Origin of the sequence: Christiangramia sediminis (genome assembly GCF_020552705.1) — a bacterium.
Taxonomy (GTDB): domain Bacteria; phylum Bacteroidota; class Bacteroidia; order Flavobacteriales; family Flavobacteriaceae; genus Christiangramia; species Christiangramia sediminis.
Map to the genome: position 1 here is coordinate 1 of NZ_JAJBZG010000001.1, position 57,671 is coordinate 57,671.

57 protein-coding genes (1 of these 57 running past the window's edge) are annotated in these 57,671 nt (G+C 38.2%); 29 read left to right on the plus strand and 28 right to left on the minus strand.

Going from position 1 to position 57,671, the window contains the following annotated elements; translation table 11 throughout:
* Positions 1–160 precede the first annotated feature (160 nt).
* A complete protein-coding gene (locus LGQ90_RS00005) occupies positions 161–622 on the plus strand; it encodes a hypothetical protein (RefSeq protein WP_229336819.1) in 462 nt (153 codons plus the stop codon).
* Positions 623–637: 15 nt separating this feature from the next.
* Here the strand turns inward: LGQ90_RS00005 and LGQ90_RS00010 are convergent, their stop codons facing one another.
* Genes LGQ90_RS00010 through LGQ90_RS00025 form a run of 4 tightly spaced genes read right to left on the minus strand, consistent with a single transcriptional unit; the run spans position 638 to position 5,314 of the window.
* Positions 638–859: a DUF6095 family protein gene (locus LGQ90_RS00010; RefSeq protein ID WP_229336821.1), complete on the minus strand. Its 222-nt coding sequence runs from the start codon at positions 857–859 to the stop codon at positions 638–640.
* 1 nt (position 860) lies between these two features.
* Positions 861–1,670, minus strand: a complete 810-nt coding sequence (locus tag LGQ90_RS00015; protein ID WP_229336823.1) for a DUF4249 domain-containing protein — start codon at positions 1,668–1,670, stop codon at positions 861–863.
* Positions 1,671–4,046 (minus strand): TonB-dependent receptor, encoded by a 2,376-nt coding sequence (locus tag LGQ90_RS00020; RefSeq protein ID WP_423738440.1) that lies wholly within the window; start codon positions 4,044–4,046, stop codon positions 1,671–1,673.
* 53 nt (positions 4,047–4,099) lie between these two features.
* Entirely contained in the window at positions 4,100–5,314 is a 1,215-nt protein-coding gene (locus tag LGQ90_RS00025; RefSeq protein ID WP_229336825.1) for a multidrug effflux MFS transporter, read from the minus strand.
* A 154-nt stretch (positions 5,315–5,468) separates the two neighbouring features.
* On the opposite strand from LGQ90_RS00025, the gene LGQ90_RS00030 reads away from it, so the two are divergent.
* Entirely contained in the window at positions 5,469–6,086 is a 618-nt protein-coding gene (locus tag LGQ90_RS00030) for a DEAD/DEAH box helicase (protein ID WP_229336827.1), read from the plus strand.
* A gap of 47 nt (positions 6,087–6,133) precedes the next feature.
* Here the strand turns inward: LGQ90_RS00030 and LGQ90_RS00035 are convergent, their stop codons facing one another.
* From LGQ90_RS00035 to LGQ90_RS00060, 6 genes are all read right to left on the minus strand, one after another.
* Positions 6,134–8,362, minus strand: coding sequence for an NADP-dependent isocitrate dehydrogenase (locus LGQ90_RS00035; protein WP_229336829.1), 2,229 nt, complete (start codon positions 8,360–8,362; stop codon positions 6,134–6,136).
* Between the two features lie 566 nt (positions 8,363–8,928).
* Positions 8,929–9,282, minus strand: a complete 354-nt coding sequence (rplS, locus tag LGQ90_RS00040; RefSeq protein WP_229336831.1) for a 50S ribosomal protein L19 — start codon at positions 9,280–9,282, stop codon at positions 8,929–8,931.
* A gap of 118 nt (positions 9,283–9,400) precedes the next feature.
* Complete coding sequence (gene trmD / locus LGQ90_RS00045) at positions 9,401–10,081, minus strand: tRNA (guanosine(37)-N1)-methyltransferase TrmD (RefSeq protein WP_229336832.1); 681 nt, start codon at positions 10,079–10,081, stop codon at positions 9,401–9,403.
* 32 nt (positions 10,082–10,113) lie between these two features.
* Positions 10,114–10,710 (minus strand): hypothetical protein, encoded by a 597-nt coding sequence (locus LGQ90_RS00050; RefSeq protein ID WP_229336834.1) that lies wholly within the window; start codon positions 10,708–10,710, stop codon positions 10,114–10,116.
* Positions 10,711–10,908: 198 nt separating this feature from the next.
* A complete protein-coding gene (locus tag LGQ90_RS00055; protein ID WP_229336836.1) occupies positions 10,909–12,357 on the minus strand; it encodes a glyceraldehyde-3-phosphate dehydrogenase in 1,449 nt (482 codons plus the stop codon).
* 123 nt (positions 12,358–12,480) lie between these two features.
* Positions 12,481–13,872: a S1C family serine protease gene (locus LGQ90_RS00060; RefSeq protein WP_229336844.1), complete on the minus strand. Its 1,392-nt coding sequence runs from the start codon at positions 13,870–13,872 to the stop codon at positions 12,481–12,483.
* Positions 13,873–14,004: 132 nt separating this feature from the next.
* Between LGQ90_RS00060 and dapF the strand changes: the two genes are divergently transcribed.
* The 4 genes from dapF (at position 14,005) to LGQ90_RS00080 (ending at position 17,215) form a co-directional block, all read left to right on the plus strand.
* Positions 14,005–14,793: a diaminopimelate epimerase gene (gene dapF, locus LGQ90_RS00065; RefSeq protein ID WP_229336846.1), complete on the plus strand. Its 789-nt coding sequence runs from the start codon at positions 14,005–14,007 to the stop codon at positions 14,791–14,793.
* The gene (locus LGQ90_RS00070) at positions 14,787–15,317 is read left to right on the plus strand and encodes a GNAT family N-acetyltransferase (RefSeq protein ID WP_229336848.1); all 531 of its coding nucleotides are present in this window, start codon (positions 14,787–14,789) and stop codon (positions 15,315–15,317) included. The genes dapF and LGQ90_RS00070 overlap by 7 nt, the downstream gene beginning before the upstream one ends.
* The gene (gene mltG / locus LGQ90_RS00075) at positions 15,307–16,350 is read left to right on the plus strand and encodes an endolytic transglycosylase MltG (RefSeq protein ID WP_229336850.1); all 1,044 of its coding nucleotides are present in this window, start codon (positions 15,307–15,309) and stop codon (positions 16,348–16,350) included. The genes LGQ90_RS00070 and mltG overlap by 11 nt, the downstream gene beginning before the upstream one ends.
* 196 nt (positions 16,351–16,546) lie before the next feature.
* A complete protein-coding gene (locus tag LGQ90_RS00080; RefSeq protein WP_229336852.1) occupies positions 16,547–17,215 on the plus strand; it encodes a peptidoglycan-binding protein LysM in 669 nt (222 codons plus the stop codon).
* Here LGQ90_RS00080 and LGQ90_RS00085 read toward each other — a convergent pair.
* The 3 genes from LGQ90_RS00085 to dnaA are packed head-to-tail and all read right to left on the minus strand — an operon-like array spanning position 17,212 to position 19,839.
* On the minus strand, positions 17,212–17,937 hold the full coding sequence (locus LGQ90_RS00085) for an SAM-dependent methyltransferase (protein WP_229336854.1): 726 nt from the start codon (positions 17,935–17,937) through the stop codon (positions 17,212–17,214). The two genes, LGQ90_RS00080 and LGQ90_RS00085, sit on opposite strands and share 4 nt — an antisense overlap.
* Positions 17,934–18,401, minus strand: a complete 468-nt coding sequence (locus LGQ90_RS00090; protein WP_229336856.1) for a low molecular weight protein-tyrosine-phosphatase — start codon at positions 18,399–18,401, stop codon at positions 17,934–17,936. Before LGQ90_RS00090 ends, LGQ90_RS00085 begins: the two co-directional genes overlap by 4 nt.
* A 10-nt stretch (positions 18,402–18,411) precedes the next feature.
* Positions 18,412–19,839, minus strand: coding sequence for a chromosomal replication initiator protein DnaA (dnaA, locus tag LGQ90_RS00095; RefSeq protein WP_229336858.1), 1,428 nt, complete (start codon positions 19,837–19,839; stop codon positions 18,412–18,414).
* Between the two features lie 204 nt (positions 19,840–20,043).
* On the opposite strand from dnaA, the gene LGQ90_RS00100 reads away from it, so the two are divergent.
* Positions 20,044–20,442 (plus strand): acyl-CoA thioesterase, encoded by a 399-nt coding sequence (locus LGQ90_RS00100; RefSeq protein WP_229336860.1) that lies wholly within the window; start codon positions 20,044–20,046, stop codon positions 20,440–20,442.
* Here LGQ90_RS00100 and LGQ90_RS00105 read toward each other — a convergent pair.
* Genes LGQ90_RS00105 through ribD form a run of 4 tightly spaced genes read right to left on the minus strand, consistent with a single transcriptional unit; the run spans position 20,439 to position 23,557 of the window.
* The gene (locus LGQ90_RS00105; RefSeq protein WP_229336862.1) at positions 20,439–21,047 is read right to left on the minus strand and encodes an IMPACT family protein; all 609 of its coding nucleotides are present in this window, start codon (positions 21,045–21,047) and stop codon (positions 20,439–20,441) included. The two genes, LGQ90_RS00100 and LGQ90_RS00105, sit on opposite strands and share 4 nt — an antisense overlap.
* On the minus strand, positions 21,044–21,916 hold the full coding sequence (locus tag LGQ90_RS00110; protein ID WP_229336864.1) for an EamA family transporter: 873 nt from the start codon (positions 21,914–21,916) through the stop codon (positions 21,044–21,046). The genes LGQ90_RS00105 and LGQ90_RS00110 overlap by 4 nt, the downstream gene beginning before the upstream one ends.
* Positions 21,913–22,521 (minus strand): HAD family hydrolase, encoded by a 609-nt coding sequence (locus tag LGQ90_RS00115; protein WP_229336866.1) that lies wholly within the window; start codon positions 22,519–22,521, stop codon positions 21,913–21,915. Before LGQ90_RS00115 ends, LGQ90_RS00110 begins: the two co-directional genes overlap by 4 nt.
* Positions 22,514–23,557 carry a bifunctional diaminohydroxyphosphoribosylaminopyrimidine deaminase/5-amino-6-(5-phosphoribosylamino)uracil reductase RibD gene (gene ribD / locus LGQ90_RS00120; RefSeq protein WP_229336868.1) on the minus strand — a complete coding sequence of 348 codons (1,044 nt, stop codon included), beginning with the start codon at positions 23,555–23,557 and terminating at the stop codon, positions 22,514–22,516. Before ribD ends, LGQ90_RS00115 begins: the two co-directional genes overlap by 8 nt.
* Before the next feature lie 28 nt (positions 23,558–23,585).
* Between ribD and LGQ90_RS00125 the strand changes: the two genes are divergently transcribed.
* From LGQ90_RS00125 to LGQ90_RS00150, 6 genes are read left to right on the plus strand one after another with little or no spacing between them, the layout of a single operon-like run.
* Complete coding sequence (locus tag LGQ90_RS00125; protein WP_229336870.1) at positions 23,586–24,071, plus strand: GNAT family N-acetyltransferase; 486 nt, start codon at positions 23,586–23,588, stop codon at positions 24,069–24,071.
* Between the two features lie 15 nt (positions 24,072–24,086).
* On the plus strand, positions 24,087–24,935 hold the full coding sequence (prmC, locus tag LGQ90_RS00130; RefSeq protein ID WP_229336872.1) for a peptide chain release factor N(5)-glutamine methyltransferase: 849 nt from the start codon (positions 24,087–24,089) through the stop codon (positions 24,933–24,935).
* 3 nt (positions 24,936–24,938) lie between these two features.
* Entirely contained in the window at positions 24,939–25,541 is a 603-nt protein-coding gene (locus LGQ90_RS00135) for an LOG family protein (protein WP_229336874.1), read from the plus strand.
* Positions 25,542–25,543: 2 nt separating this feature from the next.
* Positions 25,544–26,215, plus strand: a complete 672-nt coding sequence (locus LGQ90_RS00140) for a VOC family protein (protein WP_229336876.1) — start codon at positions 25,544–25,546, stop codon at positions 26,213–26,215.
* A 15-nt stretch (positions 26,216–26,230) separates the two neighbouring features.
* Complete coding sequence (gene ligA / locus LGQ90_RS00145; RefSeq protein WP_229336878.1) at positions 26,231–28,225, plus strand: NAD-dependent DNA ligase LigA; 1,995 nt, start codon at positions 26,231–26,233, stop codon at positions 28,223–28,225.
* Positions 28,226–28,234: 9 nt separating this feature from the next.
* Positions 28,235–28,906 (plus strand): M15 family metallopeptidase, encoded by a 672-nt coding sequence (locus tag LGQ90_RS00150; protein WP_229336880.1) that lies wholly within the window; start codon positions 28,235–28,237, stop codon positions 28,904–28,906.
* A gap of 4 nt (positions 28,907–28,910) precedes the next feature.
* Here LGQ90_RS00150 and LGQ90_RS00155 read toward each other — a convergent pair whose 3' ends face one another.
* Together LGQ90_RS00155 and LGQ90_RS00160 are read right to left on the minus strand one after the other, a co-directional pair.
* The gene (locus LGQ90_RS00155; RefSeq protein ID WP_229336882.1) at positions 28,911–29,825 is read right to left on the minus strand and encodes a metallophosphatase; all 915 of its coding nucleotides are present in this window, start codon (positions 29,823–29,825) and stop codon (positions 28,911–28,913) included.
* A 4-nt stretch (positions 29,826–29,829) separates the two neighbouring features.
* Positions 29,830–30,585, minus strand: coding sequence for a 5'-nucleotidase C-terminal domain-containing protein (locus LGQ90_RS00160; RefSeq protein WP_229336884.1), 756 nt, complete (start codon positions 30,583–30,585; stop codon positions 29,830–29,832).
* A gap of 232 nt (positions 30,586–30,817) precedes the next feature.
* Here LGQ90_RS00160 and LGQ90_RS00165 point away from each other — a divergent pair, with 232 nt between their 5' ends.
* The 14 genes from LGQ90_RS00165 (at position 30,818) to LGQ90_RS00230 (ending at position 44,115) form a co-directional block, all read left to right on the plus strand.
* Complete coding sequence (locus LGQ90_RS00165; protein WP_229336886.1) at positions 30,818–31,516, plus strand: hypothetical protein; 699 nt, start codon at positions 30,818–30,820, stop codon at positions 31,514–31,516.
* A gap of 121 nt (positions 31,517–31,637) precedes the next feature.
* Positions 31,638–32,150: a DUF6913 domain-containing protein gene (locus tag LGQ90_RS00170; RefSeq protein WP_229336888.1), complete on the plus strand. Its 513-nt coding sequence runs from the start codon at positions 31,638–31,640 to the stop codon at positions 32,148–32,150.
* Positions 32,150–33,025, plus strand: coding sequence for a 4-hydroxy-tetrahydrodipicolinate synthase (dapA, locus tag LGQ90_RS00175; protein ID WP_229336890.1), 876 nt, complete (start codon positions 32,150–32,152; stop codon positions 33,023–33,025). Before LGQ90_RS00170 ends, dapA begins: the two co-directional genes overlap by 1 nt.
* 112 nt (positions 33,026–33,137) lie before the next feature.
* Positions 33,138–33,962: an outer membrane protein assembly factor BamD gene (locus tag LGQ90_RS00180; protein WP_229336892.1), complete on the plus strand. Its 825-nt coding sequence runs from the start codon at positions 33,138–33,140 to the stop codon at positions 33,960–33,962.
* An 11-nt stretch (positions 33,963–33,973) separates the two neighbouring features.
* On the plus strand, positions 33,974–34,303 hold the full coding sequence (locus LGQ90_RS00185) for a DNA-directed RNA polymerase subunit omega (protein WP_229338510.1): 330 nt from the start codon (positions 33,974–33,976) through the stop codon (positions 34,301–34,303).
* Between the two features lie 15 nt (positions 34,304–34,318).
* Positions 34,319–35,527 (plus strand): bifunctional phosphopantothenoylcysteine decarboxylase/phosphopantothenate--cysteine ligase CoaBC, encoded by a 1,209-nt coding sequence (gene coaBC / locus LGQ90_RS00190; RefSeq protein ID WP_229336894.1) that lies wholly within the window; start codon positions 34,319–34,321, stop codon positions 35,525–35,527.
* On the plus strand, positions 35,520–36,410 hold the full coding sequence (gene porD, locus LGQ90_RS00195) for a type IX secretion system protein PorD (protein ID WP_229336896.1): 891 nt from the start codon (positions 35,520–35,522) through the stop codon (positions 36,408–36,410). The genes coaBC and porD overlap by 8 nt, the downstream gene beginning before the upstream one ends.
* Before the next feature lie 58 nt (positions 36,411–36,468).
* Entirely contained in the window at positions 36,469–38,121 is a 1,653-nt protein-coding gene (gene recN, locus LGQ90_RS00200) for a DNA repair protein RecN (protein ID WP_229336898.1), read from the plus strand.
* Between the two features lie 183 nt (positions 38,122–38,304).
* On the plus strand, positions 38,305–39,126 hold the full coding sequence (locus LGQ90_RS00205) for an enoyl-ACP reductase FabI (protein WP_229336900.1): 822 nt from the start codon (positions 38,305–38,307) through the stop codon (positions 39,124–39,126).
* Positions 39,127–39,205: 79 nt separating this feature from the next.
* On the plus strand, positions 39,206–40,222 hold the full coding sequence (locus LGQ90_RS00210; RefSeq protein WP_229336902.1) for a glycosyltransferase family 2 protein: 1,017 nt from the start codon (positions 39,206–39,208) through the stop codon (positions 40,220–40,222).
* On the plus strand, positions 40,215–41,156 hold the full coding sequence (locus tag LGQ90_RS00215; RefSeq protein ID WP_229336904.1) for a YbbR-like domain-containing protein: 942 nt from the start codon (positions 40,215–40,217) through the stop codon (positions 41,154–41,156). The genes LGQ90_RS00210 and LGQ90_RS00215 overlap by 8 nt, the downstream gene beginning before the upstream one ends.
* Complete coding sequence (gene coaE, locus LGQ90_RS00220) at positions 41,153–41,746, plus strand: dephospho-CoA kinase (RefSeq protein ID WP_229336906.1); 594 nt, start codon at positions 41,153–41,155, stop codon at positions 41,744–41,746. Before LGQ90_RS00215 ends, coaE begins: the two co-directional genes overlap by 4 nt.
* Positions 41,747–41,810: 64 nt before the next feature.
* Positions 41,811–43,388 (plus strand): sensor histidine kinase, encoded by a 1,578-nt coding sequence (locus LGQ90_RS00225; RefSeq protein WP_229336908.1) that lies wholly within the window; start codon positions 41,811–41,813, stop codon positions 43,386–43,388.
* A gap of 4 nt (positions 43,389–43,392) precedes the next feature.
* A complete protein-coding gene (locus tag LGQ90_RS00230; protein ID WP_089665180.1) occupies positions 43,393–44,115 on the plus strand; it encodes a response regulator transcription factor in 723 nt (240 codons plus the stop codon).
* A gap of 4 nt (positions 44,116–44,119) precedes the next feature.
* On the opposite strand, the gene LGQ90_RS00235 is transcribed toward LGQ90_RS00230, so the two are convergent.
* On the minus strand, positions 44,120–44,302 hold the full coding sequence (locus tag LGQ90_RS00235) for a hypothetical protein (protein WP_229336910.1): 183 nt from the start codon (positions 44,300–44,302) through the stop codon (positions 44,120–44,122).
* 107 nt (positions 44,303–44,409) lie between these two features.
* Between LGQ90_RS00235 and LGQ90_RS00240 the strand changes: the two genes are divergently transcribed.
* A complete protein-coding gene (locus tag LGQ90_RS00240; RefSeq protein WP_229336912.1) occupies positions 44,410–48,375 on the plus strand; it encodes an HYR domain-containing protein in 3,966 nt (1,321 codons plus the stop codon).
* Here LGQ90_RS00240 and miaA read toward each other — a convergent pair.
* The 7 genes from miaA to LGQ90_RS00275 all read right to left on the minus strand — a co-directional run bounded on the left by miaA (position 48,365) and on the right by LGQ90_RS00275 (position 55,572).
* On the minus strand, positions 48,365–49,273 hold the full coding sequence (gene miaA, locus LGQ90_RS00245) for a tRNA (adenosine(37)-N6)-dimethylallyltransferase MiaA (protein ID WP_229338513.1): 909 nt from the start codon (positions 49,271–49,273) through the stop codon (positions 48,365–48,367). The genes LGQ90_RS00240 and miaA overlap by 11 nt on opposite strands.
* Positions 49,266–50,075 carry an ion transporter gene (locus tag LGQ90_RS00250; protein ID WP_229338515.1) on the minus strand — a complete coding sequence of 270 codons (810 nt, stop codon included), beginning with the start codon at positions 50,073–50,075 and terminating at the stop codon, positions 49,266–49,268. The genes miaA and LGQ90_RS00250 overlap by 8 nt, the downstream gene beginning before the upstream one ends.
* A 52-nt stretch (positions 50,076–50,127) precedes the next feature.
* Positions 50,128–51,501, minus strand: a complete 1,374-nt coding sequence (locus LGQ90_RS00255; protein WP_229336914.1) for an exonuclease domain-containing protein — start codon at positions 51,499–51,501, stop codon at positions 50,128–50,130.
* 15 nt (positions 51,502–51,516) lie between these two features.
* Entirely contained in the window at positions 51,517–52,176 is a 660-nt protein-coding gene (locus LGQ90_RS00260) for a YggS family pyridoxal phosphate-dependent enzyme (protein WP_229336916.1), read from the minus strand.
* Positions 52,177–52,245: 69 nt separating this feature from the next.
* The gene (locus LGQ90_RS00265) at positions 52,246–53,481 is read right to left on the minus strand and encodes a DUF1015 domain-containing protein (RefSeq protein WP_229336918.1); all 1,236 of its coding nucleotides are present in this window, start codon (positions 53,479–53,481) and stop codon (positions 52,246–52,248) included.
* 114 nt (positions 53,482–53,595) lie between these two features.
* Positions 53,596–54,489, minus strand: coding sequence for a 3-hydroxyacyl-CoA dehydrogenase family protein (locus LGQ90_RS00270; protein WP_229336920.1), 894 nt, complete (start codon positions 54,487–54,489; stop codon positions 53,596–53,598).
* A gap of 117 nt (positions 54,490–54,606) precedes the next feature.
* Positions 54,607–55,572 (minus strand): Gfo/Idh/MocA family protein, encoded by a 966-nt coding sequence (locus tag LGQ90_RS00275; RefSeq protein WP_229336921.1) that lies wholly within the window; start codon positions 55,570–55,572, stop codon positions 54,607–54,609.
* Between the two features lie 135 nt (positions 55,573–55,707).
* Here LGQ90_RS00275 and LGQ90_RS00280 point away from each other — a divergent pair, with 135 nt between their 5' ends.
* Positions 55,708–56,349, plus strand: a complete 642-nt coding sequence (locus tag LGQ90_RS00280) for a protein-L-isoaspartate(D-aspartate) O-methyltransferase (RefSeq protein WP_229336923.1) — start codon at positions 55,708–55,710, stop codon at positions 56,347–56,349.
* A 384-nt stretch (positions 56,350–56,733) separates the two neighbouring features.
* On the opposite strand, the gene LGQ90_RS00285 is transcribed toward LGQ90_RS00280, so the two are convergent.
* Positions 56,734–57,671 carry the 3' portion of a M28 family metallopeptidase gene (locus LGQ90_RS00285; RefSeq protein ID WP_229336925.1) on the minus strand. Its footprint extends 85 nt past the window's final position, so the window shows 938 of its 1,023 coding nt (coding positions 86–1,023); the start codon falls outside the window, past its right edge; the stop codon is at positions 56,734–56,736.

Below are 57,671 nucleotides of genomic sequence, written 5' to 3' on the forward strand. Positions count from 1 at the left end.
GAGAGTATGTCGCCGCCTTCTTCTTGAAAACCCTTTATCTAACTAGATAAAGGGTTTTTTTATGCGCTATAGGGAAACTTAAAATAGTAGAGTAAACTTACCAGGACTACGCAACCTTTCTTCTTATAATGTATCTACTCATTATATACTTTTAAAAATAATGATGAAATCCTTCCTATTATTAGTAATCAGTATTTTTCTATTTTCATGTTCTAATAATGATAATGAAAAACCTGAAATTAAAACATTAGATTTATCAGTTATGGAATATCCTCAAAAATGGCAGTTATTCAAAATGAGCAGTAGCATGCCGGGTTCAGAAATAACCGGCGAGGATATGGAATACCAGGAATACTATTTGTTCAAAAAGAACAATACTTTTATCAAGACTCGAATTGAAGATGGAATAGAAATTAGTTTTGAAGGATCTTTTTCCATAGTTAACCAAAACAATGAGCAGGGATTCCTATTAGAATTTAATGAAGAAAACAGACTGATAGGAAATTGCAGTAATAAACCGGAAGAATATCTTTATCTAGATAAGGATAATGAAATTCTTTTGAATAACTGGTGGGCTTGTGATGGTCCAGGCTTATTTTATGAGCAGGTCGCTATTGATTAGTGTTATATATAAAAATTAATCAAAAAGTGCTTTTATGATGGTCATTATACCTTTGAACATTAGAAAGATAGCCGCAAAACTGGCAACAATGCCTAAAATAAGTACAGCTATATAAAGTGGATGTTCCTGATTGTTAAAGGCACTATATAGTACTGAAGGTCCAATCATTACCAAGGGAAGTGCACCGGCCAAATATTTTATGCCTGTAGACAATACTTTTTTATTGGTATGTTTCATTTTAATTTACAATATATGATGTTGAATCTACCTCGGATAATCTAAAATATCCAAACGGATAATTTTCTGAATTCGATCTATTGATAATATTTCCCTTAACCGTGGCAGGCATAGTTTCAAAAGGTCCACCCTGATTGGTTCCAACCTGTGAACGCAATATAAAAAGAAATTCATAATAGCTTTCGGAAATGCCCTGTAGCTGAATTCCAATTTCATCTCCACTCTCTATATCTTCAGTAGAATAATATCCAAAGATCTGATTTCCATTAGTGAATTCATCTTCATAAAATTCCAGGCTTATATCTTCATTAATAAATTCAAAAAGATAATAATCTTCGGTCGCGGCGGGATCTGTATAAAAAACCTTTATTTCTATATCCTCTCCCGAAAAACCACCTGCGTCCAGTTGCTCAATATAATCTATTTCAGCCACCGGAATTAATGTTTCTGTAGCAGTGTAAATTTCACCGTTCACATCAACCTCCAGCTCATAACTAATATTGAATTCAGGGCGAAAATTGGTATTGCTATAATTTCCTTCCTGTTGATGTAAGAACTCAAATTCTTCACCGTTCTCCGATGTTATTTTTACACGTGCATTTTCTACACCTTCCGTTTCTTCCTCATAAAATGGAGAGGTTCTGGTAATTCTTATATTTTGATTTTCTCCAGAAGTTCCTTTAAACCATTCTATAGAAGCATCAATAACCAGGCGTGGTTCACTTTCTTCTAGAGGGATATTCACCACTTCTTCGCAAGAAATCAAAGCAAAACAGAAAATTAAGACAAAATAAATTTGATATTTTCTCATCTAGAATTTAAAATTATAGGTTACTGACGGAATTATTCCAAAAAGAGATAATCTTACCGCTTCATTTTGATTGGTATCTGAATTTTCTCGGAAACTAATCGAATAGGCATTCTGCCTGTTGTAAATATTATAAATTCCAAAATTCCATGAGGATTCAAAACCTCGGTCTTTTGATGATTTAGGTTTTAAGGTTGCTGAAATATCCAGGCGATGATATTCTGGTAATCTATCAGCATTCCTTTCGCCATAAACAGGTACGGTAATTCCCTGGTATTCATAGTGAGCATTTGGAAATGTCGTAGCAAGCCCGGTCTGAAATATAAAGTTGGCATTAAACTGCCACTTTTCATTTAGCTTATAACTTCCGGTGATACTGAGATCATGAGTTTTGTCGTAATTGGAATGATACCATTCGCCGTTATTTATACCTGGTTCCAGGAGAGTTCTTCCCGGTGTCCGTTGCTCAGCCCGGGAAAGGGTATAGGCCAGCCATCCGGTTAATTTTCCTTTGTTTTTTCTTAAAAGCACTTCAAGTCCGTATGCCCTGGATTCTCCACTTAGAACGATTCTTTCTATGGCATTATTGGCAATTAGATTAGCCCCGTCTATATAATCTATTCTATTATCTATTTGTTTATAGAAACTTTCTACTTCCAGTGAATAGACCTTATCTGTAAAGTTTCGAAAATATCCAACGGCGTATTGATCCAAAACCTGGGGCTTTATAAATTGCCCACTTGGAGCCCATACATCCAAAGGAGTAGGGGAACTTGTATTTGAAATAAGGTGCAGGTATTGGGCCATTCTATTATAACTGGCCTTTATGGACTGATCATCTTTTAATAAATATGAAACAGCAATACGAGGTTCAAAATTATTATAGGCTTTTAAAACTTTATTTCTGGAAACAGCATTAGTTTCAACGATCTCTGCTTCGCTGTAAATATCTCTTTCAGGATCATAAGCTACAGGATGATCATTTTCGTAAACATTAACTTCGTCCTGCCCCAGTCGGAAAAAATTACTTAAGCGAAGCCCATATTCCGCAGAGAATTTATCACTTAACCTGTGTTCCGCAGAAACATAGATTGCATTCTCTAAGGCATATTTTTTAGTTAATTCGAAATAATTAATTCCTGAATCTTCATCTATAGGTTCAATTTCACCGGGGTTGAATTCATAATAGGTGTTCTGAATTCCATATTTCAGCTGGAAATTCTCATTGATATAATGGTTGAAATCATATTTCAGGTTGAAATTTCGTATACCACTATTCCAGTTGAAACCTACAAAATTTAAGCTCAGTCCATAGTAATAATCGCTATAGATGGCTGAAAGATTGGTGAAGATATTATCTGAAAAAATATGGTTCCAACGAAGGTTCAAGACAGTATTTCCGTAGGTATTTTCAAAATTTTGACTGATGTTGAATACATCCCTTCCAAAATATCCTGAAAGGAGAAGTTTGTTGCTCTCATCGAGCTTATAGCTCAATTTGGTATTAATATCATAGAAATAAGCAGCGTTTTCATTATCGGTGAGCTTCAGAAATAAATGCGCATACGAGCTTCTTGCCCCAATAAGGTAGGAACCTTTATCTTTGACGATGGGACCTTCAGCCAAAAGTCGGCTTGAAATGGCACCAATTCCGCCCTGCATTTTAAATTCCTTACTATTTCCATCTCTCTGGTAAATATCCAGCACAGAAGAGACCCTGCCTCCGTATTCGGCGGGAATCCCTCCTTTGTATAATTTCAGATCCTTTATAGCATCCGGATTAAAAACAGAAAATAATCCGAAAAGGTGTGAGGAATTATAGATTGTAGCTTCATCTAAAAGGATTAGATTTTGATCTACTGCGCCCCCCCGAACATTAAAACCGGAAGAACCTTCACCAGCATTGGAAACCCCGGGTAAAAGCAGAAGCGATCTTACTACATCTACTTCCCCAAAGACCACCGGTAAATTCTGAATAGTGTTGATAGATAACTTGTTGACACTCATTTCAGGTTTTCTGATATTCAAACCTTCAATATCACTTGTAATGAGAACTTCTTCAAGATTTTCTGAGGCTTCCTGGAGCTGAAAATTCTGCTTTTTGTCTTCATTAAGAATTATCGTCTGCTGAATGCTCTGGTATCCTATATAAGTAATCTCAATTTGATATTCTCCTTTGGGTAATTTGATAGAATAGTAGCCATATTCGTTGGTTACTACGCCGGTATTGGCTTCTGGAAAGATCAAATTAACCCCAATTAGTGTTTCATTGCTGGAAGCATCAGTAATGGTTCCATTAAGAGTGTATAATTCCTGGCCAGTAGATTGAAAGTGAAAGACCAGTATGGTTAACAGGAGGGTTAAATAGCGGATATTCAATTTTTTATTCAAAAATAGAGTTAAGTGTGCTAATAAAAAAGTTTAGGATTGAATTAGACAGTGACTTTTTTTTCTTTTTTTGAAAAATGAAAGAGGAGTAAAGAGCTTATCAACAGGCAGCTTAGAAGAATTACAGCCAGGGGTAAAGAACTGGAAGTATGGAACAGGCTTATTATAAAAGAAGTAAATGCACCTAAAATCATTTTTAAACTACCGATCAAGGCAGAAGCACGACCGGCTTTTTTCTCAAATGGTTCTAAGGAAAGTGCAGTGGTGTTAGGATTTTGAAATCCTAGTAGAAATAAAATTAAGAACAATATTACAACCGTGGGAATAAAGCCGAATTCAAAAATTGAATTTATCAGGAACAGAGAAGATAATATTACCAGTACTACACTATTAAAGAGGGTGATCTGCAAGGTGGAATATTTTCTTAGGAACAACCTGTTTATCTGGCTTCCTAAAATAAGACCACCCGCATTTAAGCCAAATAATATTCCAAATTCTTTCTGACTTAGATCATAGTTACCCATAAAGAGTTTTGGGGCATCAGATATATAAGCGAACATCGCACCGATGGCAAAACTTCCTGAAAATGCAAAATTTGAGAATTTGGGATGTGTAAGTATTCCAAAATATTTTATTGCTACCTGCTTTGGTTTTAGATCTACCATTCTATCTGGAACAATGCTTTCAGGTAAAAATTTAGTCACGCTTATGATCATTAAACCTGAGAATATAGCCAGAAATAGAAAGATCATTTTCCATCCAAAAGATTCAATGATAAAGCTCCCCACAGTTGGGGCGATAATGGGAGCTCCGCCCATAATTAACATTAAAACCGAAATGGCTCCTGCTACTTCATGTACTGGAAAAATATCGCGAACTATTGCTTTTGCAGCTACCATTCCACCGGCCGCTCCAACAGCCAGAAAGAATCTTGAAACAATAAGCCATTCCAGATTGGGCGAATACATACAACTTATGGCTGAAAGCAGATAAATTACCAAACCGATTAACAATGGCTTCTTCCTGCCAAATTTGTCCATTATCGGGCCGTAAGCTAACTGACCTAAAGAGATTCCAATAAAATAACTTGTTAGGGTTAGGCCTATCTGGCTTATCGTGGTATTAAAATCCTGGGCGATACTTTCAAATCCGGGTAAATATGCATCTATAGAAAACGGACCCAAAGCGATCAGGGTACCCAGCACCAAAAGAATAATATATTCCTGTTTTTTATTTCTTCCTTCGGAATTTTGAATCATTATGCAAATTTCAGCAAACAAGGAGTTCCTTTCTAATTTCACAGCCTGTTTAACGAAAGATTAAACTATTTCGATTTAGTTTTTAATAGAAGGATTAAAGACTTTCTATCAAATTTTAAAATCCGACCTTTGCCTGATAAATTTCATTTAAAATATGTCCTTTAAAAAATTGAATCCTCCGCTTAAAGAAGCTATTGAACGATTGGGATATGAAAGGCCTACATCTTTTCAGAAAAATGTCCTGCCTAAAATTAAAAGCGGCGCAGATCTGTATTTACTGGCTCCAAAGAATAGTGGTAAAACTACTGCTATGATCATAAGTGTGATCCAGAAATTAAATTCAGAAGCTTTTGAAGATTCGCCCAGGGCGCTTATTTATGTTAAGGACAAAGAAGCAGCCTTAGAACTTGAGCAGAAATTCAGGGAGTTCACCCGGGAAATGGATCTGCGTATTTACTGTGCGTATGAAGAGCAGAATATAGACGATCAAAAAGATGATATTTATTATGGTGTGGATATCGTTATCGCCACACCAAAAAGACTGGGGAAATTGTTTTCTATGACCGGGATACATCTAGGACAATTACAACTTTTTATCCTTGAGGATGCTGAGTTTCTCTCTAAATCCAGCCAGTTTAATGATGTGGTAAGAATTCCTTTGAGTATTGATAAATGTCAGTACCTGGTATTTGGAGAAAAAATGGAACCAAAAATGGAAAGATTGCAGGATATGTTTATGGAAAGAGCCCGGGTACTTAAATTCGAAAAATAAAAAAGCCCTGTCGAAACAGGGCTTTATAATGTATAATCTAAATTCGATCAGGCATTTGTAGCCAGGATCTCATTTAATTTTGAACTTGGACGCATAGCTTTTTTAGTAAGCTCTTCATCCGGCTCATAATATCCTCCGATGTCAACCGGTGATCCCTGAGCATCTAATAGGTCCTGAAGAATTTTTTCCTGATTGTCTTCCATCATTTTAGCAATTCTTCCGAAATAAATATTCAGGTCTTTATTGCTGGTTTGAGTTGAAAGTGCTTCCGCCCAATATAATGCAAGATAGAAGTGACTACCTCTATTATCCAATTCATTAACTTTTCTTGAAGGAGACCTTCCTTCATTCAGAAATCTTTCGGTAGCTTCATCTAAAGCTTCAGCTAAAGTAAGAGCTTTTGAATTGTCATATTTATTACCAAGGTGTTCCAGTGAAACTGCCAGGGCAAGAAATTCTCCCAGGGAGTCCCATCTCAGGTGACCTTCTTTTACAAATTGCTGAACGTGCTTTGGAGCAGATCCTCCGGCACCGGTTTCAAATAAGCCACCACCATTCATTAATGGTACTATGGAAAGCATTTTTGCGCTGGTACCTAATTCAAGTATAGGGAAAAGGTCTGTAAGATAATCTCTCAGTACATTTCCGGTTACTGAAATAGTATCTTTTCCATCCTTAACTCTCTCCAAAGTATATTTTGTAGCCTCGGTTGGAGCCATGATCTTGATCTCTAATCCTCCTGTATCGTGCTCTGGTAGATATTTATTGACTTTCTTGATCAATTCAGCATCATGCGCTCTGTTCTTGTCCAACCAGAAAACTGCCGGCATTTTAGTTGCTCTGGCTCTGGAAATGGCAAGTTTGATCCAATCCTGCACAGGGGCATCTTTTACCTGGCACATTCTCCAGATATCACCTTTTTCTACGCTATGTTCAAGAATAGTATCTCCTTTGGAATTGATCACTTTTACAGATCCGTTTTCTGGAATTTCAAAGGTCTTGTCGTGGGAACCATATTCTTCGGCTTTTTGAGCCATTAAACCTACATTAGGAACTGTTCCCATAGTAGTAGGATCAAAAGCACCGTGTTCTTTACAAAAGTCTATGGTAGCCTGATAAAGTCCTGCATAGGAACTATCTGGAATTACAGCTTTTGTATCTTGCGTTTTACCTTCCGCATTCCACATTTGACCGGAAGTTCTTATCATTGCCGGCATGGAAGCATCAATAATCACGTCACTTGGGACATGAAGATTGGTGATACCTTCATCTGAGTTTACCATGGCGATGTCTGGCCCATCTTTAAGGTCTTTCGCAATGGCGGCTTTAATTTCTTGTTTTTTATCTTCAGGTAAACTTTCAATAGCGTTTAGTACATCTCCAAGTCCACTGTTTTGATCGGCTCCGGCTTTTTCAAGCTCTTCTCCATACTTTTCAAAAACATCTTCAAAGAAAACTTCTACTGCATGTCCAAAGATGATAGGGTCTGAAACCTTCATCATTGTGGCTTTCATGTGCAGGGAGAAGAGTACATCTTTCTCTTTTGCGTCCTTCACCTCTTTACGCAGGAATTCCAGAAGTGCCTTTTTGCTCATGACGGTAGCATCAACTACCTCTCCGTTGAGCACTTTCAAATTATCCTTAAGGACTTTTTTATCACCATTTTCAGCGGTGAATTCTATTTTTAAAGTATCATCGCTATTAAGAGTTAGGGATTTTTCATTAGATCTGAAATCTCCTTCACTCATCGTAGCCACATGAGTTTTGGAGTCTGAACTCCATTTACCCATTCTATGCGGATTTTTCTTCGCGAAATTCTTAACCGCTTTTGGTGCACGTCTGTCTGAATTTCCTTCTCTAAGCACAGGGTTCACGGCACTACCTTTAATTTTATCGTAACGGGACTGAATTTCTTTTTCTTTATCATTAGAAGGTTCATCCGGATAATCTGGAATGGCAAAACCTTTAGATTGCAATTCTGAGATCGCATTCCTTAACTGCGGAATGGATGCACTGATATTGGGTAATTTAATGATATTGGCTTCCGGTTTTTTTGCAAGTTCCCCTAATTCAGCAAGATCATCTGAAACCTTTTGATCTTCCTTAAGATAATCGGGAAACTGAGATAGAATTCTACCGGCTAATGAAATATCACGGGTTTCAAGACTTACGCCAGCTGCTTTGGTGAAGGCTTCAATAATTGGCAGGAACGAATAAGTGGCCAGCATTGGAGCCTCATCTGTTTTTGTGTAAATTATTTTTTCTTTTTGTGACATTCTTATTGTTTTTGGTTGCAATATATTCAAAGAAAACCCCGGACGAAACCAGGGACTTATCTCACGTGCAATATACAGTATTTACGGCTTTTATCCTAAGTTTAAAGGCCTTCTCACTTGTTAAGATATCTTAAATAATGAAATAAAAAAGCCATTTCATCTTAATTGCTAAAATGAAATGGCTTCAGGAAACAGCATATTATCAGTTTAATGATAAAAAGCATTTTATGCTTATTGGGTATGCTGCTTCATTTGATTCGAATTTAAAGGATTTAAAAAGAATCAAATTAGTCTTTATCTTTCAAACGCATTTTGATAGTACAAAATATAAGTTGTTATATAGAAGATAAAAACATTAAAATGTAAAGAACTTGCTTTACGGGAAAATCGTCCAGACTAAAAATCCTATTGTCATTTTAATCGCTACGAATTTCTATATAAATATAATTAAAAAGCTTTTTTACAAGAAGGTATTTAACAATAAAAAAGGTTTTTTCACAGATTAGAACCCAACAAAAAAAGCCCCAACAATGTGGGGCTTTATATTAATTCGGTATAAAGAATTATTATTTTCTAATCGCTTCTTTAATACGTGCTTTCTTACCGGTAAGACCTCTAAAGTAGAAAATTCTCGCTCTACGAACATTACCTTTCTTATTGATCTCAATTTTCTGAATAGCAGGAAGGTTGATTGGGAAAATTCTTTCCACTCCTACCGTACCACTCATTTTTCTAATGGTGAAAGTTTGAGAAGAACCTGTTCCTCTTTTCTGAATAACAACACCTCTAAAGAACTGGGTTCTTGTCTTTTGTCCCTCTTTAATTTCGTAATAAACAGTGATAGTATCACCTGCTGCAAACTCAGGTAGATCTTTTCTGTCTACGAATTCGTCCTGAACGTATTTTACTAAGGATTCCATTTTTAATGTTTTAAAGTATGATCTATAACAACATTCACGGTTATCGCCAGAGGTTATTCTAGAATGAGTGCAAAATTAATTCAATTTATATTATTGTACAAGCCTGTTAGAGAAAAAATTAATCTTCTTCTAATAGATCAGGTCTAAGCTTCTTTGTTCTTTCATAAGCCTGATTTTCACGCCATTCTTCAATTTTCGGAAAATTTCCTGAAGTAAGTATCGGCGGTACTTCCCAGCCTTTATATTCTGCCGGTCGGGTATAAACCGGTGGAGCAAGTAAATTGTCCTGAAAAGAATCAGTTAATGCAGAAGTTTCATTTCCCAGCACTCCCGGGATCAACCTTATAATAGAATCACATAGAACTGCAGCTCCAAGCTCTCCACCAGATAGCACATAATCGCCAATAGAAATTTCTTTAGTGATAAATTGATCTCTCACCCGCTGATCCACTCCTTTGTAGTGACCACAGAGGATAATAATATTTTCAGCAAGGCTAAGACTGTTAGCAGTTCTTTGATTCAGGGTTGCGCCATCTGGGGTCATATAAATGACTTCATCATAATCTCTTTCAGCCTTAAGGCCAGAAATACATTTATCAATGGGCTCTATCATCATTACCATTCCAGCGCCACCTCCAAATTGATAATCATCAACCTGTTTATAATTATCGGTAGTATAATCACGTAAATTATGAAGATGGATTTCCACGAGTCCTTTCTTTATGGCCCTTTGAAGGATGGAAGCTTCAAAAGGGCTTTTTAGGATGTCTGGCACCACCGTAATGATATCAATGCGCATTTTTTATAATTGAAAATTTAAAAAGACCGCTATTATTGAGCAGTTCCGCCCTGCTTGTTTTTTTCGTCCTGAAGCATTCTTCCCAGACGTTGTTCTTTTTCCAGAGCTTTTGTGCGGTAGGCATCAAATTCCTTTTCGGTTTCGTTCAACTTTTGCTGAGCCTCACGAGTGGCAGAATGAGAACTTTTATACCTGAAAAATATAATAAGTAGCAGCGCTATCAATATTCCCACGATTCCCCACATCATAGCTTTGTAACCGCCTTTGGAAAAAGGCATTCCAAGGAACATCAAAGCATCTTTTTCTTCAGAAACCCTGTCAAAATTTTCCTGAGTAGCGGCGAGATCAGATTTTAATTTCTGGATCTCATCGTTTTGCTGATCAACGGTATTTTTTTGAACAACGATCTCTTCTTTTAATTCGGTAATATAATTTCGGGTGGTGTTTCTTAATTCTATCAGCTTATCATAATCTACCACTTTGTAACCCTGGTAGTTGTTGGATTCCTGAATTAAAGCTGAAAACTCGTCCTGTATAGGGGTTTCGGTTTTAAGGCTGTCTGTCTGGGCATTCATCTGAAATACACTAGCAATAACAAATGCAGCTACAATGTAAAGTTTGTTACTCATTTTTTCTGGGGATTGATTTTGTTTGGTTCATTAAAACAACGAGCGAATGTGTGGGTTAGTATATTTCAGATTTTCGGGAAGAAATTCGCTTTTTGTAAAATTTAATCAGTTTTGAATCAGTTTTTTATAATTTTAAAGTGGTGCAAAAATAAAAAAACCCCACCAATGGCGAGGTCTTTTTTTGAAAAATATTAAGTCCTAATAATAAGTATATCGTCTAACTTTTGCGATATATTTTGCAAGTCTTATTACCTGGTGGCTGTAGCCGTATTCATTATCGTACCATATATACAGGATAACATTCTTCCCGTCTGCAGAAACGATGGTTGCATTGCTGTCATATATTGCCGGTGCTGAAGAACCAATAATATCAGAGGATACCAGTTCGTTATCTACAGAATATTGTATCTGTTCTACCAGTTCTCCTTCAAGTGCATACTTCTTAAGCAATGAGTTTACATCTTCAAGATTTGTTTCTTTTTCAACTTCGAGGTTCAGAATTGCTAAAGAACCATTCGGTACCGGTACTCTAATAGCATTAGAAGTTAGTTTTCCTTCAAAAACAGGGAGGGCTTTAGAAACAGCTTTTCCTGCACCTGTTTCGGTAATTACCATATTTAGCCCAGCAGCACGGCCTCTTCTGTATTTGCTATGCATGTTATCTACCAGGTTCTGGTCGTTAGTATACGCATGTATGGTTTCCAGGTGGCCGTGAACCACACCTAATGAATCCTGAACTGCTTTTAATACCGGTGTAATGGCATTGGTAGTACAGGAAGCAGCAGAAAAAATGTCTATCTCGTCTGGATTATGTTCTTTCTGGTTCACTCCATGCACGATATTTGGAATTCCTTTTCCGGGAGCAGTAAGTAATACCTTGGCAGCTCCTTTTGAAGTAAGGTGTCGGCTTAAAGCTTCTTTATCACGGAAAGCTCCGGTATTATCAATAATAAGCGCATTATTGATGCCGTATTTGGTATAATCTATATCTTCAGGCTGGTTCGCAGATATCATGTGTACGGTGGTGCCGTTAATGATCAAAGCTGAATTTTTCTCATCGATATTTACCGTCCCGCTGAATGGTCCATGGACCGAATCACTTTTTAGTAGGGAAGCCCTTTTTTCTAAAACACTCTGGTCTACTTTACCTCTCGTAACAACCGCACGTAGTCTTAGCTGATTTCCTTTTCCGGTTCTCGTCATAAGTTCACGAGCTACCAGCCTTCCAATACGTCCAAAACCATAAAGTACCACATCTTTTGGAGTAACGGTCTCGGTTTGTTTGGCATCGCTAAGTTTATTAGAAACAAAGGCCATGGCATTGCTGTGAGGCTGCCCGTCTAAATGATATTCATAGGTGAGTTTTCCTATGTCAAGCTTGGCTGGTGGGAGATTAAGATCTTTGATGGCCGTGGCGATCTCTACAGAATCGAAAATAGAAATAGGCTTTCCAACAAATTCTCCCGCATATTCGTGCAGATCTAAAATATCGCTCACATTTCTATTTATCAACTGATTTCTGAAAAGTACCAGCTCAATAGATTTGTCGTACCAAAGGTCGCTAACGATATTAATAAATTCTACCGTGGCTTTCCGGCGATCTGCCTGAAAAGAAAGTTCTTTTTCGTAAACTTTATTAAAGTCCATGTTAAGTTGTGTTGTTATAAATTTTCGGCAAAAGTATATATTTCAAACGTTTTCGTAAAAACTTTTATGCATAAAAAACCCTTCCAGTAGGGAAGGGTTTAATTTTATTGAGATTTCTATGGATTATCTCCAGATCATTCGCTGTTTTTCACCTCTTTGATTAAAATAAGTGATGACGATTGGATTGGATTTCGTTCTGCTTTGCATGATCTCTTCTACATCACGAATAGAAGAAACTTTTTGGTTGTTTATTTCTGCAATAATTCCCCCAACCAGATCAGAGGAAGGTAATTCCTCGCTTAATGTTCTGTTGATACGCACTCCGTTTGGAGCCTTATAAGTTTTTAATTCTTCTGAAGTAGCATTGGCAACTTCCAGTCCCAATACCGGAATTGCAAGAACATCAAGTTTTGTCAACTTTACGCTGAGTTCTCTCTCTTTCCCATCACGAACTAATTTTACCTTCACCTCGTCACCGGGTCTTTTAGAGTTTATGTAGCCTGTTAGATCTGAAAACTTATTGATTTCGATATTATCAATTTTTTTGATGATATCGTTCTGACGGATACCCGATTCTTCTGCACCGCTACCGGGTGTTACCTCGCTTACAAAAACACCTTGTGATTCCTGTAACTTCAATTCACGAATCGCCTCTTGAGTGATACTTCCACCGCGTATTCCAAGAATTCCCTTTTGTACATCTCCATACTCCATTATATCCTCAACAATTTTTCGGGCGTTATTAGATGGAACCGCAAAAGCATATCCAATATAACTTCCGCTGGGAGAACTTATGGCAGTATTAATTCCTATAAGTTCACCGTTGATATTTACCAGTGCACCACCACTGTTTCCAGGATTGATCGCTGCATCTGTCTGAATAAAAGATTGTGGGGAATTATCCCGAACATTCAGGTCTCTGGCCTTGGCACTAATGATCCCTGCGGTAACTGTAGATTTTAAATTGAAAGGATTTCCAACTGCGAGAACCCATTCTCCTAATTCCAGATTATTGGAATTTCCAAAAGGAATATATTCCAGATCTTCATCAGCATCTACTTTTATAAGGGCGATATCAGAAATGGGATCACTTCCAATAACTTCAGCTTTATAAGTTTTATTGTTATTTAAGGTAACTTCAATTTCACTGGCGCCGTCTATTACATGGTTGTTAGTAACTATGTAGCCATCTGGTGTGATGATCACTCCTGAACCGGCTCCCTGAAGAGCTCTTCCACCATTATTATATTGACCATATTCCCATATACTACGCGGGCCACCCTTGAATACAGCTACATTTTTAACGTGAACCACTGCGTGAACCGTTTTTTCAGCTGCTTCGGTAAAGTCAGCATTGGTGCCATATGCGGGCGTTTTTGTTACAGGAATAAAAGAATTTTGTGTTTCCTGAGGTAAAAATTGTTCAGCTTCCTCTTCAATGAACAGTTTGTAACTTCCTAAAGTTACTGCTCCCCCAAGAATAGAAACAAAGAGTAGGTTTGCTATTTTCTTCATTTTCGGATAGTATTTAGTTAATAAACATTTGAGATCACCAGATTATTATATGAACCACATAAATTTAACGACCATTTAACAGCCCGGAATTCCTCTTCAAAATTGTATATTTGTGCCACTTTAAACTGACTTATGAAGCTGACATTTTATAAATATCAGGGTACCGGGAACGATTTCGTGATGATCGATAATCGGACTATGATAATATCCAAAAATGATACCAAAATAATTCAAGGTTTATGTGACCGTAGATTTGGTATTGGTGCTGATGGGTTAATTCTCCTGGAAAATTCTAATGATCCTGAAGACGATTTTAAAATGGTCTATTTTAATGCTGATGGGAACGAAAGCAGTATGTGCGGGAATGGAGGGCGATGTCTAGTTGCCTTCGCTAAATTTCTCGGGATTATTGAAAATTCTGCCAGATTTACCGCTATAGATGGCGTACATGAAGCTTATATCAAAGAAGGTATTGTCAGCTTAAAAATGCAGGATGTGCAGGAGATATCAGAAAATGATGATTATATATATCTGGATACGGGTTCACCACATCATGTGATTTTTACGAAAAATGTAGGTGTCATCGATATTCAGAAGGAAGGTGCTGCAATTCGGTATTCTGAAAGATATAAATTGAACAATGGGACCAATGTGAATTTTGTGGAGCCTGTTTCTGAAGATACTTTTTCCGTAAGAACCTATGAAAGGGGAGTGGAAGATGAAACCCTTTCCTGCGGAACGGGTGTTACAGCGGTGGCTCTAGCAGCTTTCAGGTCTTCCAGAACTAATTCAGACAAAGTAAAATTAATTACTCCGGGAGGAGAACTTTCTGTAAGTTTCAAGAGAAATGAAGATGATTTTTCAGATGTATGGTTATCTGGGCCAGCCCAATTGGTTTTTAAAGGCGAAATTGTATGCTGACATTAAAAGGTGAAAAGGTGTATCTAAGAGCACTGGAACCGGAAGATCTTGATTTTGTTCACAAAATTGAAAATAACGAAGACTTCTGGGAAATAAGCACTACGCAATCTCCCTATTCAAAATTTCTTATTAGACAATATATTGAAAATGCCCATCGTGATATTTATGATATCCGGCAGTTAAGACTTGTTATTTGTACAAAAAGGGGCAGGCCGGTAGGTTTAATTGATGTTTTTGATCTTGAGCCAAGGGATAAAAGGGCTGCAATCGGGATATTGATCGCCAATAAAAAAGACAGGAAAAAAGGTTTCGGTTCTGAAAGTTTATCCTTGCTTTGCGATTATTGTTTTACCCATCTGGGGCTACATCAGGTTTATGCTAATGTTACCGCCAATAACGGGGATAGCATGAAGGTTTTTGAAAATAATGGTTTTAGAAAAGTTGGTCTAAAAAAAGACTGGACGCTGTTCAACGGAAAATATAAAGATGAATGGCTTTATCAATTAGTAAGTAATGTACATTAAAAAAATACTTGTCGCAGTCGCAATTCTTGGACTGATAGCTTTTGGAATATTTGGGTATTACGTCTATAAAGGCGTATTTCTATCCAATACAGATTTTGACTCTAAAGAAGAAATAGTTTATATCCCCACAGAGGCGAACTTTCAAACAGTCTTAGATTCTTTGCGACCGCTGGTCAAAGATCTGGAATCATTTTCTCTGGTAGCTCAAAAGAAAGGTTATGCTGATAGGGTAAGACCTGGAAGATATTTACTGAATAAAGGAATGAACAATAACGAACTGGTAGACCGCCTTAGAAGTGGAAACACCCCGGTTAAGGTTATTTTCAATAATCAGGAACGGCTGGAGGATCTGGCGGGCAGAATTGCTACGCAGATCGAAGCCGATAGCGCTGAATTATTGTCAGCATTCAATAACGACGAATTTCTCAAGGCTAATGACCTTGATAAACGTAATGCCCTGAACCTTTATATTCCCAATCAATATGAGTTTTACTGGAATACTTCTGCGGAAGAATTTCGGGCCAGAATGAAAACTGAATACGACCGATTCTGGAATGAATCGAGACGTGAAAAAGCCAAGGAAATTAACCTGACTCCACAAGAGGTAACGGTTATTGCTTCCATCGTTCAGAAGGAAACCGCCAAAGTAGATGAAAGACCAAGAGTTGCAGGGGTTTATATGAACCGATATAAAAATGGCTGGAAACTCGATGCCGATCCTACTGTGATCTATGCCATCAAAGAAAAAACAGGTAATTTTGATACCATCATCAAACGGGTGCTTTATAAAGACCTGGAATTAGATTCTCCATACAATACTTATAAATACAAAACACTTCCTCCGGGTCCAATCTCAATGCCCGATATTTCCTCTATTGATGCGGTGCTGAATTATGAAGACCATGATTTCTTTTATTTTGTTGCCGATGTGGAGAATTTTGGATATCACAAATTCGCCAAAAACCTGGCGCAGCATAACCGAAATAAGCAGGAGTATGTACGTTGGATTAACCGCCAGGGTATAAAAAGATAAAAGTATTCTTATCTAAAAAGTCTTAAGTTTTTGAATGTCAATGAGTTATTATTTAGTTAAACCTTCAATAATTTTAAAGAAGGTTTAACATCCTGTGCTTCAGATTATTAAAATTTGTCATACATTTGCCCGGCGAATATGAAAGGGGCACGACTTATGATTTAGGTTGTCCAATAACCTTTCAAAAACGAAAACAATGAGAAAGAAAATTGCAAAATTTTCAATCTTGCCTCTTGTAGCAGGCTCAATTTTTTTTAGTTTTTCAACTAAGGAAGCTGCAAATTTAGATCTGGAACAATATTCCACTTTTGATCTTGACCTTGATTATACGGTTCCTGATCTAAGGGATGAGATAGTCCCGGAATACCAAATCTCCCACACCTCTCCATTTTTAGGTAAATCTTATGTAGGTTTTAAAGAAGCTCTGGCTTTCAAGGAATCCCGGGGAGACTATAAGAGCATCAACGAATATGGATATCTTGGAAAGTATCAGTTTGGTAAGGGAACTTTAAAGCTTGTTGGAGTTTACGACAGCATCGGGTTTTTGAATTCTCCTGCCTTGCAGGAAGCCGCATTTTACGCGAATGCTTCTCGAAACAAATGGATACTTCAAAGGGATATTAAAAGATTTGTAGGTAAAACTATCAATGGTGTTGAGGTTACCGAATCTGGGATCTTAGCTGCAGCACATCTGGCCGGGCCGGGTAGTGTAAAGAAATATCTTCGTAGCTGGGGCGCGCAGGCATTCAGTGACGCATTTGGAACCACTGTTAAAAACTATATGAAGCGTTTTGGTGGATACGATGTTTCTTTTGTGAAAACTGAGAAAAATGCGAGAGTAGACTTTGATCGTCTTTCTGTTTAAAGATCTTTCTGAATAATAAATATAGCCGGTCTCTTATGCAGATCGGTTTTTATATTTTTCCATTCTGAAGCGGGTGCTGTTTTGATGAATTCTGACTCCAGGGTTAGATCACAGGCGACGCAGATTCTAGTAGCGGGATGAAGATTTTGAATGAGATCTTCTAAAAACTTCATATTCCTGTAAGGCGTTTCAATAAATATTTGCGCCTGATTCTTTTCTGAGGAAATTCTTTCCAGCTGTTTTAATTCATGTTTACGCTCTTTTTTGTCTATAGGCAGATATCCGTGAAAAGTAAAACTTTGACCATTCATTCCGCTAGCCATCATCGCCAGTAAAATAGAGGAGGGGCCAATTAGCGGTACCACCTGTATATTAAAATTATGGGCAAGTTTTACAATTTCGGCACCAGGATCTGCAACCCCTGGGCATCCGGCTTCGCTTAAGAGGCCAATATTCCTGCCTTCCTTGGCAGCATCCAGAAATGTTGGGATTTCAGATGCTTCAGTAAATTTATTTAAGGCTTTTAACTTTAAACTTTGTTGTGATTTTTCCGGAAGTATCTGTTTGATGAATCTACGGGCAGATTTTTCATTCTCTACGATAAAATCTTCGATATTCTCAATAATAACAGCATTTAAAGGAGGAAATACCTTTTCTGAATTAGAATCTCCCAGGCCTACAGGAATCAGGTAGAGTTTCCCGTAATTTTGCTTTGAACTCATAAAGTTCCTTTTTCCAGTTTTTCTGCGATAATTTCACAGGCCTCATTCAGCATCTGATATACATTTTCAAATCCCTGTTCCCCGCCGTGATAAGGATCTGGAACATCCACATTTTCTGAAGGAAAGATTTCTTCCAGGATTAAATGAACTTTCTTGCGATCTTCATCAGTTTCAGCCATAGACATGACATCCTTGAAATTGGAATTATCCATCACGAAGATATAGTCGAAATCTTTAAAATCATGTTTTGAAAATTGTCGCCCCCGCTGATCGGTAATGTTGAGGTCATATCTTTTAGCGGTGACTATAGATCTTTTGTCTGGTTCAGAACCTATATGCCAGCTGCCGGTACCTGCAGAATCTACAAATACTTTGTTGGGATCTACTTTAGATTTAAGAATACCTTCGGCTAGTGGTGATCTGCAAATATTGCCGAGGCACACCATCAATACCCTGGTTTTCATAAATTTTCTTTTATAAGGTGAGCTTCTTGTTGAGGTCTTCAACAAATTTTTTGAATTGCTTATCTGTAGAAGCAAGGTTGTCTACCGTTTTACAGGCATGCAACACCGTAGCATGATCGCGGCTTCCAATCTGGGTGCCGATACTTGCAAGTGATGCTTTAGTGAACTTCTTCGCAAAGAACATTGCCAGTTGTCTTGCCTGTACAATATGCCTTTTTCGGGTTTTAGACTGCAATGTGTCTACGTCCATCTGGAAATAGTCGCTTACTACTTTCTGGATATAATCTATAGAAACCTCACGTTTGGTATTCTTAACGTAGTTATCAACGATCTTTTTTGCAAGTTCCAGGGTAATGTCTTTTCTATTGAAAGAAGAGTGAGCAATAAGAGAGATAATAGCTCCTTCCAGTTCCCTGATATTGGTTTTGATATTATTCGCAAGAAATTCTACAATATCCTCAGGCATTTCAACTCCATCACGATAAAGTTTACTTTTTATGATAGAAACACGGGTTTCAAAATCAGGGTGCTGTAATTCAGCAGAAAGTCCCCATTTAAATCTTGAAAGCAAGCGTTGTTCAATATCCTGCATATCTACAGGAGCCTTATCACTGGTAAGGATCACCTGTTTTCCGTTTTGGTGAAGGTGGTTGAAGATGTGGAAAAACACATCCTGTGTTCCGGCCTTACCAGAAAGTAATTGAATATCATCTACCACCAGAACATCAATGATCTGATAGAAATGAATGAAATCGTTGCGGTTATTTTTCTTTACAGACTCAATATATTGCTGGGTAAATTTTTCAGCAGAAATATATAGAACGGTCTTCTCTGGATATTTATCTTTTATCTCAACCCCAATAGCGTGAGCAAGATGCGTTTTCCCAAGTCCAACGCCGCCGAATATTAAAAGTGGGTTGAAAGAGGTTCCTCCTGGCTTGTTAGCTACTGCTAAACCTGCAGATCTGGCCAATCTGTTAGATTCACCTTCCAGAAAATTATCAAAATTATAATTAGGGTTAAGCTGAGATTCGATCTTTACATTTCTAATTCCTGGAATGATAAAAGGATTCTTCAGCTCAGGACTTTTATTTTTTATGGGAACATCTACTTCCTGGGAGCTCATATGCGCTCGTTGTGTACTGGGAATCTTTTCTGTAAATGGTAGTTTGTTACCGTACGTATTCTCCATTTTGATCACATATACCAACTTTGCTTTATCACCAAGTTCCCGGGTAAGTGATACTTTTAGTAATTTAACATAATGTTCTTCCAGCCACTCGTAGAAAAACTTAGAGGGCACCTGTATACTCAAGGCACAATCTGTTAGTTTCACTGCTTGGATAGGTTCAAACCATGTTTTATATGCTTGAGGTGTAATGTTATCCTGAATAAATGACAGACAGTTATTCCAAACCGATTGCGCAGTTTTTGACATTATTAGTTAAACGTTAATTTAGGTTAGTAGTAAGTTCTAATGGCAGTCGGAAAAACTTGGTTATCCAACTTGAGCGGAACAAATATGTGAACAAAAAATGTAAAAAAAAAACCATTTTGGGGTTGAATTTTAAGAAAAATTTACGCATACTTACTTCCGAGCCTGAATATAAAAAACCTTTCTCAGAAAGGCTATCTTTTTTAAATGAAATCACACGAAACTTTTGTTAAAGTCCGATATGCCGAAACCGACCAGATGGGTGTGGTGCACCACGGAAATTACCCGCAATACCTTGAAATTGCACGAATTGACTGGCTGGAGTCTTTAGGGGTCTCCTACAAAAGTATGGAAGAGGAAGGGATAATGTTGCCGGTATTCGAATTAAATTTGAAATATCACAAACCAGTTACTTTTAACGAAAATCTGAAGATCGAAACGCGATTACGGGAAGCCCCAAATGTTAAAATTATATTTGACTATACTATCTTCAATGAAGAGGGTGAAAAAGTAACTTCAGCAACTTCCATTTTGGTTTTTATGGATGCAAAAACCCGAAGACCGGTTCGCTGTCCCCAGTATATTCACGATAAATTGAAAGCTTAATTGGCCAATTTGGTAATCTCTACTTTATAGGTATTATCAAATTTCGAGTAGATGTCCTGGGCATCCTTTTTTCTTACCGCGATAAAAATTTTGCAATCTATTTCAAGCTTTTGGTCAATCACATTCAGGTTATTCTTTTTGATCACCTGCATTACTTTATTCATTTCTGGATAGTCGAATTTCAATATGAAAATTTCGTCTATGGTTCGTTTTAGAATATCAGATTCTTCCAGTGCCATTTGTGCGGCAGTTTTATAGGCATTAATGAGTCCGCCCACTCCTAACTTTACACCTCCAAAATATCTCACCACCACTATCAGAATATTAGTAACATCAAACGACTGGATCTGCCCATAAATAGGCATTCCGGCAGAGTTTGAAGGTTCGCCATCATCATTTACCCGGTATTGAAAATCTTCTTTCCCTATTTGCCAGGCATAACACCAATGCCGCGCTTTATGGTGCTTTGCCCGTAATTCCTCGAGATGCCCATTCGCTTCCTCTTCTGTTTTAATGGGAAAAGCATAACCGAAGAATTTGGAATTCCTGTCTTTGAATAGAACTTCAGGTGAAGCTTTAGTGATGCTCTGGTAGGTATCTTTCATATTGCAGAATTTGCCACAAGAATTATACTAATAATTGCCAGAATAAGGCCTATCCAGTTCTTTCTGATCAATTTTTCCCTGAACAGTACGATGCCGACCAGTGTAGAAATTGTTACAATGGCCACATGATTCATGGTAAAGATCGTAGAGCTGTCAAAACCTTTGGTTCTTAAGGCCATAACCAGGAAGTAAATGGAATAATAATTCGGAATTCCCAGAGCGATTCCTCCCAGAATATTTTTATAAGTGATTTTCAGTTTTCCCTGAAATGCCTGAATAATTAAAATGATAACCCCTAGAGATCCTGCGGTCGCAAAGATGGTAGAAGAGAAAAGACCTACATCGGTTTCAGAAACATAGCTTGTCTCGAGATATTTTATACTGGTGTCAATAATTCCGCTGCCAAGAAATACCAACAAAGGAAAAATGAGATTCTCTTTTTTTATACTAATACCTTCTTCTGACTTTATAGAAGTAAGATAAACGGCTACCAGGGCCAGCAAGATCCCTAAAATCTTCAGTATCCCCGTACTTTCATTATAGAGAAAGATGCCGCAGAGCACGGGAATAGCGACCGACATTTTGGTGGCTACGGCAACTACTGAGAGTCCACTTTTTTGGGTGGTAATGGCGGCCAGGTTGAAAACCGTTATAAATAAGACTCCCAGCATCAGCGCGCCGGGAAACCAGTTTTCAGAAGGAACCTTTGAAAAATCTGAGCCTTCAATATATCCGAAAAATCCTACGGTGCAGGCTATAAAATAGTTTACGACAATGGCTTGCAGGGTGTTGACGCCGAATTTTTTATAAAGCCTGAAAACAATAAAAATTATTGTTGAGGAGAGAACACTCAGCAGCAGGTATATCAAAATAAATCGCTTTTAGTGGTAAAAAGATCTATGACATCTTCATGTGTGGGCTCTATGTTCCAGGTGTGAAAACCAAGCTTTTCAGCAGCTTCTGTGTTTTCTGAAGTGTCATCTATAAAGAGGCAATTTTCAGCTTTTAGGTCGTGCTGTTTCAGAATATATTCAAAAATTACCGGATCTGGTTTTCTCATTCCCATTTCATGAGAGAGATAAAAAGCATCAAAACAATTCTTGAAATCCTTAAAAAACGCCACATTATTTTCAATGTATTTTATATGATTCTCATTAGTGTTGCTTAAAAGAATGAGTTGAAAATCCTTTTCTTCAGCTAACTTTTGAATAAATCTGAATCTGTATTCCGGGAATTCTAGCAACATAGAATTCCATGACTCTAGGAATGCATCCTGGTTTAATTGCGGAAAATGAGTTCTGTAATGTTCAGCTATTTCATCTGAAGTGACAAATCCCTGCTCGTATTCCCTGTTTTTTACAGATATTGATTCCGGGAGGTTTTCAATGTTCATTTCTTTCAACTTCCGGTTGGTACCTTCCTTATCCAGATTTATAAAGACATCGCCAAAATCAAATATTATCGTCTTAAGCATTCCTGTAAATTTTTAAATTGTCTTCAGAGATCCTTTTTTCGCTAAGCGGAAATGCTGAAATTTCCGGAGCTTTTACTCCATTTCCAAAATGAGAGTTGCCGGTAAAAACCCGGGCTTCATCCCAAAGATTTGCCTCCAGGAATTGCTGAATGGTTTTACTTCCACCTTCAATAATTACCGATTGTAATTCATTTTTATATAAAATCCTGCAAATCTCATTGGCTATATTTTCTGAAAAATCGATCTCTTCAAAAATAAGATTATCCTTTACAGAATTTTCCGGTTTATCCTTGCAGAGAATAATTGTTTTCTGCCCCCCATCTAAAATTGAAGAGTCCTCTGAAATTTTCAGATCTTTATCAACCGTAATTCTAACGGGATCATTTCCTGTCCATTTTCTAACATTCAAGGCAGGATTGTCTGCCATGACGGTGCTGGTACCAACAAGGATAGCGGCCTCTTCGCTACGCCATTTATGAACCAGTTGTCCGGAATACTTATTAGTGATCCAGACGGGCCTTTTTTTCTCCCTGCTTTCCGGTGCAATAAAACCGTCATTGGTTTGAGCCCATTTTAATATTATATATGGGCGTTGTTTTTGATGAAAAGTAAAGAAACGTTTATTTAGTTCCAGGCACTCAGCTTCCAGAATACCTACCTTGACTTCACAGCCGGCGTCCAGCAATTTCTTAATTCCCCGGCCCGCAATTTTAGCAAAAGGATCCATCGTGCCCATCACGACTCTTTTAATTCCTTTAGCAATAATAAGGTCGCTGCAGGGAGGAGTTTTCCCAAAATGACTGCAGGGCTCGAGACATACATAGATCGTGGATTCTTTTAAAAGACGCTCATCCTTTACTGAATTGATCGCATTTACTTCAGCATGAGCTTCTCCGGCTTTTTTATGCCAGCCTTCGCCAATTATCTTATTTTTATGTACGATGACGCTTCCCACCATTGGGTTTGGATAGGTGGTTCCAAGGCCGTTTTGCGCCAATTCTATACAGCGTTTTATGTATTTTTCGTGTATATTCACAGCACAAAAATAGAATTAATTAGGCAGAATGAACACATGGAAAATTCGGGAAATTAAACCCGAAGACAATCAGCAGGTTAAAGAATTAATTAGAAATGTACTTGTTGAAATGGGAGTTCCAAAAGTAGGAACCGCTTACGAGGATAAAGCGCTGGATGATATGACCCAGACTTATGAAGGCGAAAAAATGGTTTATATGGTAGTCGAGGAAAACTCCAGGATCATCGGGAGTGCCGGGATCGCTCCGCTTACCGGCGAAGAAGAAAAGATCTGTGAGCTGCAAAAAATGTATTTTCTTCCTGAGGCAAGGGGAAGAGGAATAGGCATGGAAATGATCACAAAATGCCTTGATTTTGCAAAGAAACAAGGCTTTGAAAAATGCTATATAGAGACATTGCCTTATATGGAAAATGCCAGAAAACTTTACCACAAGAATGGTTTTGAAGTAATTGAAAAACCACTAGGAAATACAGGACATTATAATTGTACTGTGTTTATGATCAAAGATTTGTAAATCCTACCTTGGCTCATGTTGCTTTCTCAATTAAAAAATGAATTTGAAAACGGGTTAAAAGATGAATTTCCTTCAACTGAGATCCTTTCATTTTTCTATATTCTTACGGAAAAATATCTGGGCATGCGTCGACTGGATATAGCTCTGAATCCTGAACATGAAATTTCGCAAGAAGATCAGCTTAAAATTGAACATGCACTGGAAAGATTAAAAGATCATGAACCCATTCAGTATATAACCGGAAGTACAGAATTCTTTGGAAGAGAATTTTTAGTTAATAAAGACGTACTTATTCCAAGACGGGAAACCGAGGAGCTGGTAGATTGGATCATTTCAGACCACCGGCAGCTGGATAAAAAACTTAAGATCCTGGATATTGGGACCGGTACGGGCTGTATCCCTATAAGTCTGAAAAAAGAATTGAAGAATTCAGAAGTTTTTTCTGTGGATATTTCTTCCGAAGCTTTGCTAATAGCGAAAAGTAATGCCAGTTTAAATGTTGCCGAGGTAATATTCGAAAAGATGAATATTCTGGAAGTTAACACTCTAACTGATAAGTTTGATATCATAGTTTCCAATCCGCCTTATGTAAGAGAACTTGAGAAAAAGGAAATGCATAGAAATGTGGTGGAACACGAACCTAAGCTGGCTTTATACGTGGAAGATGAGAATGCCCTCATCTTTTATAAAAAGATAGCTACACTTGCCAGTGAAGCTTTAAATAAAGGTGGAAGCCTCTATTTTGAGATCAACCAGTATTTATCTGAAGAAACAAAAACTTTGGTGGAGCGATGTGGTTTTGAAGCCGAACTTAAAAAGGATATTTTTGGAAACTACCGTATGTTGAAAGCGATCAAGAAATAAATAATGAGTGAAAAAATGAATAATATTCATAACCTGGCTGTTTTCTGTGCAAGCAGCGATGGAAATGATAAGTTAATCTTTGATACGGCTTATGTTGTGGGAAAGAGAATGGCCGAAGAAAATATAAGATTGGTCTATGGAGGGAGTAAACTTGGTTTAATGGGCCAGGTGGCCAAAGGATTAATGGATCACGGTGGAAAAGCTACTGGCGTGATCCCCGATTTTCTGAAAACAAAGGAGGTGGTACATACAGGGCTGGATAAACTCATTACCACTCAGGATATGCATGAGCGAAAACTTAATATGAATGAACTGAGCGACGCTTTTATATCACTGCCCGGTGGCTTTGGAACTTTTGAAGAACTTTTTGAGATCGTTACCTGGGCACAATTGGGATTGCATAGGAAACCTATTGGACTTTTAAATATCAACGGCTTTTATGATGACCTTATAAATATGTTGAATAAAATGACTTCAAAAGGCCTGTTAAAAAAGGATAATCTGGAAATTCTACTGGTTTCAGATGATTTTGATGAACTTTTAGGTAAGATGAGAAATTTTAAGCCTAAACCTGTTCCGAAATGGATGAATAAAAATCAAACATAGTCATGAAGATCAAAAAGCTTACTATATATAGCAGCAATATCGGAGCCCAGTTAAAGTTCTACAGGGATCGCCTGGATTTTTCGGTGAATAATTATTCTGAAGATAGCTTTGAACTGCAAGTGGGTTATTCGGTGCTGAGATTTGAATATAAAGAAGAAGCCACCCCATATCATATCGCATTTCATATCCCGGACAGGCAGGAAGAAGAAGCAGTGGCGTGGTTAGAGGGGAAAAGAGAAATTCTGGAGTTCAATGATAAGAAAATAGTAGATTTTAGCAACTGGCAGGCGATGTCTGTCTACTTTCATGATAAAGATAAGAACATCATGGAATTTATTTCCAGGAGGGATTTTAGCAAGCCGAAATCAGCCATTTTTGACCCCTCTAATATTGTGGGTCTAGCTGAAATAGGCCTGGCTACGAATGATCTTCAGCAGAAATTTGAGAAGATGAAACTGGAATGTGGTCTGGATAAATTTGATGGCGGCCTGGAGATATTTTGCGCCATTGGAGAAGCTTCCGGACTTATAATTACGATCAATAAGAATGAAAAAGACTGGTTCCCTACTGGAGACAAAGCTTATTCTTCAGATTTTCAGGTGGAATTTGAACATCAGTCAAAGAATTATCAAATGAACTTCAGCAATGATGAGCTGGAAATTTCAGAAATATAAATACCAATAATTTACATGGACGTCGAAAAGAAAATTCAGGGACTTCGCGAGGAACTTCAGCAACATAATTATAATTATTATGTGTTGGATAAACCTCAGATCAGCGATTATGAATTTGATATGAAATTGCAGGAGCTGCAGAAGCTTGAACAAGAGCATCCAGAGTTTGAAGATGCTAATTCACCAACACAGAGAGTAGGCGGGGCGGTTACCAGGAGTTTTGAAACCGTGGTTCATGAAAACAGAATGTATTCCCTTTCAAATTCATATTCCAAAGAAGAACTGGAAGATTGGGAAACGAGGATCAGGAAGATCGTGGAAGGAAAGGTGGAATTTGTTTGTGAATTGAAATATGACGGAGCCTCTATAAGTCTCACCTATGAAGATGGAATGCTAAAGCGTGCAGTAACCCGTGGGGATGGTTTTCAGGGGGATGATGTGTCGAACAATGTAAGGACCATAAGATCTGTTCCCTTGAAATTGAAAGGTGATTTTCCGGAGAAATTTGACATTCGCGGAGAGATCGTTCTGCCTTACGAAGGTTTTGCAAAAATGAATGCGGAAAGAGTTGATATTGGCGAAGAACCCTATGCAAATCCCAGAAATACTGCGTCCGGAAGTTTGAAACTTCAGGATAGCGCGGAGGTTTCCAGGCGTCCGCTGGAATGTCTTTTATATACTATCACAGGAAATAATATCGGGATAGCTTCCCAATTCGAAGGTCTGGAGAAAGCCAGAAAATGGGGTTTCAAGGTGCCTGGGGAATCTGAATTAAAGGGATCTATTGAGGAAGTGTTACAGTATATTAATTACTGGGATGAACATCGTCATGATCTGCCTTACGAGACTGATGGGGTAGTGGTGAAGGTGAACGATTTTCATCAACAGGATGAATTGGGTAATACCGCAAAATCTCCGCGTTGGGCTATAGCTTATAAGTTTAAGGCTGAACAGGAATCAACAAAATTAAATAAGATAACCTACCAGGTTGGCAGGACGGGAGCGATCACGCCAGTGGCCAATCTTGACGCAGTTCATTTAGCGGGAACCGTGGTAAGAAGGGCGTCCCTGCATAATGCAGATCAGATTGAGAAACTGGATGTTCGGGAAGGGGATACCGTTTTCGTGGAAAAAGGAGGCGAGATCATTCCAAAGATTGTGGGAGTTGATTTCACCAAACGAGATCCAGATTCAGACCCCACCCAATACGCGACTCATTGTCCTGAATGTAATACAGAATTGGTTAGAAATGAGGGGGAGGCACAGCATTACTGCCCGAATGTGAATGGTTGTCCGCCACAAATTATAGGTCGTATTCAGCATTATATCTCCAGGAAAGCAATGGATATTGAAGGCCTTGGCGGTGAAACTGTTGCACTTCTTGTGAATGCTGAACTCATTGAGAACTACGCCGATCTTTATACCCTTAAAAAAGAAGACATACTTCCATTAGAGAGAATGGCAGAAAAATCAGCTGAAAATCTTATTAATGGCATTGAGAGATCCAAGGAGATCCCGTTCGAACGGGTACTTTTCGCATTGGGAATAAGATATGTGGGAGAGACCGTAGCTAAAAAGCTGGCGAAACATTTCAAAAGTATAGATGCGCTAATGGCCGCTTCTGAAGAGGAACTGGTAAATCTGGATGAAATTGGCGAACGTATTGCCTGGAGCGTGGTTGATTTCTTTAAAACAGAGGCTAACCGTGAACATGTTGAAAAACTGAAAGAATATGGAATTCAGTTAGAGATCTCTGCAGAAAAACTGGCAAATCAAACCAATATCCTGGAAGGGAATAGCTTTGTGATCTCCGGGGTATTTGAAAAAGTTTCCAGGAATGACCTAAAGAAGCTTATTGAAGATAATGGGGGTAAAGTTTCCAGTTCTATTTCGTCGAAGACCAATTATCTGGTTGCCGGCGACAATATGGGGCCGAGTAAATTAGCCAAGGCTGAAAAGCTGGGAACAACGATTATCAGTGAAGATGATTTTCTTCAAATGCTAGAATAAATTCAGGTAATGAAAAATCTTCTGTTATCCCTATTATCGTTTATGATATTTTCTACAGCAAAGGCCCAGGAAATACCGGAAGGTTTTGTGTATATCGATGAGGTAATCCCGGATGTGGTCTGCGAAATAAGATACGCTGGAGAAAATAACTTTGTAGGAAAGCCGATAACCGGATACGAAAATCCCCGGGCTATCTTAAGTAAACCTGCTGCTAAAGCGCTCGCGAAAGTTCAAAACGAGCTAATTCAAAAAGATTATATGCTCAAGATTTTCGATGCTTACCGACCGCAACGTGCGGTAAACCATTTAATGGAATGGGCCAGAGACGAGGGAGATACCCTAAAAAAAGCGGAATTCTATCCGGAAGTTGCTAAGAAAGATCTTTTTCAGTTAGGCTATATAGCTACCAGATCTGGGCATTCCCGGGGAAGTACCGTAGATCTTACCATGATAAGGGTTTCAGATTGTAAGAATGTAGATATGGGAAGTACGTACGATTTTTTTGGAGAGATCTCCCATCATAATACTTCGCAGATTTCAGAAGATCAGAAAGGGAACAGAGAGCTCCTACGTTTGACAATGCGCAAATATGGTTTCAGATCTTATTCCGAAGAATGGTGGCATTATACTTATAATATGGAGCCTTACCCCAATACTTATTTTGATTTTCCGGTAAAGTAGCTGCTTAGTTTATAGCGATCTTAACTCCGTCAGCTTCAATATTATTTTCTGAATCCAGGTAGAAATCAATCCGGCCTAAATAGATTCCAAAGCAGCCAACCTGATTTACCAGTACTTTTTTACCAGCCTTATTCTTTTCAATAGTTGGTTTTTCCAGAAATGTATGGGTGTGTCCACCAATGATAAGATCGATATTTTCGGTAGCTCTGGCCAGTTTAATATCTGAAACCTTATTACTGCTGGAATATTCATAACCTAAATGAGAAAGGCAGATCACCAGATCACAATTTTCTTCTTCTTTTAAGATTCTCGACCTGTCCGTCGCGATCTCAATGGGATCCAAATACCTGGTTTCTTTATATAGGCTATCATTTACGAGTCCGTTCAATTCAATTCCCAGACCAAAAATTCCAATCTTAACGCCATCCCGAACAAAGGTCTGATAATCTTTTACATGCCCATCCATGATGGTATTGCTAAAATCATAGTTGGAACTTATAAAAGGAAACTTCGCATGCGGTAACTGAGCATAAAGACCGTCTATGCCATTGTCGAAATCATGATTTCCAATGGTAGCCGCATCATATTTAAGCATGCTCATCAATTTGAATTCGAGTTCTCCCCCGTAGAAATTGAAATATGGGGTTCCCTGAAAAATGTCCCCGGCATCTAAAAGAAGCGTATGTGGGTTTTCCTTTCTGATCTTTTCAACCAAAGTCGCTCTTCTGGCTACTCCTCCAAGATTGGCATTTCTCCCTTCATCAGGTCCAAAAGGCTCAATATGACTGTGAACGTCATTGGTGTGTAATATGGTTATATGCTTTTTTGTTTCAGGCCTGAACGATATAGCCGAAAGGCCTCCGATACCTACAAATGCAGTAGCTGCGGCAGTATTATGAATAAATTCTCTTCTTTTCATAAGGCTATTCTTTAATATATCGATCGTCTATTTTGGCTTTGATAGTATCTGTTTTTTTGAAGTAATCTATCATCGCGTTCCTTATCTTATAATCTGCCCCGTAGAGATTTACAGGATCTTTGAAAAAATTCATATTATCTCCGCCATTGACCAGGTAATCTGAAGTAGCGACAAAATAGGTCATATCATCCTCTATCTCTTCTTCATTAATAGTGGCTTTTATAGTCTTATAATTTTTATCGGCCAGGATCTTTATTCCGCTAACGGGATGAGCTGTTTTCGCTTTTTCCAGGTACTTCAGCATTTCTTTGATCTTTTTACCGGTGAGTTCGGCGATCACGATTTCATTTTCAAAAGGCATTATTTGATAAGCTGTTCTTGAAGTAACTTTTCCTGCCGGGATTACCGCTCGAATTCCACCATGATTGAGCAATACCATATCAATGTTTTTGCCGGTTCTTTTTCTAAATACAGGATTGGCCTGGATCAAAACTGCATCGGCCATTAAATTTCCAATTGCTGTATTGAGTTCACCCTCGTTTTTAGATAGTAAACTAGGATTGTAAGCAAGGGCTGAATCCAGCGTGGCATTGAGATGTTCCTTATAAGGACTTATGAATTCAGATATTTGGGAATCTTCCTGAAAGCTGTTATCAACCGCAATACGCTGGGTATCTATTCGGGCAACTTCTGTCTTTTCGGTTTTGCATGAAAGAATAAATACAGTAGAAGCAAGTAAAAGTAATTTGGATAATTTCATAGCCTGAAAATATTCCGCAAATATAAAAAACTAATCCTTTTTACCGGTTTAAACCTGAGACGGTGAACAGGGACTAATTCAACTTTTTGATTGAAACTATATTTTAATTATTCTGAAAATAACCTGTGAAAGTACGGTGAAATTTATTGTTTTTAACGAATTTATTGCCATTGATTAAACAAATCATAATAATTGCCATTTTTTTATATATTTGCGCCACCATTTCTAAATTATGAAACCTAGACAGCTTGCTATTCTAATCTGCCTGCCTTTAATTTTTCTTAATCATTATGCGGTATATAATCATACCCCCTGGCTGGCACATTTAGGGGAAATTTTGATATTTATTCCTTTGATCCTGGGTTTTTCAAAAAAACTGGATTTTAAAAATTTAAATTTATCAGCTTTTCTAGGCCTGAGTATTCTTGCTATCTTGTTGAGCTTCTTTGAAAATGAAGGCTTATTCTATCTGGTCTCGGTTCTCTTAAGAATGGTATCCTACTTCTTTTTGATAAGGGAAGCATTAAAATATACCGAGAGGCAGACCGCTAATAAATTTATGCTGGTATTCTTTTTTTTACTGATAGGCGTGAATGCGTATTTTGTATTTCAGCATTTACAGGAGCTTGAGATATACATGGCCGGAATAATAGAACTTGGATTTTACTCGGCATACTATATAAATCTTTTAGTGCTATCTATAGTAGCCCTCATTTATTATCTTAATTCCTATTCAAGAAAATCTGTCTTTTTCATAATCGTGGTAATGGGTTTGGTGATTTCCGATATATTAAGAGATATGGCTTTTTTCTATCTTCCGGATACAAGTGTGCTTCTCGTGAAAAATTTTCTGAGCATGATAGCTATAATTATGGCTTTCCGGTTTTTTTCTACTAAAGAGAGGAAGTTAAGACTAATAAATCTTGTTTAGTTCTAAGATTTAACAAAAATAATAAAGCTGTTAAATTCCAATATCTATCAATGTTTAGGAGTATATAAACTTCTTTTTTCCTGATAGAAATTATTTACATTTGCGCCACAAAATTTAGAGAATGATCTCTGGAAAGCTGAAAAATATAATCTGTTCGAACAGGATAAAAAGACATTTAAGGAAGGAAGCTTTTTCATCGAATAGAAATTCAGGAAAAATCGGTTTGATAATTGATGCTGAAAATTTTCAATCTAAGAGGGGACTCACAGATCTTTATAAATTGATCGGTATTAAAAAGGAGTCTTTCAAAATCGTGTTTTGTGGCATCCCGGCTGAAATGGCAGATGAGCTGAATGCCGATATTTTGATTCCCAGGGAGGTTTCAATTTCAGGTAAATTTAAAGCTGAAGCAATACGGAATTTTTTACAGGAAGATTTTAGTTTTCTTATCTGTTATTTTTCTGAAAAAAATAAAATTGGATCCCTGCTGGCTGCTGAAGCCAATGCTAACGTGAAAATTGGAAATTCTCCAGATGAATATGAGATCTATGACGTTGAGGTTCAAACAAAAGGTATAGATGTTTTTCAGGAGGAAGTTTTAAAATATATAGAAATCTTAAAAAAGAATAATTGATGGAAGCCTTTATAGGTACGGGAGTAGCACTTATTACTCCATTTAAAGAGGATTTGTCTGTAGATACAGAAGCTTTAAGCAATCTGGTAAAAGATCAGATAGAGAACGGGATAGAATATCTTGTGGTGTTGGGAACCACTGCTGAAAGTGCCACCCTTACCGGTGACGAAAAGGAATTGATAAAAAAGGTGGTAAAAGAGGCCAATGCTGGAAAATTACCTTTAGTTCTCGGTGTTGGAGGAAATAATACCGCCGGATTGGTGGAGGAGCTTAAAACCGCCGATCTTGAGGGATTTGATGCGATACTTTCAGTTTCTCCATATTATAATAAGCCCACCCAGGAGGGCATCTATCGTCATTTTGAAGCGGTTTCAAAAGCATCTCCACTTCCCATAATCATTTATAATGTTCCGGGAAGAACTGCGTCGAATATTTTACCTGAAACGGTAAACAGAATTGCCAGAAATCTGGATAACGTGATTGGCATTAAAGAAGCTGCCGGGGATATTGTCCAGGCTATGAAACTCATAAGCCTGGTTCCAGAAAACTTCATGGTGATCTCGGGTGATGATATGATCACTTTACCCATGACACTTGCGGGGGGAAGAGGCGTGATCTCTGTAATTGGTCAGGGTCTTCCCAAAGAATTTTCAGATATGGTTAGAGCCGGACTTAATGCAGAGGTTTCAAAAGCTTATAAACTGCATTATAGAATTGCTCCTTCCATAGACCTTATTTTTGCCGAAGGAAATCCTGCCGGGATTAAAGCCTTGCTTGCAAAAAAAGGAATGATAAGCAACACATTGAGACTTCCTCTGGTAGAAGCAAGTGAAAATTTACAAAGCAGGATCAACCACTTTGTAGATAATTTCTAGATTATATTTTCATTAAAAGAACTTTCCAGTTACAATAAACTCTTGATTACAGGGTTATTTGAGTAGTTTAGGAAAGTTTTTTTTATAGTAACAAAAAATGTATTTTTGCCAGATGTTTTTACGTATCATGAAAAAAGGAATTCTTGTTATAGGTCTGCTTATGCTAACCATATCCTGTGGTGAATATCAAAAGCTGCTTAAAAGCGAAGAAACTGCTCCCAAATATACGGCAGCAGAAAAATTATATAATGAAGGCAAAAAAGAAGATAGTAATAAAAAGCTTAGAAAAGCTTTAAGGTTACTGGAGCAAATTGAGCCTGAATTTCGTGGTAAACCACAGGGAGAAAGACTTGTTTTTTTACTTGGAGATACGTATTACCAGTTAGGAGATTATTATAATGCTCCTTTTCAGTTTGAAAGATTTTTACAATTGTATCCAACCAGTCAAAAAGCAGAAGAAGCTTCTTACAAATCGGCTGCTTCATACTTTTATCGTTCTCCGCGATACAATCTTGACCAAACAGATACGCGAAAAGCTATTGAGGAACTGCAGGTTTATTTAAATAAATATCCTGAAGGCGAATTCAATGAAGATGCGAATAAAATGGCGACAGAATTACTTATAAAGCTAGAAAAGAAAGCTTACGAGATCGCCAAGCAATATCATCATACAGAATTTTATAAAGCGGCTATCGCTTCTTTTAATAATTTTATTGCAGATTATCCAGGTTCTCCTTTTAGAGAAGCTGCTTATTATTACAGGTTTGATTCAGCATATAAGCTTGCCATTAACAGTTTTGAAGTTTTGATGGAAGAGCGATTGCTGGAATCGAAGGAGTTTTACGAATCTTACAAAAAATACTATCCTGAAGGGGAATACATTCCGCAATTGGAAGATTCTTTATTAGAGATAGATAAACGCTTACAGAATTTTTAATTTTAGGAATGATGGATTTTAAGAAAATTGATGCACCGGTAAACACTACTACTATTAACAGGAATAAAGTAGATGCTCCAACCGGAAATATTTATGAAGCGATCTCAATAGTTGCTAAAAGAGCAGGGCAGATCAATGGTGAAATAAAGAAAGAATTATTGGAGAAGCTTGATGAATTTGCTACTTATAACGATTCTCTGGACGAGATCTTTGAAAATAAGGAGCAGATCGAAGTTTCAAAATTCTACGAAAGATTGCCTAAGCCACAGTCTCTGGCAATTCAGGAATGGTTAGACGACAAGATCTACTACCGTAACACTAAAGAAGATATCCAAGAATAGAATCTGGACTCAAATATGTCTGTACTTAAAGGCAAGAAAGTTTTATTGGGTATTACCGGTGGTATTGCCGCTTTTAAAACAGCCGCGTTAGTACGTTTATTTGTAAAGGCAGGTGTAGATGTTAAAGTAGTAATGACACCTGCTGCTAAAGAATTTATCACTCCGCTTACACTTTCCACGCTTTCTAAGAATGAAGTTTTCTCTTCATTTACAGATGAGGAAGATGAAAACGCAAAATGGAATAATCACGTTGAACTCGGCCTTTGGGCCGATTTCATGCTTATAGCCCCTGCTACAGCCAGTACACTTTCCAAAATGGCTTCGGGCAACAGTGATAATTTTCTACTGGCTACCTATCTCTCAGCTAAATGTCCTGTCTTTTTTGCTCCGGCAATGGATCTGGATATGTACAAACATCCTTCTACCAAAAACAGCTTTCAGAAACTGCAGGAATATGGAAATATCATGATCCCGGCAGGAGATGGAGAACTTGCCAGTGGATTACACGGTGAAGGCAGAATGGCTGAACCTGAAGAGATCATTCGATTTATTGAAAATTATTATTCAGAAGCTCTGCCTTTAAAAGGTAAAAAAATACTCATTACCGCCGGCCCAACATACGAAGCTATAGATCCCGTGCGTTTTATAGGAAATCATTCCAGCGGGAAAATGGGTTATGAAATAGCTGAAGCCGCCATGAAACTTGGTGCAGAAGTTACTTTGATCTCCGGGCCTACGCATTTAAGTATAGATGAAAAAAACATCAATTTGATCAGGGTTACCAGTACCAGGGAAATGTACGAGGCGGCGCATTCAAATTTTGATAATACAGATGTTTTTGTTTCTGCAGCTGCGGTAGCAGACTATAAGCCGAAATTGGTAGCAGATCAAAAAATCAAAAAGAATGAGGAGTCGCTCACTCTGGAATTGACCAAAACTGAAGATATCCTGGCAAGTCTGGGAGAGAAAAAAAGTCATCAGAAGCTTATCGGTTTTGCTTTGGAGACCAATAACGAACTTGAGAATGCAAGAAAAAAGCTCAAAAAGAAGAATCTTGATTTTATTGTTTTAAATTCACTTAACGATAAAGGTGCAGGATTTAAAAGCGATACTAATAAAATAAGTATTATTTACCCGGACAGGAAAAAAGATTTTGACCTTAAAACCAAAAAAGAAGTTGCCGGCGATATTTTAAAGGAGATCATAGAATTATTTGATGCGTAAGATATTTACATTCATACTATTTTTTGTTGGCCTGCAGCTGAGCACTGCGCAGCAACTTAGTTGTGAGGTCATTGTAAATGCTGAACAAACCGGGCAAACCAATCTTTCTGTTTTTAAGACCCTGGAGCGTGCTTTAAATGAATTTGTAAATCAAACCACCTGGACCGACAGGAACTTTCAGAATCACGAACGTATTAACTGTAGTATGTTCATTACCATCAATAATTTTGATGGAGAAAGTTTTAACGGCACTATTCAAGTGCAATCCTCAAGACCTGTATACGGCACTTCGCTTATCACACCTGTTTTTAACTTCAATGACGAACAGTTTGGATTTAGCTACCGGGAGTATCAACCGCTTAATTATAGCCAGAATAATTATACTTCCAATCTAATATCAGTCATTTCCTTTTATGTATACACCATTTTAGGAATGGATGCAGATACTTTTGCTCCTGAAGGCGGAACGGAATACTACGAAGAAGCAAATAGAATTGTAACCAACGCCCAGCAGGGTAATTCCCGGGGATGGAGGGGAGCAGATGGTCAAAGTTCACGATTCAGGTTGAATGCCGATCTACTTGCGAATACCTATATTGAATACAGAACGGCGCTGTACAAATATCATCGTTTAGGCCTGGACGTGATGCATGAAGACGTGCTTGCAGGAAAAGATGCGGTGGCCGAAGCTATAAATGATCTGGAGGTTATGAATAATCGCCGAAACAACTCCTTATTATTAAGAACATTTCTGGATGCAAAAGCAGATGAGATTTCTTCCATTTATTCCGGAGGTCCGGCTTTTGATGAGAGCGCAGCGCTTATAGAATCCCTTAATAATATCGCTCCCAGGTATGCCAGGAACTGGAGAAATATTCAGTAGGTATTTAGGTTGATTTCAATTTTTTTCTCCCGTATATTTAGCACAAATTTTAACCGATTTGCTTACATCTCTTTCTATAAAAAATTACGCCCTCATTGAAGATATCAATATTGGTCTTCTGCCGGGATTTACTATAATAACCGGTGAAACCGGAGCAGGTAAGTCTATCATGCTGGGTGCTTTAGGTCTTCTACTTGGTGACCGGGCTGATTTTGGCTCTATTCGCGATACAGAAAAAAAGTGCGTGATAGAAGGCAGCTTCAGTATTTCAAATTATAAACTTGAAAATTTCTTTAAAAAGGAAGATCTGGATTATGAGCAGCAAAGCAGCATTAGGAGAGAGATCCTTCCTTCTGGAAAATCAAGGGCTTTTATAAATGATACTCCGGTTAAAATTACCGCCCTTCAAAAACTGGGAACATACCTTATAGATATTCATAGTCAGCATGAGACATTAAGTCTTGGAAATGCAGATTATCAATTCAATGTAATTGATACTATCGCTAAGAATGAATCGGTCATCTTGCAGTATAAGAAAGAATTAAAGGATTATAAAGTGCTGCTGAATCGTTTTGAAGAACTTAAAGAACAACAAAGTCAGGCAGCTAAAGAATATGATTATAATTTATTTCTGCTGAATGAGCTTGAGGAAGCCAATTTAAAGGGGGGAATGCTGGAGGAGCTGGAAGAGCGTTATGAAGAGCTGAACAATGTGGAAGAACTTACCGAAAACCTGAGTTCGGCGATAAATTTATTGCAGCAGGAAGAAGTAGGGAGCCTGGAGAGTTTGAAAGCGGTAAGGTTAAATCTTTCGAAAATCGCCAAATTTTCGGCGAATTACGAGAATTTTCATGAGCGTATTCAAAGTGCAATTATAGAATTGGACGATCTTGAAGCTGAAATGACTGATGCCCTGGATAGGGTGGAAGCGAACCCGGAAGAGCTGGAAACAGTGAACCAGAAACTTCAGCTTATCTATAACCTTCAGAAAAAGCACAATGCTGAAAATGTGGAAGAACTTCTGGAAATTATAAGTTCACTTCAGGAAAAAGTTTCAGTAACAGAGAATGCTGAATCTGCTCTAACTGAAATTCAGGCCGCGATCAAAGAACAGGAAAACCTCATAGGCCGAACAGCCAATAAACTTCATCATAACAGGGAGAAGATCATCCCTGCGTTTATAGAACAGAGCGAACAGATATTGAAAGATCTGGGTATGCCCAATGCCCGGTTGAATATTGAACTGGAGCAGGGAACAGAATTCCTGGCCAATGGCCGGGATAAACTGGAATGGTATCTGGCAGCGAATAAGGGCGGCAGTTTTAAGGAGATCAAAAAGGCGGCTTCAGGAGGGGAATTATCCAGAATCATGCTTGCGGTAAAGAGTATCCTGGCGGCACAAAGCAATTTGCCTACCATCATTTTTGACGAGATAGATACAGGGGTTTCCGGGGAGATCGCTAAAAAGATGGGCGAGATCCTTCAAAAAATGGGAGTTAATATGCAGGTGATCGCTATAACACACCTGCCCCAAATTGCCGGAAAAGGGGCGACCCATTTTAAGATCTTTAAAGAAGATAATGAGGTCGCCACCCAAACCAAGATCGTGAAATTGGAGGAAAATGAGCGTATAGAAGAACTGGCACTTATGCTGGGAGGGAATACCAAAAGCGATTCAGCCAGGGCTCATGCAAAAGCATTACTGAATTAAAAGGGGTGAAAAGTGAAAGGTGAAGAGTGAAGAGTGAAAAGTTATAAAGAAAACTTTCTACTGTACGATGAAATTTTTATTTTCTGATAACTGATAACTGATAACTGATAACTGATAACTGGCGGGTCAATTCCAACAACTTTGCTATATTTACAGGCTTAACAACCACAAAATAAAAATCACATGTCATATAACCTGCTTAAAGGTAAAAGAGGAATCATTTTTGGAGCTTTAGATGAGAATTCTATTGCCTGGAAAACAGCTGAAAAAGTTAAAGAAGAAGGTGGAACATTTGTTCTGACAAATGCACCTATTGCCATGAGAATGGGAAGTATTAAGGATCTTGCTGAAAAAACCGGATCAGAGATCATTCCTGCCGATGCCACTAAAGTTGAAGACCTTGAGAATCTTGTAGAAAAGGCTGTGGAGATCCTGGGAGGAAAGATAGATTTCGTGCTTCATTCCATCGGGATGTCTGTTAACGTGAGAAAAGGGAATCACTATACAGATATGAACTATGATTATACTACTAAAGGCTGGGATGTTTCAGCCGTTTCTTTCCACAAGACCATGCAGGTTCTTTACAAAAAGGATGCGATGAATGAGTGGGGAAGTATAGTAGCCCTTAGTTATATGGCGGCTCAGAGAGTATTTCCAGATTATAACGATATGGCAGATAACAAAGCTTATCTGGAATCTATTGCACGTAGTTTTGGATATTTCTTCGGAAAAGACAAAAAAGTAAGAGTGAACACTATTTCTCAGTCACCAACTCCAACTACTGCCGGACAGGGAGTTAAAGGTTTTGACGGTTTTATCGCTTTTGCTGAAAAAATGTCTCCGCTAGGAAATGCTACGGCTGAAGAATGTGCAAACTATACGTTGACCTTATTCTCAGATCTTACCAAAAAAGTGACTTTGCAAAACTTATTCCATGATGGTGGATTCTCCAATACAGGAGTTAGCCAGGAGGTGATGGAAAAGTTTACCGAGGACGAAGACTAGAAATTATTTATATTTTACTGCCGGAAAACTGTATCTTAATAGATCAGATTTCGGCAGTTTTCTTTTTTAATCCCTTTACATGCAACCAGAATATTCCTTTGTAATTCCGGTATATAACCGTCCTGATGAGATCAGGGAGCTGCTGGAAAGTATGAGGAAACTTATTTCAAAGGTTTCTTTTGAGGTTGTAATTGTAGAAGATGGCTCCAGTATAAGAGCTGATGAGGTCGTGAGAAACTTTTCAGAAGATCTCAATATTAGTTATTACTACAAGTCTAATTCCGGTCCCGGGGATTCCAGGAATTACGGTATGAAAAAAGCGAAAGCCAATTATTACCTGATCCTGGATTCAGATGTTATCCTTCCGGAAAATTACCTAATGGAGGTAAATAATTTTCTTTCCACGAGCTATTGCGACTGTTTTGGTGGTCCAGATGCCGCGCATGCTTCTTTTAGCGATGTACAAAAAGCTATAGATTATACCATGACCTCTTTTTTTACCACCGGTGGAATTCGAGGAGGCAAGAAAGCCGTGAACGAATTTCAGCCGCGTAGCTTTAATATGGGAATTAGTAAAAAGGCATTTGAGGCGAGTAATGGATTTGGTCAAATTCATCCCGGTGAAGATCCTGATCTTAGCCTGAGATTAAAAAAAGCCGGCTTTAAGATCTGCCTTATACCCGAAGCAAAAGTTTTTCATAAGCGAAGAATAGACTGGGATAAATTCTATACCCAGGTTAAGAAATTTGGGCTGGTAAGGCCTGTTTTAAATAAATGGCATCCCGGTTCTGCAAAGATCACCTATTGGTTCCCGACACTTTTTATACTGGGTTTCCTGTTTTCAGTCCTGGTCGCTTTACTTGGTGGGTGGTTCTTTATGGGCTGTTATTTAATTTATTTTTTAATTATTGGCATAGATGCTGCGATAAAAAATAAAAGTATTTATATTGGGTTACTCGCAATAAGGGCGGTATGTGTTCAGTTTTCAGGATATGGGATCGGATTTTTAATTTCCACCTTTAAAATATTCCTTCTGAAGCGACAGCCGGAAAAAGAGTTTCCGCAGTTATTTTTTAAAAAAGAGAGCAGTGCTTAGAAAACCAAGATTTAAAAGGACCAGCGTAAAAACATTTAGTTTTTTTCTGATTTTCTCTGCCATAGTCTGGGTGCTGGTACAGTTCTCCAAAACCTATACACAGCTTATCGAGATTCCTGTAAATTATGTAAATACTCCCCTGGATAAAAGTATTTCAGATGAACGTCCAGATCATGTGGACCTTCAGTTACAGGATAACGGATTCAATATTTATTATTATAAGTTCTTTAATCCGCAACTTAAAATAGATCTTTCCAAAGCCAGGGAAACAGAGAATGAACTCGTTTACAGTCTTCAGAATCATCTCACCGAGATCGAGCAACAGCTAAAGATAGATTTTGAAAATTCCCGAATCATTCAAAATGAGATCGTGGTTCCTTTTCAGTTCAAAAAAGAGAAGATGCTCAAGGTGATCCCTAATATCGAGGTGAATTATGCGGTGGGTTATTCTTCAGATGATCCTGTAAAATTAACTCCAGATTCGGTTAAGGTGAGCGGGCCAGAGAAGATAATAGACAGTATGTTAAGCGTGCCTACCAAAACTATCAAATTAAATAAGGTGAATACAGACCTGGATGGGAATGTGGCTATAGATACCTCTGGACTTGGAGCTTTGAGTTTCTATGATAACAGCGTTAAGTATACTCAGAAAGTAGAGAAATTTACCGAGGGAAGCGTGGAGATAGCAGTGGAGGTAATAAATGTGCCGGAAGATCTAAACCTGGCCTATTTTCCGAAGACCATAGTGGTATATTATCAGGTGAACCTGAAAAATTTTGAGAACGTAAGTCCGGCAGATTTCAGACTAGTTTGTGATTATAAAAATATAAATGAAGGGGATGACTATATGATCGCCCAGCTGGTGGAGAAACCTGGCTTTATTCATAATATCAGATTAAATGAACGCAGGATCCAATTTGTTATAAAACGATGAAAGTTGTAGGCTTAACCGGGGGGATTGGAAGTGGAAAGACTACCGTAGCTGGTTTCTTCAAGGAGCTGAATATTCCCATTTATATTGCTGATGAAGCGGGAAAAAGACTGATGAATACTTCTTCTGAAATTCGTCAGGAAATTATTGCTCTTTTTGGGGAAGAGGCATACCAGGATACTTTGCCTGATCGAAAATTTATTGCCTCAAAAGTTTTTAATGACAAGGATCTTCTTTCCAAACTCAATAAAATTATACACCCCGCCGTGGAAAAGGATTTTAAAACCTGGCTTAAAGATCAATCTTCAGAATATGTGATTTATGAAGCCGCTATCCTCTTCGAGACCGGGGGCTACAAGAAGTGTGACTTCAGTATTCTGGTAACTGCTCCACAAAAGTTAAGAATTGATCGACTTCAAAAAAGAGATAACAGCTCTGTAGAAGAAATTAAGGAGCGAATGAACAACCAATGGAATGATGTGAAAAAATCCCAGATGGCCGATTTCCTAATAAATAACAAGGAATTAGCCCAAACAAAACTACAGGTTGAACATATACATCACCAAATCTTAAAAGCAGGTAAAAATTCTTAGAAGTTCTGTTAACATTTGGTTAAACACTTTAATGTCTAAATGTTAAAATCTTACTTTTGACCGCATGAATAAGAAGCTTTTTGTACTTCTGGTTGCTCTTATGAGTTTGTCCCTAATCGGCATTATTTTCGTGCAGGGCTACTGGATCAAAAGCACTATAGATGATAGAGAACAGCAGTTTTCTTACAATGCCAAGCAGTTATTATTAAATGTTTCTGAAGAAATTCAGAACAGGGAATTCGAGCAATATTATTTTCAGTTTAAAAATCCTGACAGTCTAAATAGTAAGCTTAGTGACAGGACTTTAACCGAGTATTTTTACACGAATAGGAATGAAAAAAGGAATGAAACCTATTTTAATTCTGAAATAATTCTTGAAGAGGATTATAAGGTTTCGTCAGGCTTTTTACAATTCGCCAAGGATAGTATTCAGTTTACCAAAATGATCAATAAACGGGTAACTGATATTGTAAAGAATAACCAGCTTGACGGAAATAATTTAAGTGCCCGGCAGCGAATAGAACATATAGAACGCATCTCCCGTATGGAAGAGGTGGAAAAGGATATTTTACGTTCAGCTATCTCAGAATTAGTAGTAAGAATGCCGGTTCATAGGAGAGTTACAAAAGAGGATATCAATGAACTGGTAAGTGAGGAACTGAAAGAAAGAAATCTTGAGACAGGATTTGAGTTTGGAATTTACAGTAATTCTATAGCTACAGGAATTCATTCTGAAAATTTTAGTCTGGATCATCCTGCTACCTATGCGGTGCCTTTGTTTATGGATAGTGCCGGAAATAGCGAGTATCAATTACTGGTGAATTTTACCAATAAGAAAGAAGCGGTGCTATCTTCAGTGATCCTTATGGCATCACTGTCTATTATCTTTACCCTGATCATCGTGATCGCATATTCAAGTGCACTTTCACAGCTGATCAAGCAAAGACAGATATCACAGATAAAGACCGATTTTATTAATAATATGACCCATGAGTTCAAAACACCTATCGCCACCATTAACCTGGCTTTAGATGCTATTAAGAATCCTAAGGTGATAGAAGACCAGTCTAAGGTTTCCCGCTATCTGCAAATGATAAGGGATGAAAATAAGAGAATGCATGCCCAGGTAGAGAATGTATTGCGAATCTCAAAACTGGAGAAAAATGAACTCGACCTTAAAAAGGAAAGACATCAGCTGCACGATATTATTAATGATGCCGTGTCGCATGTTGAATTGATAGTTGAAGATCGGGGCGGGTATATTCAGACGCATTTTGGAGCTTTACGCTCTTCAATTTTAGCGAATCAGGATCATTTTACGAATGTGATCGTAAATATTCTGGATAACGGGATTAAGTACTCAGAAGATGCACCTAAAATAGATATTTACACCACGAATGTAAAGAACTATATCTGTTGTGAAATAAGGGACCAGGGAGTGGGAATGACCAAACTGGTTCAGAAAAAAATATTTGAAAAATTTTACCGCGAACATACAGGAGATATTCATAATGTAAAAGGTCACGGATTAGGTCTGGCTTATGCCCGGCAGATCGTGGAAGACCATCATGGAGAGATCACTGTAAGAAGCGAAAAAGGAAAAGGAAGTACCTTTAGTATTAAACTACCACTAATATCTTAAACATATGGAAACTGAAAACAAAAAAATTTTATTAGTAGAGGATGATCCGAATTTCGGAACTGTCCTTAAAGATTACCTCGCGATGAACGATTACGAGGTAACCCACGCAAAGAACGGAATGGAAGGATTCGAAAAGTTCAAAAAAGACGATTTCGATCTTTGTATCCTGGATGTCATGATGCCTTATAAGGACGGGTTTACCTTGGCTAAGGAAATACGTGATAAGAACGAGGAAGTGCCAATTATCTTTTTAACGGCAAAAGCCATGAAAGAAGATGTTCTTAAGGGATATAAAGTTGGGGCAGATGATTACCTGAACAAACCTTTTGATTCTGAAGTTCTTTTAATGAAGATCAAGGCTATCATGCAGCGTAAGGCTACAGATAGCGTGGCAGACTCTAAGCAGTTTGAATTCGAGATCGGTGATTTTCACCTGAATTCCAAGCTTAGATTCCTTACTTTCAGAGATGAGGAACCACAAAAACTGTCTCCAAAAGAGAACGAATTACTTAGGTTACTTGCTTTACACGAGAACGATTTGATGCCAAGAGAACTGGCATTAACCAAGATCTGGAGAGACGACAATTACTTCACTTCAAGAAGTATGGACGTGTATATCGCCAAACTTAGAAAATACCTGAAAAAAGACGAGAACGTGGAGATCCTGAATATCCACGGTGAAGGCTTTAGACTTGTAGTTAAGAACAAGGAAGAGACCGAAGCTTAAAAAGTTAGATATTTTTCAGTTTCCGGGAGGGTGCTGCATCATGGGTTTGCCCATGATGCGGTAGCTTATCCTGAATTTTATCCCGGAATTTTTTCTTACCCCGACTCATTTTGAGTCTGTACTCCAATCTTAGCATAATTTTAAGATCGGTTTTCCTACAATACTTATCTTTATGGCGTTCATCCAATACGCCCAAATTTGATAAGTGCAGCCGATATATATGATTTAAAGGGCTCTTCTCTACGGAAGAACTGCACTTTTATTTTTCTTTTCTTCGCTTTTTTAAGCAATGTTTTGGGGCAGGATCCTGCTACTCAGGTGCCTTCTTATGAACATTTAAATGGAGTTGATCTTGGTACAGCCAGTAGCAATTCGCCCGAAAATATAATAATCTCTACTGCCGTAGATTCTCAAGGATTTATTTATACACTTTCTTTTGGTAATGGGGTTGACAAGCTAAATCCAAATGGAACTATCAATGAATCTCAATTAATTAGTGCCGCTGATTTAGAAAGTCCTTTAGATATAGAAGTAGATAGTTCAGGTAAAATTTACATTGCTGATTATTTTGAAAGTGGTAGTTGTTTGGATAATGGTAAAGTAAAAATTTTTAGTTCTAATGGTAATTTAGAAAATGAGATTGCTAAATCATATTTTAGACCATTAGGATTGGCAATAGATAGAGATGATAAAATATATATTGCTGAATACTATGATGGTTCAACTTGTGAAAATGGTGAAGAAAGTAGAATAAGAGTTTTTAATCAGGATGGGAATTTTATTGATGGAACAAATAATGTAGAAATACCTTATCGTCTCGCAGTGAATTCAAATTATAAATTATTTGTTAGCCAAGCTGGTAATGATAATCCTCAGGTTTTAATATTTGATGAAAATTTAAATCAAAACGGTACTCTTTCTAATGTTATATCTCCTGGAAGTATTTTTATAGATGAATTTGATTTCATACACATTATAGAATATGCCGGAAGAGTAGATTTTGAAAAATTTTTAAATTACGATCAATTAGGATTTTTTGAATTACTTGTCTTAGCCAGTAACATACAACAAGGAATTAATAATAATGAATTTGGTTTTAAAATTTTTAATCCTACTCAGGGATTTGAATATTATTATCAAGATGGTGAAATCAGGTTTCCGGTAGATATTGCAATTAATAATTTAGTTTGTGATAGTAAATTGTATTTAAATAATGCGAATATTAGCGGAACTTCTCTACAATTTGACTTAGAAATATACGAAAGAACTCCCTCTTTTGATTTAATCGATCCTATTGCAGAATGTGTAGGGGACTTTGATTTACCACTCGTAAATGGTTCAGCATCTATAAGTGTTGAAGATATAAATAACGGTTCTACAGATAATTGTGGTATAGAAAGTATTACTCTTTCCCAAACTACCTTTACAGCAGCAGATGTTTATGATGTAGTAATGATCGTTACAGATAATGCCGGTAACAAAGATACATGTACAGTAAAAGTTACCGTGACAGGAGATGAAGAACCCAGTTTAGAAATAACCTGCGTGGGAACTAAAGAGGTACAGCTTTTAGATGATCAGCCAGTCACTGTCCTTGCTGAGGATATTGTTAGTAGTGACACTTCAGGTTTATCTTTTAGTCCGGCAAGTTTTGAATTTGATTGTTCAGATATTGGAACCCAGGATATAGAGATCACCGCGACAGATGAGGAAACCGGAGCAACCGATTTTTGTGTAGTAGCTATAACGGTGAAAGATGAAAAGGATCCTGTAGTAAATTGTGTTGCTGCAGGTAAGGAATTTCAATTAGAAAATGGTAGCGTAACTATTGCAGTTTCAGATATAGAATTAAGTTCCTCAGATAACTGTGGGATTTCCACGAAAACACTTTCTGAAACTACCTTTACTACCTCCGGAACAAAAAATATTACCTTATTTGTAGAAGATGAAGCTGGAAATATTTCAGATTGCACAACGTCAATTGAGATTTTACCTGAAGAGGTACCATACGAATTTAAATGTATAGGAGACTTAACGGTAAACCTTGGAGAAGAAGCTCAAAATTCTTCAGTTACTGAAATTCCTACTTCAGATTTTATAACCAGTGATATTTCAAATTTAGATTTAGAATTAAGCCTACAGCAATTTACCTGTGAAGATATCGGAACCAATCCCTTAACCATTAGAGCTACAGATAAGGAAACAGGTGATGAATATTCCTGTACCGTAAATGTAACCGTAAAGGATGTGGGAGCGCCATTAATTATTTGTCCTGCGGAAGCACAAACCAGGGAAATACCTGCCAATGGTATTTACGTTCTCCCGGAAGTAGTAGATATGTTTGGAATTTCTGATAATTGCGCTGCAGACGAAGAGCTTGTGATCGTCCAGGATCCTCCCCCTGGAACTGAATTTACCGAAGAAGGAGATTACGAGATCATTTTAACCGCTACAGATCCTTATGATAATACGGAAACTTGTGAGGTCACCTATAGACTTACTAAATCTTCAGATACCGTAGCTCCAGAGATTAGCTGCCCCGAAAATATTAGCTTTGAAAATGACACCGGGGTTTGTGGAGCCGTAATAAACTTTCAGGATGCCATGGCTACCGATGACAGTGGAGGAGAGGTGACTATCCAGCGTACAGATAATATTGACCTAATAAGCGGAAATGTATTTCCCGTTGGAACTTATACGATCTCCTATACTGCCACCGACGAATCAAATAATGTTTCTGATTGTAGTTTTGAAATTGAAGTTATTGATAGCCAGGCTCCGGTATTGGAATGTAAATCCAGTTATGAGCTTAGTTTTCCGCGAGGTGAGACAAGAATATTAGAACCCGAAGAACTCTTAAACTCATTCCGGGATAATTGTGAGGGGCAGGACATTTCTCTCAGCCTGGACAGATCTCAATTTACTGAAGAAGATGATGGTCAAACTATAAATGTGACGGTTACAGCTTTTGATTCTAAAAATAATTCTACAAGCTGTGTAGTCCCTGTTAATATTGTAGTTGTCGAAGAGGACGAACTGGTTCTTTCCTGTATCGATGAATATTTGATCATGGCAGATGAAAATTGTAATTATAGAGTACCGGATTTTTCTGAGATCTTAAACTATAATCCGGCCACAGCAAGTATTACACAATCTATAGAAGCAGGATCAATTATTCGAGCTGAAACAAGTATAGAGGTTACGGCCAGTTTTGAAGACCAAATCCAGAGCTGTACGATCGCTCTTAATTTTGAGGACGATATTTCACCTACAATTAGTTGTCCGGGAGATCAGGTATTAAATATTACGGAAGGTGGTGTTGCCAGGGTTCCAGATTTCAGTGATCAGATAGATGCGGATGATAATTGTGGTATTGTTGAAGTTATCCAGGATCCTTTGCCTGGTACTGAAATTACCACAGATACCAATATTTCAATTAGTGTGCTAGATGCCGCCGGAAATAGGGTCTCCTGTGATTTTGAACTTCAGCTAATGACTGGAGATGAACTTATGATCTCATGCCCGGCAGATAAAATACTGGAATGGGATGAAAATTGTTCTTTTACGCTCCCGGATTATACCGGGGAAGCCGAAGTTTTTAATGGAAATGGACTTGAGGTAATCCAGGATCCGTTACCGGGAACTGTGGTTACTGATTCAGAATTTGAAGTGAGTCTAAGAGTTGAAAACGGTTCAGATTCTGACTCCTGTAGCTTTAAAATATCACTGGAAGATAATACACCGCCTGTACTTCAACTTAATAATGTTAGCCGCAATCTTAATGGGGAAGGAATAGCTTTTATCAGCTTTGAAGATATCGATAATGGATCTTTTGATTCTTGTGACCCCGATGTAACTTATACGCTGAGCAAGTCTGTTTTTTCCTGTAAGGAATTGGGGACGAATCTGGTGCAGGTAACTGCAGAAGACAGCAGCGGAAATACTTCTTCAGGTTCCGTTACTGTTAGCATAACAGATGAGTTTGATTTTTGTGAGGCTCCGCCTACCCAGGGATCGGAATATATTTTTATCTATCCTAACCCCAATACCGGAAGCTTTAAAGTGGCGACGCCAGCAGATGTCACTATTCAACGTCTGGAGGTCTTTGATCATCGCGGCAGATTTATAGCCGCTAAAGATTATGAGGAGAATGTTTCGGAATATGCCCTGGAGCTGGGCCCTTTACAGGAAGCGGTATATGTGGTGAAAATCATTACCAATAAAGAGATGCTACATAAAAGATTTATTTTTAAGTATTGATCCGGGATTCAATATAATCGAAGATCTTTTCAGGCTCTTCATCAAATTCGAACCACTTTATTTCAGGATCTTTTCTAAACCAGGTGAGTTGTCTTTTAGCAAACCTGCGGGTATTCTTTTTAATTTCTGAAATGGCCGTTTCCAGGTCTGTTTCTTCATCGAAATATTGAAAAAGCTCTTTATATCCCACGGTATTCAAGGCATTCAGATCTTTCCTGGAATAAAGGCTTTTGGCTTCCTGCACCAGGCCATTTTCGATCATAAGATCTACCCGTTTGTTAATGCGATCGTAGATCATTTCCCTATTGGCGGTAAGTCCAATTTTGATGCTTTCAAATTCACGTTTGGCTTTGTTCTGTTTTAGAAATGAGGAGAAAGGTTTCCCGGTTTCTATACATATTTCCAGGGCTCTTATCAGTCTATGCGGATTCTGAACATCAGCGGTTTTATAATAATCTGGATCCAGCACAAAAAGCTGTTTCTGTAACCAGTCAATACCATCTTTCTGCAGGTGCTGGTTAAGGTTTTTCCGAATTTCAGGATCCACTTCAGGAAATTCATCAAGACCTTCAGTGACTGCTTTCACGTATAATCCGCTTCCGCCCACCATAACTGCTACGGAATGCTTCTTAAAAAGCATTTCCAGTTTTTTGATGGCCTCTCTTTCAAAATCTCCTACAGAATAATCTTCTTCTATTGAAATATGCTGAATAAAATGATGTGTAACAGCTTCCAGTTCCTCTGCTTCAGGTACCGCGGTTCCAATGCTCATTTCTTTAAAAAACTGTCTTGAATCTGCGGAAATGATCTCGGTATTCAAATGCTTTGCAACTTCAATGGAAAGTGAAGTTTTTCCGATAGCTGTGGGACCCAGGATGTTAATAAGAAAATTAGGCATTGAGTTTGTATCCACAATTATGGCAGAATTCGGCATCATCCAAATGTTTGCTCTCATTACAGTTAGGACATACCTGGGTATTGTTCAGCGACTTTTCTGCAGACTTACTGAATTCGGCGCTAACAATTCCGGTAGGCACGGCGATGATCCCATAACCCGTGATCATGATTACCGAAGCGATAAAACGGCCTAAAGGCGTGATTGGGGCGATATCCCCAAAACCTACGGTAGTGAGGGTTACAATACACCAGTAGATGCTTAGCGGGATGTTCTCAAAACCAGATTCCTGCCCTTCTACCAGATACATTAAGGTTCCGGCAATGATACAGATGATAAGTACGGCAAAAAGAAAAACGAGAATTTTGGCTTTACTGTTTCTCAGGGCAAGCATAAGTTTCCGGGATTCGCCAATATATCTGGTAACTTTAAGTATCCGGAATATCCTTAGAAGTCTTAGCGCTCTTATGGCAAAAAGAAGGTTGGCACCCCCAAAAATAAAACCTATATAACTGGGAAGGGTAGAGAGGAGATCTACGATCCCGTAAAAACTAAAAATATATCGCTTGGGTTTATTGATCACCACAATGCGCAGGATATATTCAATAGTGAAAATAGCGGTGATGATCCATTCAGCGATATAGAATTCCCAGGCATATTTTACTAACAGGGGGGTAACACTTTCCATCATCACCAGGGCCACGCTTATAATGATCACTATAAGAATGGCAATATCGAAGATCTTTCCCGCAGGAGTATCAGCCTCATAAATTATTTCATGAAGTTTATGTTTCCAGGGAGGCATTGGTTTATTTTCTTCCACAGTGACCTAAAAGTATAAAAAATTAGCGAAGACTCTACTCCTGAATAGAAAGTTGAATGATCTTAAAATTATGCTTCTTGCGTAAAAAGCTTTGAATAATATGTTGTGCGTCCCTATTGTCATTCATAGGGGTAATGATAGAACGAATAATATCCAGGTTGTTTATCTGGTGATTGAGGTTGAAATAGCCAATGCCTTTGAACTCTCCATCTTCAATAAGTAAGGCACTTTTTTCGTCTACTTCTCGGCCTCGCCCAATCAAAAGCATATTCTGGTTGTCATATGAGTGTTTGTCTATAAGCCCAAGAACCCTGTCGTTGTAAACTTCCGGGCTTTCCTCTTCTATACATGCCCCGTGACAGCTTTTGATGGTATAGGCGAAGCAATTTCCGTTACCTCCGTGTAAGCCGGCCAGGCGTTCACATAGCTCATACTCGGTCACCCATTTTTGGAGGGAGTTATTTCCCGATCTCAGGGAGCTGAAAGTGGTGATATTCTTTTTAGTTTTATTTGCACGTCCAATCTTGAGATTTACATAGCCATTCTCATCGGTAAACTGGTAAAGTGCATGGCTGAAAATGTCTCTTTTCAGAGCACGGTTGTAGCGGGGTTTTAATTCTTTGATCTCCTGGTTCTCTTTCAGTAATGCAATAAGTTCATTCCCGGTAAGCTCATAAGAGACTGAAGCTACCTTACGTTGCATTTCCTGTGACTTGGGATTGTCGTTGGTAAAATGCTGATTCACCCTTTTACGGATATTTCTCGATTTCCCTACATAAATGATCTCGCTGTTCTCGTCATGGAAATAATAGATCCCGGTTTCTGAAGGTAATTCTTCAAGGATAAAGACCAGTTTTGTGTCTATATTCCTTTTAGGTTCCTTGCGTACATGCTGTTTCAAGATATCTTTTTCAACATCCTTAGCCAGCAACATTTTAAAGAGCTTGATGGTCGCCTGGGCATCTCCGGCGGCACGGTGACGGTCACTTAAAGGGATACCCAAAGATCTAACCAGTTTTCCCAGGCTATAAGAGGGAAGATCTGGAATCAATTTCTTGGAAAGTTCAACTGTACAAAGGCTTTTTCTCTCAAATTCAAAGCCCAGACGACGAAATTCGGTTCGCAGGATCCTGTAATCAAACTTAGCATTATGCGCTACTAGAATACAATCGCTGGTGATCTCCACAATTCTTTTGGCAACCTCATAGAATTTTGGCGCATTGCGAAGCATCTCATTGTTAATGCCGGTAAGATTTACCACGAATGGCTGAATATCCTGTTCAGGATTTACCAGGCTAATGAACTGGTCTACTACTTTTTGACCGTCAAACTTATATATGGCTATTTCGGTGATCCCTTCTTCATTATACTTACCACCAGTAGTCTCTATGTCTAATATCGCGTACAAATTCGCTCTCCTTCGTTAATTATAATTTCTCTCGCCAAATATACTACTTCCAATTCTCACCATGGTAGAACCGCATTCCACAGCAATCTGATAATCACCGCTCATACCCATGGAAAGTTCTTTGAGTTGAGGATGCTGTTCTCTGAACTTATCAAAAACTGACTTTAGATATTTGAATTCAGACCTTACCTGTTCTTTATCATCGGTGAAAGTTGCCATTCCCATAAGGCCGGTGATATTCACATGCTTCATTTTAGAGTAGGCTTCAGAGTTCAGGATTTCTTCTGCTTCTGCAGCATCTATACCAAACTTGGAATCTTCTTCCGCAATTTTTATCTGAAGCAGGCAGTCTATCGTTCGTTCATTTTGTTTAGCCCTCTTATTGATCTCTTTAAGAAGTTTTAAACTGTCTACAGCGTGAATAAGCGAAACATAAGGCGCCATGTATTTTACCTTGTTTCGCTGTACGTGACCTACCATATGCCACTCGATATCTTTAGGAAGAGATTCCCATTTATCGGTCATTTCCTGGATCTTGTTCTCACCTAAAATACGCTGACTGGCATTATAAGCTTCCATTAGATCTTCGTTAGGTTTGGTTTTGGAAATGGCTACGAGCTTCACATTTTCAGGAAGTTCGCTTTTATATTTTTTGATATTTTCAGAAATGTCCATCCTTTATTTCGTCTTTTAAATTAAGGATTAAATAAGCCCTGTAGGGAGGTGTGCTTAATTAATACGTGCTTAGAATTCGTAAATTGTAAGACCGTTTCGCAACTTAGGTTCAATATAAGTACTTTTTGGCGGCATGGTTAAATTTTCATCTGCAATTTGCTTTATTTCTGCAATTTCTGCAGGAAGCATTCCAAATCCCACGGCGAATTCACCCTTATCTACCCGTGTTTTCAATTCAATAATATCATTTCGGCCATGGATGTAGGCGATACGTTTATCGTTGCGCAGGTCTTCGATCCCAAGTATCGGTTTCAGGATATTTTCATATAAGATATAAGAATCCAGCTCACTCAGGGAATCGGTAAAAGTATAATTGGTCTTTCTAAGATAAAGTGAATAGAATTCGCCATCCAGGTACATATTAAAATGATGTTTTTTGGAGGGTTTATAAACTTCATGGCCACGATTCTCTATTCTGAACCACTCATCAAGCAGAATCAGGAATTCTTCTTTGGAATGGCCGTTGAGGTCTTTTATGAGTCGGCTAAACTCGAAAATTCTCAGGTTGCTTTCAGAAATGAGGTAGCTCATAAAAAAATTATAGGCTTCTTTCCCGGTATGATCAGGGTTATTTTCTTTGCTTTCTTTGGCCAGTAAATAGGAAGAAGCACTGCGATGGTGCCCATCTGCAATATAAAGTTTCTCCATTGCCCCGAATTGTTCTTTTATCTGCTGGATATTTTCAGGATCGTCTATAAGCCAAAGTGAATGAGTTTCCTTATTGTAGGTCGCAAATTCATATTCAGGCCTGGATTTCATCCTTTTATCCAGAAGATCGTTGATCACTGTATTATCGGGATAAGTAAGCAATACAGGCTCGGTGTTAAAACCGACCACTTTCAGGTAATCCTTGAATAATTCTTCCCGGTGCGCAATGGTATCTTCATGCCGTCTTATTACCTCCTGTTTATAATCTTCGGCACTTGCCGCGGCAATTATTCCGCAGCAGGAGGTTTCCCTGGTTTTGATCTTATAGATATAATAGCAGGCTTGCTCATCCTGTTCAAAAATATGTTCTTCCTTGAACTCCAGGTAACGATTCTTTACCATGCCGAAGCGTTTCTCCCCGGCGATCTCATGCTGAAATTTATACCCGGGATTTATGATGTGCAGAAAGGAATAAGGATTGTACTCTAATTGTGCTTTTAATTCCTCTTCACTATAATCTTCATAGGAGCGGGAAGCAACCAGCCCGGCATAGGCACGGGTAGGTCTAACTGCTTTAAATGGAAGGATCTTTGTCAAATTAATGCTTTTGTTTACTAAGAGATTTCTCAGTCGTGTTTATGCACTCCTTCGAAATGACAGATATTTGTCATTTCGACCGAAGGGAGAAATCTCAATACTAACTACTCAATACTATTTACTCTTAAACTGAGCGGAAACTTTTTCTGCCTTTCTGCTTTCCGAATAATCATAGAAGCCTTCCCCAGATTTTACCCCGATCTTTCCTGCTCTAACCATATTGGTCAATAGCGGACTTGGGGCGTATTTTGGATTTTTAAATCCGTCGTACATAACTTCAAGGATCGAGTGACATACGTCCAGCCCAATAAAATCGGCTAGCTGTAGCGGTCCCATAGGATGAGCCATTCCCAGTTTCATTACCGTATCTATTTCGTATACTCCGGCCACGCCGTTGTATAGGGTTTCAATTGCTTCATTGATCATTGGCATTAAGATCCTGTTTGCAACAAAACCAGGATAGTCATTTACTTCTACCGGTACTTTATTCAGTTTTTCCGAAAGGTCCATGATCTTACTGGTCACTTCATCGGTAGTATTATAACCGCGGATGATCTCTACCAGCTTCATTACCGGCACCGGGTTCATAAAGTGCATCCCGATCACTCTTTCCGGATTTGAAACCACAGAAGCGATCTGGGTGATGGAAATGGAGGAGGTATTGGAAGCAAGAATCGTATCTGCTGAGGTCTGCTGATCCAGATGTCTGAAGATCTTTAGCTTTAATTCAGTATTTTCTGTAGCTGCTTCCACTACAAGATCGGCATCTTTTACTCCTTCAGAAATATCTGTATGAGTCGTGATATTTCCCAGGGTAGATTTTTTCTGACCTTCCGTGATCTTTTCTTTGGAAAGCATCCGGTCAAGGTTTTTAGAAATGGTGTCCATTCCTTTTTTCAGGCTTTCTTCAGAAATATCTATAAGTTCAACTTTGTAACCGCTTTGGGCAAAAGTATGTGCAATACCATTCCCCATGGTTCCGGCTCCTATAACTGCGATGTTTTTCATTTTATTAATTTTTATAAGACTTTCTTGAATCGTCATCCTGAACTTGATTCAGGATCTATTGAGAAGATGAATTAAGTTCAGCTTGACGAATTATTATAGAAAATCTATTTTATTAAATTATACATTAAAATTTGCGATCACCTGGTTGGCCACCTGAAGTGCTTTCGCAGCCTGCTCCATGGTTACCACAGGTTCTTTATCATTATTTATAGCATCGGCAAAACTTTCCAGCTCCTCCAGGATTGCGTTATTTGGAGAAACATCAGGATTGTCGAAATAGATCTGTTTTTTAATTCCTTCCGCATTCTGAAGGATCATGGCAAAATCATCGGGATCTTCCGGGGCATCTTTCATTTTCACCACCTCACATTTTTTCTCCAGGAAATCCACAGAAATATAAGCATCCCGCTGAAAGAATCTCGATTTTCTCATGTTTTTCATCGAGATACGGCTGGCGGTAAGATTGGCCACACAACCATTTTCGAATTCAATTCGCGCATTGGCAATATCGGGAGTGTCGCTGATTACTGAAACGCCGCTGGCATTGATCTTTTTCACATCAGATTTTACCACGCTCATTACGGCGTCTATATCGTGGATCATAAGATCGAGCACCACCGGTACATCTGTTCCTCTCGGATTGAATTCCGCTAAACGGTGAGCTTCGATAAACATTGGATTTTCTATGCGATCTGCCACAGCCTGGAAGGCGGGGTTGAATCTTTCAACGTGACCAACCTGGCCTTTTACGTTATGTTTTTTGGCAAGTTTTATCAATTCTTCAGCCTCCTCGTAGGTATTGGTGATAGGCTTTTCAATAAAAAGATGTTTGCCTGCAGAAATGACTTTTTTGGCGACATCAAAATGTGCCAGGGTAGGAGTGACCACATCTATCATGTCGGCGTCGGCGATGAGTTCATCAAGATCTTCATACATTTTGTAGCCGAATTCCTTAGCTACTTTTTCAGCATTTTCCTTATTCGCATCATAAAAACCTATCAGTTCATATTCTTCAGATTGATTCAGTAATTTAAGATGAATTTTTCCCAGATGGCCTGCGCCCAGGACTCCTGCTTTCAGCATATTTTTGCAATTTTCACAAAAATAGCATTTTGATATTAAATACTTTATAAAATTAGGCCAAATCCCGGGAGCTATTTGCTTGGGATAAATCAGCTGCTTTACCTAATTTTATAGCCTGACAAAAGCACAGATAACTTGAAGGATACTTACAGACATCAGGGAAAAAGACAGCAACTGGTAAGAACCGTAAAAAAGAAGGGGATCATCGATGAGAAGGTGCTTGCGGCAATTGGAAAGATTCCGCGACATCTTTTTATGGACAGCAGTTTTGAGGATCACGCCTACCAGGATAAAGCTTTTCCTATTGCCGCCGATCAAACAATCTCTCAACCCTATACGGTCGCTTTTCAGTCAGAACTTTTAGGGATCAAAAAAGGGGATAAGGTACTGGAAGTGGGGACAGGCAGCGGGTATCAAACCGCAGTGCTTTGTGAACTGGGCGCGAAAGTCTATAGTATAGAACGGCAGCGTGAACTTTATAAAAAAACCAAAACCTTTCTTTCTAAACTGGGCTACCGGCCGAAATATTTAAGTTTTGGCGACGGGTATAAAGGCATTCCGGAATATGCTCCTTATGAGAAGATCATCGTTACAGCGGGAGCACCTGAGGTTCCTAAAGATCTTTTAAGTCAGTTAAAAGTTGGGGGCAGGATGGTGATCCCGGTAGGTAGTGATGTACAGACGATGACTCTTTTCGTGCGAAAATCCAATAAGGAATTTGATAAAAAGGAATTTGGAGCTTTCAGGTTTGTACCCTTACTGGAAGACAAAAATTAAAAAAGAATTTAGTATTGAGATATGAGAGCTTTTTAAGTTTGAATGATTTCAAATTTAAGTAAGAATCTAATCTCTCATTTCACGCGAAGTTTTAATATTGTCATTTCGAAGGAGCGACCGACTGAGAAATCTCGTTCGAGTGACGAACGACGAATTACGAAATATGATGACGTACATTATTTTCGTTTTACTATTTATTTCAGATATCTGCCTACATTTAGATCTCTCTTTACGTTCAAGATGACTTATAGTTCATGTGTCATTTCGAAGAAGCTTAGCGACTGAGAAATCTGAACCAAGAACCAAGAACGACGAACTCCGAACTAAAAACAAAAAAGCCCCGTTAAAAAAACGAGGCTTTGTCTTATTTTAAAAAGAAAATCTTTAGTTACCGGCAACGGTGTCTTCAGCTTTATCTACAACCAGTCGGGCGTCACGGTTAGCGATCTCCCAGGCAGTTAAAAATGCCAGCTTAGTTCTCTTTTCTAAAGCAGAATAGCTTATTTTCTCAGCAGTATCGGTCGGTTTGTGATAATCTGCATGTACTCCGTTGAAATAAAATATAACAGGAATGTTATTTTTCGCGAAATTATAGTGGTCACTTCTGTAATAGAATCTGTTTGGGTCATTTTCGTCATTATACTTATAATCCAGATCCATATTCATATACTTGTTATTTACCTCTTCACTTAATTCGTGAAGTTCTGTACTTAGCATATCACTTCCAATTAAATATATATAATTGTCATTCCCCTCGTGCGCTGGATCTATACGACCAATCATATCCATATTAAGGTTTGCAACCGTATTCTCCAATGGCATCACCGGATTTTCAGTGTAATATTTAGATCCTAAAAGGCCTTTCTCTTCACCCGTTATATGGAAAAATAATATAGAGCGTTTAGGTGTGTAACCATCTTTTTTAGCCTGGGCAAAAGCTTCTGCAATCTCTAAAAGTCCCACTGGACCAGAACCACCATCATCTGCACCATTATAGATATTCCCTTTATCATCTACTCCAACATGGTCGTAATGCGAGGAGATCACCAGTACTTCCTCAGGCTTTTCGCTACCTTCAATAAAACCAAGAACATTTTCAGAAGCTTTCAGTTTTCCTTTAAAATATTCTGTAGGGATTACCTGGTAGTAATTACTCATCCCCTTAGGAGATTTTATGTTCTGGCTTTTATATTCGTTAACGATATATTCCGCAGCTTTTTTCTGACCAGGTTCACCTGTGTTTCTTCCTTCAAACTCATCACTGGCAAAAGTGTATAAATGTTCTTTTAATTCATCTGCAGTAATGGTATTGGCATAATCCA

Excerpts from the sequence above, each read along its gene's own strand:
- dapF (WP_229336846.1), top strand. The coding sequence starts at position 14,005 with ATGAAGCTGACATTTTATAAATATCAGGGTACCGGGAACGATTTCGTG.
- LGQ90_RS00080 (WP_229336852.1), top strand. The coding sequence starts at position 16,547 with ATGAGAAAGAAAATTGCAAAATTTTCAATCTTGCCTCTTGTAGCAGGC.
- LGQ90_RS00210 (WP_229336902.1), top strand. The coding sequence starts at position 39,206 with ATGCAACCAGAATATTCCTTTGTAATTCCGGTATATAACCGTCCTGAT.
- LGQ90_RS00005 (WP_229336819.1), top strand. The coding sequence starts at position 161 with ATGATGAAATCCTTCCTATTATTAGTAATCAGTATTTTTCTATTTTCA.
- LGQ90_RS00185 (WP_229338510.1), top strand. The coding sequence starts at position 33,974 with ATGGATTTTAAGAAAATTGATGCACCGGTAAACACTACTACTATTAAC.
- LGQ90_RS00070 (WP_229336848.1), top strand. The coding sequence starts at position 14,787 with ATGCTGACATTAAAAGGTGAAAAGGTGTATCTAAGAGCACTGGAACCG.
- LGQ90_RS00085 (WP_229336854.1), bottom strand. The coding sequence starts at position 17,937 with ATGAGTTCAAAGCAAAATTACGGGAAACTCTACCTGATTCCTGTAGGC.
- LGQ90_RS00155 (WP_229336882.1), bottom strand. The coding sequence starts at position 29,825 with ATGAAAAGAAGAGAATTTATTCATAATACTGCCGCAGCTACTGCATTT.
- LGQ90_RS00135 (WP_229336874.1), top strand. The coding sequence starts at position 24,939 with ATGAGTGAAAAAATGAATAATATTCATAACCTGGCTGTTTTCTGTGCA.
- dnaA (WP_229336858.1), bottom strand. The coding sequence starts at position 19,839 with ATGTCAAAAACTGCGCAATCGGTTTGGAATAACTGTCTGTCATTTATT.
- LGQ90_RS00105 (WP_229336862.1), bottom strand. The coding sequence starts at position 21,047 with ATGAAAGATACCTACCAGAGCATCACTAAAGCTTCACCTGAAGTTCTA.
- LGQ90_RS00180 (WP_229336892.1), top strand. The coding sequence starts at position 33,138 with ATGTTTTTACGTATCATGAAAAAAGGAATTCTTGTTATAGGTCTGCTT.
- LGQ90_RS00060 (WP_229336844.1), bottom strand. The coding sequence starts at position 13,872 with ATGAAGAAAATAGCAAACCTACTCTTTGTTTCTATTCTTGGGGGAGCA.
- coaE (WP_229336906.1), top strand. The coding sequence starts at position 41,153 with ATGAAAGTTGTAGGCTTAACCGGGGGGATTGGAAGTGGAAAGACTACC.
- LGQ90_RS00150 (WP_229336880.1), top strand. The coding sequence starts at position 28,235 with ATGAAAAATCTTCTGTTATCCCTATTATCGTTTATGATATTTTCTACA.
- ligA (WP_229336878.1), top strand. The coding sequence starts at position 26,231 with ATGGACGTCGAAAAGAAAATTCAGGGACTTCGCGAGGAACTTCAGCAA.
- LGQ90_RS00050 (WP_229336834.1), bottom strand. The coding sequence starts at position 10,710 with ATGAGTAACAAACTTTACATTGTAGCTGCATTTGTTATTGCTAGTGTA.
- LGQ90_RS00025 (WP_229336825.1), bottom strand. The coding sequence starts at position 5,314 with ATGATTCAAAATTCCGAAGGAAGAAATAAAAAACAGGAATATATTATT.
- prmC (WP_229336872.1), top strand. The coding sequence starts at position 24,087 with ATGTTGCTTTCTCAATTAAAAAATGAATTTGAAAACGGGTTAAAAGAT.
- coaBC (WP_229336894.1), top strand. The coding sequence starts at position 34,319 with ATGTCTGTACTTAAAGGCAAGAAAGTTTTATTGGGTATTACCGGTGGT.
- LGQ90_RS00100 (WP_229336860.1), top strand. The coding sequence starts at position 20,044 with ATGAAATCACACGAAACTTTTGTTAAAGTCCGATATGCCGAAACCGAC.
- porD (WP_229336896.1), top strand. The coding sequence starts at position 35,520 with ATGCGTAAGATATTTACATTCATACTATTTTTTGTTGGCCTGCAGCTG.
- LGQ90_RS00170 (WP_229336888.1), top strand. The coding sequence starts at position 31,638 with ATGATCTCTGGAAAGCTGAAAAATATAATCTGTTCGAACAGGATAAAA.
- dapA (WP_229336890.1), top strand. The coding sequence starts at position 32,150 with ATGGAAGCCTTTATAGGTACGGGAGTAGCACTTATTACTCCATTTAAA.
- trmD (WP_229336832.1), bottom strand. The coding sequence starts at position 10,081 with ATGCGCATTGATATCATTACGGTGGTGCCAGACATCCTAAAAAGCCCT.
- LGQ90_RS00115 (WP_229336866.1), bottom strand. The coding sequence starts at position 22,521 with ATGCTTAAGACGATAATATTTGATTTTGGCGATGTCTTTATAAATCTG.
- LGQ90_RS00160 (WP_229336884.1), bottom strand. The coding sequence starts at position 30,585 with ATGAAATTATCCAAATTACTTTTACTTGCTTCTACTGTATTTATTCTT.
- LGQ90_RS00090 (WP_229336856.1), bottom strand. The coding sequence starts at position 18,401 with ATGAAAACCAGGGTATTGATGGTGTGCCTCGGCAATATTTGCAGATCA.
- LGQ90_RS00270 (WP_229336920.1), bottom strand. The coding sequence starts at position 54,489 with ATGAAAAACATCGCAGTTATAGGAGCCGGAACCATGGGGAATGGTATT.
- LGQ90_RS00165 (WP_229336886.1), top strand. The coding sequence starts at position 30,818 with ATGAAACCTAGACAGCTTGCTATTCTAATCTGCCTGCCTTTAATTTTT.
- LGQ90_RS00205 (WP_229336900.1), top strand. The coding sequence starts at position 38,305 with ATGTCATATAACCTGCTTAAAGGTAAAAGAGGAATCATTTTTGGAGCT.
- miaA (WP_229338513.1), bottom strand. The coding sequence starts at position 49,273 with ATGCCTAATTTTCTTATTAACATCCTGGGTCCCACAGCTATCGGAAAA.
- LGQ90_RS00015 (WP_229336823.1), bottom strand. The coding sequence starts at position 1,670 with ATGAGAAAATATCAAATTTATTTTGTCTTAATTTTCTGTTTTGCTTTG.
- LGQ90_RS00140 (WP_229336876.1), top strand. The coding sequence starts at position 25,544 with ATGAAGATCAAAAAGCTTACTATATATAGCAGCAATATCGGAGCCCAG.
- LGQ90_RS00010 (WP_229336821.1), bottom strand. The coding sequence starts at position 859 with ATGAAACATACCAATAAAAAAGTATTGTCTACAGGCATAAAATATTTG.
- mltG (WP_229336850.1), top strand. The coding sequence starts at position 15,307 with ATGTACATTAAAAAAATACTTGTCGCAGTCGCAATTCTTGGACTGATA.
- LGQ90_RS00250 (WP_229338515.1), bottom strand. The coding sequence starts at position 50,075 with ATGCCTCCCTGGAAACATAAACTTCATGAAATAATTTATGAGGCTGAT.
- LGQ90_RS00030 (WP_229336827.1), top strand. The coding sequence starts at position 5,469 with ATGTCCTTTAAAAAATTGAATCCTCCGCTTAAAGAAGCTATTGAACGA.
- LGQ90_RS00260 (WP_229336916.1), bottom strand. The coding sequence starts at position 52,176 with ATGGACATTTCTGAAAATATCAAAAAATATAAAAGCGAACTTCCTGAA.
- LGQ90_RS00275 (WP_229336921.1), bottom strand. The coding sequence starts at position 55,572 with ATGCTGAAAGCAGGAGTCCTGGGCGCAGGCCATCTGGGAAAAATTCAT.
- LGQ90_RS00035 (WP_229336829.1), bottom strand. The coding sequence starts at position 8,362 with ATGTCACAAAAAGAAAAAATAATTTACACAAAAACAGATGAGGCTCCA.
- LGQ90_RS00230 (WP_089665180.1), top strand. The coding sequence starts at position 43,393 with ATGGAAACTGAAAACAAAAAAATTTTATTAGTAGAGGATGATCCGAAT.
- LGQ90_RS00125 (WP_229336870.1), top strand. The coding sequence starts at position 23,586 with ATGAACACATGGAAAATTCGGGAAATTAAACCCGAAGACAATCAGCAG.
- rplS (WP_229336831.1), bottom strand. The coding sequence starts at position 9,282 with ATGGAATCCTTAGTAAAATACGTTCAGGACGAATTCGTAGACAGAAAA.
- LGQ90_RS00225 (WP_229336908.1), top strand. The coding sequence starts at position 41,811 with ATGAATAAGAAGCTTTTTGTACTTCTGGTTGCTCTTATGAGTTTGTCC.
- LGQ90_RS00055 (WP_229336836.1), bottom strand. The coding sequence starts at position 12,357 with ATGGACTTTAATAAAGTTTACGAAAAAGAACTTTCTTTTCAGGCAGAT.